Genomic DNA, 57,142 nt, shown 5'->3' on the forward strand with positions numbered 1-57,142 from the left:
TCCGTCCGCCGCGGTGCGGCACCCCTTCACGGAGGCAGCATGAACCGTTTCTCCATCCCCATCCTGCTCGTCGCCGGTCTCGCCGCGTGCGGCGGCGGCGACGACGCGCCCGCCACGGAGCAGGCCCCCGCCGGCCAGAGCACCATCGGGCCCACAGCGGACTCGGCCGTCGCGCCAGCGCCCGCGGCGCCCGCGGACAGCGCGGCCGCGCCGGCGGGCACCGGTGCCTTCCTGGATCCCAACAGCGCGAGCCGCGAGCAGCTCCTCGCCGTCCCGGGGATGGACGCCGCCCTGGCGGACGCCGTCGTCGCCGGCCGGCCGTACGCGGACATGCGCGCCGTGAACGCCGTGCTGGCTCCCAGGCTGGACGAGACCGCCCGCGACAGCGTGTACACCCGCCTGTGGAAGCCGCTGAACCTGAACACCGCCACCGCGGAAGAGATCGAGCTGATCCCCGGCATCGGGGGCCGCATGCGCCACGAGTTCGAGGAGTACCGCCCCTACCGCAACATCGAGCAGTTCCGCCGCGAGATCGGCAAGTACGTGAACGAGCAGGAAGTCGCGCGGCTGGAGCAGTACGTGACGATCGCACCGCAGTAACGGCGGTCACCACGGTAGAAAGGACGCGGGCCGCCGGCATCCACCGGCGGCCCGCGCTTCGTTCCGTCGATCACGATCAGCGCGCGAGCTCCGACGCGAGCGCGGTGCGATAGCGGTTCACCTCGCCGTCCAGCACGCGCGCCTCGTGGTCCGATCCCGCTTCCCAGCGCGCGAAGGTCGCTTCGCCCAGGCACGCGGCGGCGTAGGGCGCTCGGTACGCGGCGACCGCATTCGCCAGCGCGCGTGCATCCTCGCCTGCGGCGGAGGCGCACACGCGGACGAGTTCGGCCATGGACGCGTCCTCCATCTCGAACTCCACCGCCGCTCCCGCGAGGTCCCACGCTGCGTCGACGGGGCCGGGAAGCCGCGTCCCGGCCCCGTGGTCCATCGCATCCACCTTCACGATCCCTATTGGACCGCGAATCCACTCGTGCGCCTGCAGCCGCGCGTCGGCGATGACGGCTTCGCGCGCGGGGAGGGATTCCAGGCGGTGGACGGCGTCCCGCAATCCCGTGCATCCATCGCCCAAGGCTTCGCGGGCATTTTCCTCCAGGGCGGCCATCAGGGGGCGCGGGTCGGCGGGGGTGCCGGTGCGGAAGCGGCCGGCGCGCGCTGCGAGGTAGCGGACGGCGGCGGGCGGCAGATCGGCATCGGCTCGCCGCGCGGGAAGGCCGTCGATCCAGCGGAGGGCGACGAACCCGTCAACGGCTCCCAGCACCTCCGGGCCTGCGCCCACCTCCGCCAGGACGCGGGCGCGCTGCACGGCTTCGCTCCCCCATCGCCCCAGGCCGGCGTACCGGAGGATGCACGCGGAGCCATCTGCCGTTATCCCCCGGAACTTCAGCCGCTCGTGGTTGGGGGCCGCGGGAAGGTCCATCCCGCCGTCGAACTCGCCGCGCCAGCCGCCCAAGGAGAGGTCCTTCAACTCGCCGATCCCAAGTTGATCCGCAACGCGGCGGATGCGCGCGGGGTCCGGCTCGGGGGCGAACTTGCGCGCGGAGGCGAACCAGTCGCGGCGCTCCGCGGGCGCCAGGGGCATTCCTCCACCGCCGCTGGGCAGCAGGACGATGCGGCCGTCGTCCACCCGCATCGAGCGAAGCCACTCGCGCACGCACCAGAACGTCTCGCCCGTGCTTCCCGGCCCCTCGTCCGCCACCAGCACGTCGCCCCCATCCGCGAACCACCTCTCAAGCCGCGCGCCCAATTCGCGGTCGACCTCCACTCGCCTTCCGCCGGAGGGGCCGCGGGGCCGGAGCGTGACGGTGAGATCCGTCCCCAGCGCCGCGGCCACGACGCCCGACAGGCTCGTGCCGATGCTGCGGATGCCGAGAACGACGGCGCGCGCGGCCCGCTCCGGCCCGGCTTCCCGCGCATACCGGCGCGCGGAGTCGGCGTAGGCGGCGGGGTCCAGCGCGTAGTGGAGGTATCCTTCCGGGGCCTTGATGCGGATTCCCGCGGGCAGGAAATCACCGGGGACGGCCGCCAGCGCCGCCCGCACGCCGTCACCCCCGGTCGTGCGCAGATACACGTGCGCCGCCGCGAGGGTCGCGGACCGCAGTGCCTGCTCGACGGGGCCCCAGGCGTCGCGATCGGGATGGAGGGCATCCAGAATCCCTTGCTCCACCTCACCCGCCTGCACCAGCACCGCAGTAGCGTCCGCTGACTGAGCCAACCGATCCAGTTCACCGACTTCCCCCGCTGAATCCGACTCGCGCCACGCATCGCGAAACGAGATCAAGCGCGTCCGCTCCCGTTGTACATCATCTCCTGTCCGTGTGCCTCGTCGCGGAACCAAACCTGCGAGCATCTACTTACGGTCCAAGGCAACTCGGAGGCCAGATGCAGCCAGTCGCCGGGTCGAAAACCTCTGCGTCCTCTCTTTCCCCTCTGCGACCTCTGCGTGAAACAGGACAGCCGGTGAATGCGCGAAACCCTGGGATCCGCCTGTACATCTTCGACGCGGACGACACGCTGCGGCGCACGACGGTGCCGGGAAAGCCGTGCCCGCACCGCCCGGGCGAGTGGGAGCTGCTTCCGGGCGTGCGCGAACGGCTTTCGTCGATCGAGTGGGGAAGCGGAGGCGCATACCTGGGGATCGCGTCGAACCAGGACCAGGTGGCGTACGGCCACATGACCGCCGAAACGTGCCGCGGGATGTTCGAGGACCTGATCGAAGCCGCCACGGGAGCGCGCCGGCCAGACGCCTGCATCCGCTTCTGCCCGCACGCGCTAGAGGTGGAGTGCGAGTGCCGGAAGCCGAAGCCGGGGATGCTTCACGACATCATGCGGCACTTTGGCGTGAGCGAGGCGGATACGCTGTTCGTGGGCAACGCGCCTACGGACCAGGAGGCGGCGCGCAGGGCAGGGGCGGGGTTCGCCTGGGCGTGGGACTTCTTTGGAGCGGGCGGCGGCTAGTCGGCCGCGGGGAGGGCCAGGGTGAAGGTGGTGCCGGCGCCCAGGCCGCTCTCCACTTCCAGCCGCCCGCCGAGCAGCGTCGCCAGGTCCTTGGCCACGCTCAATCCCAGCCCCGTGCCGCCCGCCACGCGGCGGGCGGACTGCTCCACCTGCCAGAACGCGTCGAAGATGCGCGCGTGGTTCTCGGGGGCGATGCCCAGCCCCGTGTCGCGCACCCGCACCATGTGGTGCGTGTGGTCGCGCATCACCTCGACGGTGATCCGCCCCTCCTCCGTGAACTTCACCGCGTTGGACAGCAGGTTCGTCAGGATCTGCCTCACCTTGGGCGCATCCGTCTCGACCAGCGCCGGCTTTTCCGACAGGCGAACCTGGAAGTCCAGCGCCTTCCGCTTGGCGGTGGGCTCCATCCGCTCCGCCACCTGCCGGATCACCGCGCGCAGGTCCGTCCGCTCGGGGTGGGCCCTCTCGGTGCCCGACTCGATGCGCGAGAAGGTGAGGATCTCGTCCACGATGTGAAGCAGGTCGCGGGCGTTGGCCGTCACGCGCCCCAGCTGCTCGCGCTGCTCGCCGGTCATCTCGCCGTGGATCCCCGCGTCCAGCAGGTCCGAGTATCCCAGGATGGCGTTCAGCGGGGTGCGCAGCTCGTGGCTCATCACGGCCAGGAACCCGCTCTTCGCCTTGCTGGCCTGCTGCGCCTGCTCGTACAGCCGCGCGTTGCTGACTGCGAGCGCCGCGCGCGCCGCGAAGTCCTGCGCCAGGGCCACGTGCTCGGCCCCGTACTCGTCCGAGCCGCAGCCGAACGTCATCGCCCCCAGCGTTTCCCCCCGCGCCACCAGGGGCACGGCCATGGCGGCGCGCGTTCCCAGGGCGCGGATCAGCTGCCGGTGCTGGGCGTCGCGGGTGATGCGGACCAGCGTGTCGTCGTCCAGCGGCGAGTACAGCACGGGGCGGCCGGTGCGCACGGCCTCGGCGGCGGGGAATGGATCGTTCGGCGGGGCGAGTAGCGCTCGGCCAGGATGGCGGCGATGGGCTCCTTTTCGCGGTTGTGGTGCACCGCCGCCACGCGCCGCAGCCATTCGTCGCTCTCGCGCAGGTCGATGACGCACCAGTCGCCCAGCTCGGGAACGGCCAGTCGGGCCAGCCGCGCCAGCGTCGCCGAAGGCTCCAGCGAACCTGCCAGCGTGGCGCTCACCTGCGAAAGGAAGCGCGCCCGCCGGACCGCCACCTCGGCCTCGCGCCGGCGCACCGCTTCGCTCTCGGCGCGCAGCCGCTGCTCCTCGGCGTCGCGGCGGTGGGTGCGCCTGGTTCCGCGTACGCTATCGGGTGCGCACAGCGAACGCAACCAGAAACGAAGCCTCACGCGGCCCGGGCAGCCATCGGAGCTGCCCTGTGTGCCATCGTAGTTCGTCACCCCCGGCCCAGACGCGACAGCGCGCGGTCCGCCGCGGTGATGCCGCGGTACTGCGCCTCTTCGAACAGGGCCAGCCCGCTCACGTCGGAGTGCGCGTAGTAGATGGGACCCGGCGAGTCCGCGAGGGCGCGCCGGACGGGGTCCGCGAGAAAGCCGGGGACGGGGCGGGGCATGGCGTGGCCCATCCGCATGATGTCGATACGCGACACGCAGGCGCGGATGTCGGGGTGCGCGCGCTCCAGGTCCGCCAGGATCAGCTCCTTCCACTCGTGCCAGGGGCGGCGGAGCAGGAGCGCCCGCGCCTCCGCCGGGGGAAGGTGCGCCAGGGCCCAGTAGTACGTCCACACCGTCTGCGCGGGGCGGATGGCGTGTGTCTGGTGCGTGGCGATCACGTAGCCCAGTGACGGCGAGCCGTGGATCACGTTGTCCCACGCCGGCTCGAAGCCGCTCTCCGCCGGCCAGCGGTCCAGCACCAGGTTGGCCGTCAGCCAGGGCGAGTAGGTGAACCGCACCGGCGGCGCGCCTTCCACCACGTGCGGCGCCAGGAACGAGGGCGCGGCCCAGACCACCGCGTCCGCCACGTATTCCACCTCTCCCGCCAGCACCCGCACCCCCGGGCCGCGCGCCTCCACGCGGTGCACCGGCGCGCCCGTCCGCACCTGGCCGCCCACCCGTTCCAGCAGGCGCCGCGCGATCCACCCGTTCCCCTCGGGCCAGGTGAGCGTCCCCGACTCGCCATCGTCCGGGCGCGAGGCGAAGTAGTGCACCCCCGCCCACGCCGAGGTGTCTTCCACCCGCGCGCCGTAGTCGTCGCGGCAGGCGTAGTCCACGTACCAGCGGAGCGCGGCAGACCGGTAGCCGCGCCCGGCCAGCCACGCCGCCATCGGCACGCCGTCCAGCTCCGAGGGCCGCGCGCCCAGGGCGGAGGGGATCGTAAAGGCGCCGGTCGCGCGCATCTGCGCCATCTCCTCTCCGAAGCGGCGCATCTCGTCGCGGTCCGCCGCCGTCTCGGCCAGCGCGCCCTCCATCCCCTCGTGCCAGCGCCCCCAGCGGTGGATGCGCTCGCGCGGCGTGGACACCAGCATCCGCTCGTTCCACACGCCGCCGCGCAGCACGCCGAGGTCCTCGAACAATTCGCGGACGTACACGGCGTTCGCGTCCGGCACGGGAACGTAGTGCGCCGCCCAGGGATAGGCGGAGGCCTCGGACTGGCCCCAGCGCGAGTTCCCCCCAGCGTGGTCCTCCAGCTCCAGCAGCACGAAATCCGAAAAGCCGCGCTTCTTCAGCCGCCACGCCGCGGACAGCCCCGCCATCCCCCCGCCCACGATCACCAGGGGAACGCGCTCGCTGCGGCGGATGGCGGGCATGGCGGCCCGGTCGCGCAGGCGGTGGCCCCGCGCGCCGCCGTCGTCCACGAAGCCGCCGGCAACGGGGCGGTCGGTCTTGCGCGCGCAGGCCACGAAGGGCGCCGCGGCCAGCGCGGCCACGAACGCCCTTCGCGAAATTCCCCCGTGCCCCTCGCTCACGGCCCGCCGTCCACCGCGTCAGCCCGGCGCAACTCCGCCTTCCTTCTGGCGCAGCGCCTCGATGTTCTGCTGCAGCCGGGCAAGCAGCTCGTCGTACAGCGGGTCGGGGTTGTTGTCGACCAGGTCGCCCAGCGCGGCCACGGCCTGCTCGTGCGCGTTGATGGCCTTGGTGATCCCCAGCTGCTCGTTGTCCTGCGGCTTCATCGCATCGCCTTCGTCACTGTGTGATCTGCTCCCACTCGCTGCTGTAATAACGCACCAGCACCTGGTCGTCCAGCCGGTTGGCGCGCACGGGAACCCGCCGCATGTCGGTGGGAAACTGAAAGAGCCCGGCGACGGCCTCGGCCGTCAGGTAGCGCAGCCCGTCCGGCAGCCGCGCGGGCGTCCGGTACTCGCCCGTGCCGGCCAGGATGAATCCCCACTCGCCGAACGAGGGCACGTACACGTGGTAGGGCCAGGTGCGCAGCCCCGCCTCGCCCAGCGTGCGCTCGATGCTCCAGAACGCGGTGCGGGCGAAGAGTGGAGAGGTGCTCTGCACCACCATCATCCCGCCGGGGTTCAGGTGCTGGCGCAGCAGGCGGTAGAAGGTGGTGGTGTACAGCTTTCCCACGGCGTAGTTGGACGGGTCGGGAAGGTCCACCACCGCGAAGTCGAAGGTTTCGCTGCTTTCCGCCAGCCAGCGGAACGCGTCGGCGTTGATGACGCGCACCCGCGGCGAGAGCAGCGCGCCACCGTTCAGCTTCAGCATCTCTCCGTGCTTGCTGAACAGGCGCGTCATCTCGGCGTCCAGGTCCACCAGCGTCACCTCGGCGCCGGGGTAGCGCAGCACCTCGCGCACGGCCAGCCCGTCGCCCCCGCCCAGCACCAGCACGCGCTTCGGAGATGGGTGCGCGGCCAGCCCGGGGTGCACCAGCGCCTCGTGGTAGCGGTACTCGTCGCGCGAGCTGAACTGCAGGTGCCCGTTCAGGAACAGGCGCAGGTCGCCGCGCCAGGCCGTGAGCACGATGCGCTGGTAGGGCGAGTTGCGCGTGAGCACCACCGGGTCGGCGTACAGGCTGCTTTCCGCCGTCCGCGTGATGCGCTCGGCCGCCGCGAAGCCGGCGACCAGCAGCGCGAGCACGAAGACGGAGCCCACCTGCAGCCTGCGCCGGTTGGGAAGCGCGTCGCGGAACAGGTAGGTGCTCCACAGCGCCACCGCCGCGTTGATGATGCCGAACAGCAGCGCCGACCGCGCCATCCCCAGGTAGGGCACCAGCACCAGGGGAAAGAGGAGCGAGGCCCCCAGCGCGCCCAGGTAGTCGAAGGTCAGCACGTTCGCGACCACGTCCTTGAACTCCAGCCGGTCGCGCAGCAGCCGCATCAGCAGGGGAATCTCCAGCCCCACGAAGATGCCGATGAGGGAAACCAGCAGGTACAGCAGCGGGCGGAAGGCGTCGGTGTAGGCGAACGCCAGGAAGAGGAGGGTGGACGAAAACCCGCCCACCACCGCCACCATCAGCTCGATGCTCACGAAGCGCGACGCCAGCCCGCGGTGGATGAAGCGCGAGAGCCAGCTGCCCACCCCCATGGCGAACAGGTAGGTGCCGATGATGGTGGAGAACTGCAGGACGCTGTCGCCCAGCAGGTAGCTGGCGAGCGCGCCCGCCACCAGCTCGTAGATCAGCCCGCACGCCGCGATCAGCAGGACGGTGACGAACAGCGCGGCGTTCACGGGCGGCCCTGCGGTTCCCGCGGACTTCGCGTCACCAGATGGCGGCGGCGATGATGATGGATACGCCGATGGACATGGCGCCGACGATCACCGCCAGGGCCGTGTTGTGCTCCTCGATGATCTCCTTCCACAGCGTTCCCGGCGTCATCCGGTCTACCAGGAAGAACGCCAGCACGAACAGGAGGATCCCCAGCGCAGCGTAGACGGCCGCGGCCACCAGGTGGTTCAGCAGGTCATCCATGAGTCTCCGAAGGGTTCATTTTCCACCGATGTAGCGCCCGGTTCCCACGTAGTGCGCCCGGTACGCCCCGGGGTTGTCGCGCACCGAGTGCGGCACGGCCTGCCGGCGCCCGGGGCTGTTGGTGGGGCTCCAGCCGCGGTACTCGGCAAACGCCAGCCCGCCCAGCACGAGCAGGCCGTAGATCATGTATTTGGGGTGCAGGGACTTCATTCGTCGTCGTCTCCGGTTGCCGGAGGGTAGTCGCTTTCCATCCAGCGCTGGTGCTCGAAGCTGGCCGACATCAGGCTCACGTACAGCGGCGGCAGCACCAGCAGGAAGAGCGCGGCCAGGAACAGGAAGCCGCTGGGCGGATCGCGCGTCACCTTCACGTCGTAGGTGAACGCGCCCTCGCCCTGCGGCGCCACCACCAGGCGGTAGGTGCCCGCCGGCACGCCGCCCAGCCGTACGGAGCCGCTGCGCGATCCCTCGCTCCAGCTTTCGCCGTCCTCCACGCCGTGGTAGTACCCCACGTCTTCCGACAGCTCGCGGGAGGTGCCCGAGCGCTCGTCCACCAGCGCCAGGTCGAAGGCGGCCCACGTGTTGTTCACGTCCGTCCGCAGCTCCACCTTCATGGCCGCCGCCCGCCCCGACACCGTGAACGGCTCGGTGACGAAGACGTTGTTCTCCTCCACCGCCGGGTCGAACGCCTGGCTGCTGGCCAGCACGTGGTCGGAGCCGGTCGACACGCGCCAGAGGAAGACGGCGGTGAGGACGGCGAAGAGGAGGAGGAAGGTAGACCACAGCCGGCCCGCGCCGGCGTGCGGGGAGGGCTGGTTGGCGAAGGTGCCGCGCGGGAACGGGGGCCGGCCCTCGAGCTTGAAGGCTTCCCAGAGCCGCGCGCCGTACGTGTACTCGCCCAGCGACCAGCTTTCCTCGTCCTCCGTGCGCTCGCGCGACAGCAGGAGCGGAGGATCGACGTAGTCGTCCACCTGGGCCACGTCGCCCACCCGCACCTGCCAGGGAAACTCGCCCAGGACGAAGGTGGTTTCGGCGGCGGAGCGCTGGAAGTGGCGAAAAGCCCTGCCGTTCACCTTCGCCCCGGGCTTCCCTCCGACCGGTGATTCGGTGGCCGGCGTGGTGAGGACGGTGATGTCGTTCCAGTGCCCGTTGTATTCCGACAGGTAGCGGAAGCCGCGCTCGGGGTTGTGAAGCAGGTACTCGCGCCACGAGTAGCTGACCCCCTCCACCCGGATGGTGCGCTGCTGAAAGCCCAGCACGTCCCAATCCGCCCCATGCAGCCGGCCCCGCGAGCCGATGGGGATGTAGGGCTTCACCTTCACCCGCTCGGCGAAGCGCTGCAGCACCTTCAAGCCGGCCGAGGCGCCCACCGCCAGCACCGACTGGCAGTACTGGCAGACGGCGTTCACCGACTCGCCCGGGCGCTGCACGGTGACGGTGCCGCCGCAGTTGGGGCAGTTGAGGGTGCGGGTGCCCTCGGCGGTCTTTTGCCGCGGGTCGCGCAGGTTTTTGAACTCCAGCGCGCCGAAGGGCACCACCTCGCCCGCGAACAGCAGGGGCGGGGTTTCGCTGTAGTCGATGGTCGCCAGCCGCCCCGCGTCGGCGCGCAGGTCCACGAACGGCGTTTCTTCCTTGCCCCAGTATTCGAAGGGCAGTTCGCCTTCCACGCCGGCGTAGCGGGCGCGGGTGATGGTGGTCACCCGGTACGGCGGGGCCTCGTCGACCAGCGTGATCTCCTGCCCCGGCGCCAGCGTCCCCGCCTGCGGGAGGGGCGCGGCGTCCGTGACGGCGAAGGTCACCGCGTACTCGTCCTGCGCGTCCGAAAGCCAGCCGCTGCTCCCGTCGCCGAAGGCCAGGTGCCACTCGCTCCATGCGCCCCGCTCCCAGCCGTAGGCGATCCGCCCGATCACCGAAAAGGCGCGGCCCCGGTAGCGCCCCTCGGTGCCGATCTGGACGCGCGAGGTGACGGGCGGGGGCTCGGAAACCACGCCCACCTTCTCCAGGTCCACCCCGTGGCGCACCACGATGGACTTGCAGGTGCCGCAGACCGTCTGCACGGCGCCCGACCACTGGAACTGGATGGGCGAGCCGCAGCTGGGGCAGCTGGCGACGGGACCGGTCATGTGGCCGCGGCGGGAACGGCGGCGTAGGCGCGCTCGAAGCTCCTCACCACCACTTCGTCAGCGCCCAGCGCGTCGCGCAGGTTGGCGTTCCAGTCCCACTCCGGGCGGGGCCGGCAGCAGAACAGGTTCAGGCAGATGCTGCCGTGCTCGGGAAAGGTGTGGCAGGCCAGGTGGCTTTCGGCCAGCATGCACAGGCCGGTGACGCCGCCCGGGCCGGGAAACTTGTGCCACTGGGCGGGCTGCACCGGGTGCAGCGCCAGATCGGCGACGATGCGGTCGAACAGCCGGCGCAGCACGCCGGGGTCGGCGAGCGCGTCCGGGCTGCACCCGTGCGCCTCGACCAGCCATTCGCGACCGTTCATCAAGATGGAGGTTCCGGGTTCCGGTGGATTCGGCGCGCCGCACGGGCTTGTTCGGCCGCGGGTGAACCTACGGACGTTGGAGGATGGAGTTTCGGATTTCAGGGCCCGCGGAGGGGCTTGGGTGAGAATACGATTCGGATGGGCGGGGCACAAGCGATGCGCCACCTCTGCCGCGGTACTGCTGTGCCGGAGGGGAAGCCGTGGCGGGGCCTGGTGCGTGTCGATGGGGGCCGGGGGAGAGGGCACCCGCGGCCCCATCGACACGCACCACATCCTGCGAGGGATCCCAGCCTCACGCACGGCACCCACCGAAGCGAACCACACTGGCTCCCTTCCCCCACGCAGTTTGTGGGGGAAGGGCTGGGGATGGGGGGCGCCGAGGCATGCGCCGGGTCCGGCTATGACACGCGCGAAGTTCTCGCGGGCCCGAGGTGCCGCGGAGCCCAGGCCACCGGCGGAACACATCGCGGCCTGGGGTTGGGTGACCGCTGCCGCGCCCAGGCTTGTACGTGTCCGTGGTTAGATCCTTCGGCCCGCCAGGGATGTGCTTCGGGCAGATTCGGCGCGCCTGGGCCTCAGGATGACAGGGCTGTGGGCGTTGGCCGTCGATGACGGGCTGTGGGCGGTGGCCGTCGATGACAGGCTTGGGGCCGTCGACATTCACCACCCGCGTTAGACCTCGGCCTCTCAACTCTCGCTGTAGGCCCCTCGGAGCATGCCCAGGTGGTGCCGCTCGTGGCCGGCGATGATCCAGGCCAGGGCGCGGACCGTGACGTCGGCGCCGTTCGCCGTTCCCGAGCGCGCCAGGGCTTCGTCGTGCAGGTGGCGGAACAGGTGCAGCGTAGCGCGGCGGACGGCTTCGTACTCGTCCGCCAGGTCGGCCAGGGTGCGCGCGTCGAAGCGGCCCGCCTGCACGTAGGCGTTCTCCTCGAAGCCGGCCAGCGGCGTCGCGTCGCCCCGGGCGATGCGCAGCGCGCGGTAGGCGAAGATGCGCTCCACATCCACCATGTGCCCCAGAACCTCGCGGATGCTCCACTTTCCCGGGGCGTAGCGATGCCCGCCCCGCTCCTCGGAAAGCCCGCGGGCGAACGCAAGCACCTGGTTCAGCTGCGCCTGCAGGATGCTGGGCAGGTCGCCGTCGGGGACGCCGTCGACGTAGCGGGCGTAGAACGGGGCGTACTCGGACGCGGCGGGGCGGGGGATCATCCGACGCCGCCCATCACCCGGGCCATGATGGCCTTCTGCACGTGCAGGCGGTTCTCCGCCTCGTCCCACACGCGCGAACGGGGCCCTTCGATCACCCCCTCCGTCACCTCCTCGCCGCGATGCGCGGGGAGGCAGTGGAGGAAGATGGCGCGCTCGCTCCCCGTCTCCATCATCTCCTCGCTGATGCAGTAGCCCTGGAAGTCGCGGGCGCGCTTGGCCGACTCTTCTTCCTGGCCCATCGACGCCCACACGTCGGTGTTCACCACGTCGGCCCCGGCCACGGCCTCGCGAGGGTCGTGCGTGGTGATGACGTTGCCCCCCGCGCGGGCGCGCTCCAGGATCTCGGCGTTGGGCTCGTAGCCGGCGGGGTAGGCCAGGCGCAGCTCGAAGCCCAGCATGTACGCCGCGTTGATCCAGGAGTTGGCCATGTTGTTGCCGTCGCCCACCCAGGCCACCTTCACGCCTCTCAGGTCGGGGCCGAAGTTCTCGATGATGGTCTGCAGGTCGGCCATGATCTGGCAGGGATGCAGCAGGTCCGTAAGCCCGTTGATGACGGGAACGGATCCGTAGGTGGCGAGCTCCACCAGGTCCTGCTGGTCGAAGGTGCGGATCATGATGCCGTCCACGTAGCGCGACAGCACGCGAGCCGTGTCGCGGATGGGCTCGCCGCGCCCCAACTGGATGTCGCGCGACGACAGGAACAGCGCGTGCCCGCCCAGCTGCCGCGTGCCCACCTCGAACGAAACGCGGGTGCGGGTGCTGCTCTTGGTGAAGATCATCGCCAGCGTCTTCCCCGCCAGCGGCTGGTCGGTGTACTCGCCGCGCTTCATGCGGGCGGCCAGGTCCAGCGTGTCGAGCAGCTCCTGGCGGCTGAAGTCGGGGATCTGCAGGAAATGGCGAACGGTCATCGGGGTATCGGCGGAAGTTCGGTCAGGACGGTAACCTGCGGTCAGGGCGGCGACGGCGGGGGCTCGGAACAGATCCGGATCGCGGCGCGGCGGCGTATTCCCATTGCGACCGTACCGCGCCGCCGGCCGTTCCTCCCCCCGGTTGCCGCTGTTCCGCGACAACATAGCACGGGGCGCGGCGGCCCACCACGCCGGGGGAACACGGCGCGGGCCACAGAGTACAAGCGTATGCAGCGCAGAGGGTTAGGCCTGTTCCCGGCCCTCGGGCGCTTTTCTTTTCGAACGCTCGTTCGTAGATTTGGGCTCGCGCGCACGAGCGCCGGCGGGATCTCTACTCCCCCGGCCCGGCGTTCCGGCCCGTCCGCGGCGCGCGGGCATCCCACGACCTGCAACGCCCACACGCCGATGATGCGCTTTCCCTCCGCCGCCCTCGCGCTGCTGCTGGTGTCCGCGGCCGCCTGCGAAAATCCGGCTGATTCCGGACCCGACGTGGAGTTCGTGACCGTGTCGCCGTCGGCGCGCACCATCGCCGTGGGCGAGCAGACCACGCTCATCGCGTCGGCGCGCGACGACGAGGGCGGGCTGATCGAGGACGAGCAGTTCCAGTGGAGCAGCCTGGAGCCGGGCGTCGCCGCGGTCAACCTGGGAGTGGTCACCGGCGTCGCCCCCGGCACCGCGCGCATCGTCGCCACGCTGGAGGGCAAGGCCGACACCGCCCAGGTGACCGTTGTCGCCCTGGCGGGCAACTGCGCCGACGCGGGCGCCACCCCCGAGCTTGCCGTGGGCGGCTCGTACACGCGCAACGGCGCCGCGGCTTCGGTGCTGTGCCTGAGCGGCGCGGCGACGGGCGCCGAGTACACGCTGATCTCCCACTTCGGCGTCGAGAGCACCACCGCCACCATGGCGCTGCGCTTCGACCCCGTGGGCGTTTCGCCGCCCATCGGGCCGCCCAACCCCTCCATCGCGTTCTCCACCGCCGCGGCGCAGGACGCCGCCGGCGACGGCGGGTTCCACCTGCGCCTGAACGAGCGCGCGGTGCCGGCGCTGACCGAGCTTCTTCCCGCTGCCCGGCAGGCGTACGCCCGCACGCGCTCCGGGCCGCGGCTGTCCACGGCCCAGCAGTCCGCCCCCGCCGTGGGCACGCTGCTGCAGCTGAACGTGGGGCTGGAGTTCTGCACCAAGCCGGACTATCGTACGGGGCGGGTGGTGGCGGTGAGCAACCGGGCGCTGGTGGTGGCCGACACGGCCAACCCCGTCAACGGCTTTACCGAGGCCGACTACCAGCACGTGGCGGCCACGTTCGACACGCTGGTGTACCCCGTGAACGCCGCGGCCTTCGGCGCCCCGGCCGACGTGGACGCCAACGGACGCTCGCTCATCTTCTACACCCGCGCGGTGAACGAGATGACCCCGAAGAACGCCGGCTACGTGGTGGGCGGGTTCTTCTACGGCCGCGACCTGTTCCCGCAGAAGCACGACCCCAACTTCGGGGGCGCCTGCGCCGGCAGCAACCTGGCCGAGATGTTCTACATGCTGGTGCCCGACCCCACGGGCACCGTGAACGGCAACGCGCGGTCGACCAGCTACGTGCGCGGCAGCACGGTGGGGGTGCTGGCGCACGAGTTCCAGCACCTGATCAGCGCCTCTCGCCGGCTGTACCTGGTGCCCGGCATCGACGGCACCGACTGGAGCGAGGCCGCGTGGCTGAACGAGGGGCTCAGCCACATCTCGGAAGAGCTCCTGTTCTACCACCGCGCCCAGCGCCAGCCGCGCAGCAACATCGGCGGCGAAGCGCTGTCGGCCGCGCTGAGCGCCGCGTACGTGGAGTTCCAGGAGTTCAACACCGACCGCTTCGGCGAATGGCTGAAGCAGCCGGAGCAGAACTCCACGCACGACGCGGCCGGGGGAGACGACGCCGACCTGGCCACCCGCGGCGCCAGCTGGGCGTTCCTGCGCTATGCGGCCGACCGGCGAAACGGCAGCGACAACGCGCTGTGGTACTCGCTGGTCAACAACACCACGGTGGGGTTCGAGAACCTGCGCGAGCGGCTGGGCGCCGAGCCGGTGGAGTGGATGCGCGACTGGGTGGTCTCGGTGTACACCGACGACACCGGGCTGAACGTGCCCGCCATCTTCCGGCAGCCCAGCTGGAACTTCCGCTCGCTGTACACGGCCGACGTCGGCAAGTACCCCCTGTTCACCCGGCCCCTGAACAGCGGACAGGCGGTGGACGTGACGCTGGTGGGCGGCGGGGCGTCGTACCTGCGCGCCGCGGTGGCGGGCGGGCTCAAGGCCTCCGTCGCCGTGGCTTCCAGCGCGGCGCTTCCCGGCACGCTGAGCGTTACCGTCGTGCGTACGAAGTAGCTGGCGCGCGCGCCGCCCCCCGGGGCGGCGCGCCCCTGTCATGGCCGCGGCTGCCGCCGCGTTGTTCGGTGTGCGTCCCGGGTTCCGCCGGCGCACTGCCCTTTCTCCCGTTCCGAACGCGTGTTCATGAAGCGGTTCATCGTGTTCTTCCTGGCCGCGGCTGCGCTGGCCGCGTGCGACCCCCCCACCGCGGGCACCGCGGAGATCGCCTCGGTGCAGCTGTCGCCGGACGACCGCACCCTGGCGGTGAACGAGACGCTGACCCTTACGGTGGTGGTCCGCGACGCGAACGGCGACGAGCCCGACGCCGACCGCCGGGCGGAGGTGGAGTTCGCGTCCGACAACCCCGCCGTGGCCACGGTGAGCGGGGACGGCGTGGTGACGGGCAAGTCGCCGGGCACGGCCACCATCACCGCCACGCTCGAGGACCAGAGCGGCACGGTGGTGGTGAAGGTGGCGGCGGCCCCCGCGGCGTGCAGCCAGGGCGGCGCCGTCCGCTCGCTGGCCGTGGGCGAGGCGGTGGTGCTGGGCGGCGTCACGGCGTCGGTGATCTGCCTGGACGGCGGGGCGGCGGGGAAGGAATACGTGGCGGTGCCCTTTCACAGCGGCAACCCGGGCGAGTCGGCGTTCGGCGTGAACTTCGACACCGACCTCACCGTGGGCCTCAACGCGCCGCTGCTGGCGCCCTCGCCGGCGCTGGCGGGCGGGCTGAGGGAGGATGACGAATTCCACGCCCGGCTGCGCGAGCAGTCGGCCGGGGCGCTGGGCCGCTACCGCGACGCGGCGCTTTCGGTGTCGCCCCGGCGCGGCCCGCGCGGCGGGGGCACGGGGCCCAGCCTCACCCTGGGCCTTCGCTCGCCCTCGCTGGGCGACCAGGTGACGGTGAACACGTCGCTGGAGTCGTGCAAGAACCCCAAGAACGTAACGGCCCGCGTGGTGGCCATCAGCGAGCGCAGCATCGTGCTGGCCGACGTGGCCAACCCGGCCGGCGGGCTGACCGACGCCGAGTACAATGCGTTCGCCGTCGCGTTCGACACGCTGGTGTATCCGGCCGTGACCAACGCGTTCGGCACGCCCGAGGACGTTGACGAGAACGGCAAGGCCGTCATCCTGTACACCAAGGCGGTGAACCAGCTCACGACGCCCGGCACCAACTCGTACGTGGGCGGGTACTTCCACCCGCGCGACCTGTTCCCCACGCGCGACCGCGACGGGCTGGCCGCCTGCGCCACGACGAACTACGCCGAGATCTTCTACATGCTGGTGCCCGACCCCACCGGCAGCAGCGGCGGCACCGCCTTTTCGCGCGAGCTGATCCTGCAGTCGTCGCTGGGAACCATCGCGCACGAGTTCCAGCACCTGATCAACGCGTCGCGCCGGCTGTACGTCACCGAGACCACCAGCTGGAACGAGGAGACGTGGCTGAACGAGGGGCTCAGCCACATTGCCGAGGAGGTGCTGTTCTACCGCGCGTCGGGCACGACCCCGCGCAGCAACCTGACCCGCGCCCAGGTGCAGGCCACCTCGCGGGCGCAGAACGCGTACGCGGCGTACATGGACCAGAACATGCGCCGGTACCAGCGCTACCTGCAGGAGCCGAGCAACGAGTCGGCCTACGACAGCACCGAGGCAGGGGCCAACGACCTGCCCACGCGCGGCGCCTCGTGGGCGTTCCTGCGGTACGCGGCCGACCGCCGGGCGGGTGACGACGTGGCGCTCTGGCGCGACCTGGTGGACACCGACGTGATCGGCCTCGCCAACCTGCAGCAGGCGCTGGGGCGCGATCCGCGCGAGTGGATCCGCGACTGGGCGACGTCGGTGTACACCGACGACTTCGTGGCTACGGAGGCGCGGTTCCAGCAGCCCAGCTGGCGGTACCGTTCCTTCACCCCGTTCCCGCTGGTGACGCAGCCGCTGACCGACGGCTTCAGCACGCAGCTGGCGAGCGGGGGCGCGGCCTTCCTTCGCTTCACCGTTCCGCCGGCCACGGTGGGCATGGTCCGCGGCCTGAGCGGCACGAACCCGCTGCCGTCCAAGATCTTCGTCACCGTCGTGCGCACGCGCTGACGGTCAAGCGTCGCCGAGAACGAAAGCCCCGCCCGGTCAGCCGACCGCGGCGGGGCTTTTCTCATGCGGCGCAGTGGAAGTCCGGCTTAAAATCCCATTGTGCTGGATTCGTACTTGCCTCATCATGGGTGTTACGCGTGTACCCAGGAGGTCAGATGCAGATCACGCTTGACGTTCCCGAGCAGTACCTGACCGGCCGCAGCCCGCGGGAGGCGGCCCGGCGAATCCAGCTCTACGCGGCGCTGCTGATGTTCCGTTCGGGAGAACTATCCGCCGGGGCGGCGACCGAACTGGCGGGGGTCGATCGCTTCACCTTCACGGAGGAGTGCGCGCGGCTCGGCATTCCCGTCATCGACTACTCTCCGGACGAACTCCGGGGCGAGCTTGAGGCGTTTCGCGGCAGCACCAACTGATGCTGGTCGTGGCTGACACGTCGGCGCTCGTGGCGCTGGCTGCATGCAATGGCTTGGGGCTGCTGGATGCGCTCTTCGACCAGGTGCGGGTTCCACGTGCGGTGTGGGGCGAGTGCTCCGTAGAGGGAAAGCCGTTTGCGGCGCAACTCGCAGAATATCTCCGCGCGCGAGTCGTGGACGTGACTCCGGCCGAGAACCCGGTTGGTGCATCGGCCTTGGGCAGGGGCGAAATCGAAGCGATGGCGCTCTACCGATCGCTCGGTGCCGACCGCTTGCTCGTCGACGATGATCGGGCTCGTCGAGTAGCGCGGCTCAATGGCCTGAACGTCGTCGGCAGCATCGGGATTCTGCTCGGAGCAAAAGCGGAAGGGATGGTCACCAGCATCAAGCCATACCTGGAGCAGGTGCAATCCGCGGGAGTTCACCTCGGAAAAGGTTTGCTCGACGAGGCTCTCCGCCTCGCGGGGGAGGCATAGCACGTTTCGCTGCACACCGTCGGTGTTCGTGACCCTCGTTACCCGTCGGCCATTGCGTCCGCCAGAAGCTCGTACGACCTCACGCGGGCCTGCCACTCGTGCGTGACCGTGACGATCATCAGTTCGTCGGCGGCGTAGCGCGCGGCTGTGCGATGGAGTTCGTCGCGCACCTGGGCGGGGGTTCCCGCGATCATGCGGGCTCCGTCCTGGCCAAGCGGCGGCGGCCTCCAGCCCGCCCCCAGCTCCGCCATCGCCTCGTCGGGCGAGGGGATCCCGCGGTCCATCCCCCGCATGATGCGGCGGTTCCACAGCTCCAGGCTGCTCGCCAGCCGGTGGGCTTCGCCCTCCGTGTCCGCGCAGATCACGCCCAGCGCCACGCTGGCCTCCGGGGCCGCGCGCCAGGCGGAGGGGCGAAAGCGGTCCTGGTATTCGCGGACGAGCGGCGCGCCGTCCTGTCCGCTGATGAACTGCGCGAACGAGTAGCCGCAGCCGTTCTCGGCCGCGTACAGGGCGCTGCCGCCGCCGGAGCCCAGCAGCCAGAATTCCGGGGCGGTGGCGGCCCGGGGCATCGCCCGCACGCGGCGCCAGGGGTGCTGGTCGCCGAACCCGTCCGTCGCCCAGCCGATGAGGTCCTGCACCTGCCCGGGAAAGTGCTCCGCGCCCAGCCGTCCGCGGCCGTATGCGAGCGCGAGGGTGGCGCGCGCGTCGCCGCCGGGCGCGCGGCCCACGCCCAGGTCGATGCGGCCGGGGTACAGCGCCTCGAGCATGCGGAAGTTTTCCGCCACCTGCAGCGGTGAGTAGTGCGAAAGCATCACCCCGCCCGATCCCACGCGCATGGTGCTGGTTTCGGCGGCCACGCGCGCGATCAGCACCGCGGGCGACGAGCCCGCGAACGAGTTGGTGCTGTGGTGCTCGGCCAGCCAGTACCGCCCGTACCCCAGCCGCTCGGTGATCCGCGCCAGTTCCAGCGTTTCGCGCACGGCGTCCGCCGCCGTTCCGCCCGTCCGCACCGGCGACTGGTCTACCACGCCCAGCTTCAGCTTCGCCATCCGTCCCCTTTGCGCCTGGCACCATCCTTCGACCGCGAACGATACTAATCGCCCGCCGGACGCGCCGCGATGGCGGACGCCGACGTGCAGAGCCCCCGACGGAAGCTGCGCCGGGGGCTCGTGACGTTCAGGGAAGGTGCGCCGGTTCGTCGGGCGCGCTCGCCCGTGCGCGGCGGATGTTCTCGCGATAGATGGCGTCGCGCTCGGCCTCGCGGCGGCGGAACCAGCGCCACGCCCGCCAGGCGCCGTAGAGGACGATGGCGAGGGGAATCAGCAGCCCCGTCGCGGCGATGAGCCCGGCGATCAGCCCCACGAAGTTGCGCCACGCGATCCCGAACGCGTCGCGAATGGGCCGCTCGCCGCGCGGCGTTCCGATCACCGCGTTGGGCTCGTGAAGGGTAATGGTGAGCGTGCTGATGGAGGCGCGGGTGCGCAGGTAGCGGAGGCGTCCCTCGTAGCGCTCGATCTCTTCGCGGACGCGCGCCACCTCGCGCTCCAGGTTCAGGATCTCCTCCAGCCTCCCCGTGCGCCGGTCCAGCAGGTCCAGCAGCCGCGACTCCAGCCGGCGGGCGTTCGCCACGCGGGCGGTGACGTCGGCGTACTCCTCGCCCACGTCCTGCGCCGTGACGTTCACGTTCTGCACCTTGCCGATGGGCTGGAGCCCGGTGAGCGCGGCGTCGAAGTTCTGGCTGGGCACGCGCAGCTCGATGCTGGCGTGCCGCTCCTGGTCCGTTCCGCCGCTGATGCTGGTGTTGCCGATGATGCCCCCCACCCGTGCCGCCAGCGCGCGCACCTGCGCGATGCCGCGGTCCAGCGAGTCCACCTGCACGTTGGCCGTCCCCGTGCGGATGATCATGGGGTCCAGCGACACGGAACCCGGGGCCACGGGGAGGCTGGGGTCCATCCGGGCGCCGGTGGTCGTGGTGACGGCCGGATCGGCCAGCACCTGGACCTCGGCGACCTGCTCGCCGTTCCCGCGGACGCGCGCGACCGGCGGTGCTCCGCTCTCCACGCCGCGGCTGAGCGCGACGTCGGAGGACGAGGCGGCGCCTTGCGCGGGCTCCTCCTGGACATCGGCAAAGACGGTTTCGTTCGCGGTGCCAGCGGACTCGCTGTCGGCACCCCCGCACGCGGCGAGGGCCAGGAGCAGGGGCAGCACCAGGTGTTTTCGATCGATCGTCATCGGCGGGCGGGGTTGGGGTGATCGCACCGGCTTCCGAGGGAGCGTGGGGGCACGTGCCGTTCCCCGCGGCGGCGTCCGTCAGCACGTGTCGCAAGTCATCGACTGACAACGGCTTGGACGTGGGCGTCGCCGGCTGGAAGGAGCACGCGGGGCGTTCTGTCGCGTTCACTGAACGGCCCGCCGCTCTCCGCCCTCGTTCATTGAACGCGCGAGCACCGCGATCTTGAACGGACGCAGCACGGGTGTTTGACGCCGCCCATCATCCATTCAAGATTGCGGGCTCCACCCACACCCCGAACTCGCCCATGACCGTTCGCTTGCTGACCCTGGCCGCGCTGGCGGGCGCCGCCGCGTGTACGCCCGGCCCCGCCCTCGCCCCGTCCCCGGCACCGCGGATGCCGGCCGTGACTCTGCTGACCCCCGCCGCGCCGGAGGCCGCGGGGCTGGACCGCAGCCTTCCCGCCGTGCTGGACTCGCTCGCCCGCCGGGCGCTCGCGGACACCGTTGCGCCGGCCGTGGCGGTCGCGGTGGGCCGGCACGGGCGGCTGGTGCACCAGGCGGGATACGGTGCGGTAGACTGGGCGCCCGGGTCGGCGGCGGTGACGGACAGCACGCTCTTCGACCTGGCATCCATCACCAAGGTGGTGGCGAGCACGACGGCGGCGATGATCCTGGAAGAGCAGGGGCTGCTGGACCTGGACCGCACGGTGGCCAGCTACCTGCCGGAATTGTCCGACACGGCCAAGGCGGGGATCACCATCCGCCACCTGCTGACCCACCGCGGCGGGCTGGAGGCGTTCGCGCCGCTGTACCGCCAGTTCCGCGGGCGCGAGCAGTACCTGGAGCAGATCAACCTTCGCCCGCTGAGGTCCGCCCCCGGCACGCAGACCGTGTACAGCGACTGGGACCTGATCCTCCTTCAGCTGGTGATGGAGCGCATCACCGGCCAGCCGCTGGACGCCTTCGTCCGCGAGCGGGTCTTTGTGCCGCTCGGGATGCGCGAGACGGGCTTTCTGCCGCGGGTGCCGCGCGACCGCATCGCCGCCACGGAGCGCGACAGCGCGCGCGGGGGGCTGATCTGGGGCGAGGTGCACGATCCCAACGCGTGGGCCATGGGGGGCGTGGCGGGCCACGCGGGATTGTTCGGGAGCGTGCGGGACCTGGCGGTGTTCGCGCAGATGCTGCTGAACGGCGGGGAGTACGGGGGCGTGCGCCTGCTGAAGCCGCAGACGATCGCCCGGTGGACGGCCCCCCAGGGCCCCGGCGCGAGCCGCGCGATCGGGTGGGACACGCCGGCGGGACAGTCCAGCGCGGGGCGGTTCTTTTCGGCCCGCAGCTTCGGGCACACGGGGTACACGGGAACGTCGATGTGGGTGGACCCCGAGCGCGGGCTGTTCGTGATCCTGCTGACCACGCGGGTGAACCCCACGAGCCAGAACCAGAAGCAGACGCCCCTGCGCCGCGCGGTGGCGGATGCGGTGCAGTCGGCCATCACCGACGCCCCGCTGGTGGACTGGGAGGCGCGCCGGGCGACGCCTGTGCCTGCCCCGTGACGGGACGGGCGGGAGAGGCGGGGGGCACGGCTGGGGTGGGCGCGTGTCCGGCAGGTGACGTGAAAAGATAAACCTGGACAGTGGGTGCGGATTGATTTATGTCGCTTCGGAGGGGAGGGATCGATCGAGGCGGTTCGAAAGAGATCGGCGCATGCCGCGGGAGCCCCCTCCCCCCAGCCCCCGTCCCCCGCTGCGCAGGGGAGGGGGAGCCGTGTCGCTTGGTCGACGGGTATGTCGCGTTTCCTTTTCCCCCGGTGCAGAGATGCGGAGTCCGAGACGGTGGCGTGCTCCGGTGCAGGTTCAGGCTGCGGCTAGGGAGCTCCGGACCGCGTTGACCCCGGCCGAGGATCGGCTCTGGAGCGCGATCCGGAAGGACCAGCTCGCCGGACTGCGCTTCCGCCGGCAGCACCCGGTCGGGTCGTTCATCCTGGACTTCTACTGTCCACGCGCGCGGCTCTGTGTCGAACTGGATGGCGGCATCCATGATCAGCAGCGTGAGCGGGACCAGGCGCGCACCGAGGCGCTCGCGACAGTCAATGTACGCGTGATCCGCTTCCGCAACGAAGAAGTGATGACCGACCTCGCGGGAGTGCTGACGCGCATCCAGGCTGCCGCCGCCACCTAACCAGCAGTTCTCCCCCCTCCCCTGCGAAGCGGGGGACGGGGGGCCGGGGGGGAGGGGGCTCCCAAGGCGCGACCGGCACCCGGTCGAAACGCCCCGAGCTCCCATCTTGCCCAGCTTTCTCCCCCTCTCCCGCGCAGTTTGCGGGGGAGGGGGCCGGGGGGAGGGGGAACCTACGTGCCATCTTCCCCGCCGCGTGCTACTTTCCCCAACTCCAGGCCGGAGCACGCTCCAGAGCCCATCCGCGCGGGGTCGAACCCGCCCCGGGGGGCACGCTCCGTGCAGCCCCGGGCGGGCTCCGGCCATACACAGCCAACGAACCGCTGAACCACGAGGCCGCATGGCGCAGTCCCGCGAGCGCGTCCCCGTTCGCATTCTGGAACACGACCAGATCGCATCCACCCTCGCCACCCGCATCGCTCAGGTCATCCGCGCGAAGAACGCCGAAGGCAGGCCCGCCGTCCTGGGGCTGGCCACGGGCAGCACGCCCATCGGCATCTACCGCGAGCTGATCCGCATGCACCGCGACCAGGGGCTCGACTTTTCAAACGTCGTCAGCTTCAACCTCGACGAGTACTACCCGATGGAGCCGGACAGCATCCACAGCTACCACCGGTACATGTGGGAAAACCTGTTCGAGCACATCAACATCCCGCGCGAGAACGTCAACATTCCCCGCGGCTCGCTACCCCGCGAGCAGGTCGAGGAGCACTGCCGCGCGTACGAGCAGGCCATCGCCGAGCTGGGCGGCATCGACTTCCAGCTGCTGGGCATCGGCAAGACGGGGCACATCGGCTTCAACGAGCCCGGCTCCGGCGTGGAGTCGCGCACCCGGCTGATCGCGCTGGACACCGTCACCCGCCGCGACGCCGCCGCCGACTTCTTCGGCGAGGACAACGTGCCCACCGAGGCCATCACCATGGGCGTGGCCTCCATCCTCGAGGCGCGCGAGATCGCGCTGATCGCCACGGGCGAGCACAAGGCCACCATCATCCAGCGCGCGGTAGAGGGCGAGCCCGACCCCGACATTGCCGCCACGTACCTGCAGAACCACCGCAACGCCACCTTCTACCTGGACCCGGCCGCCGCGGCCGAGCTCACGCGCGTCAAGACGCCGTGGGTGGTGGGCGAGGTGCGCTGGGACCGCGAGCTGGAGATCCGCGCCGTCATCTGGCTGAGCCAGGCCACGGGAAAGAGCATCCTGAAGCTGGACAACGACGACTACCGCGAGCACCACCTGTCGTCGCTGCTGGCGCGCTACCGCACCGCCGGGCCGCTGAACGGCGAGGTGTTCAACGCGCTGATCTCCAAGGTGCGCGGCAAGAGCAAGCTGCCGCAGGGCAAGCGCATCATCGTCTTCAGCCCGCACCCCGACGACGACGTCATCTCCATGGGCGGCATCCTCAACAAGCTGCACCACAACGAGAACGAGATCGTCGTCGCCTACCAGACCTCGGGCAACATCGCCGTCTTCGACCACGAGGTGCGGCGCTACATGGACTTCCTGCGGCGCTTCGGCGGCGACTTCGCCCTGGGCGACGGCCGGATCGAGGCGCTGACGGAGCGCATCGAGAACTTCCTGGACAGCAAGCACCCCGGGCAGGTGGACATCGACGAGGTGCTCAAGATCAAGCAGCGCATCCGCGAGGCCGAGGCGGTGTCGGGGATCGAGACCTTCGGCATGCGCCGCGAGCAGGCCTGCTTCCTGAACCTGCCCTTCTACCAGACGGGCAAGGTGCGCAAGGACGCCATCGGCCCGCGCGACGTGGCGACCACGCTCAAGCTGCTGGAAGACATCCGGCCGGACCTGATCTTCGTGGCCGGCGACCTGTCGGACCCGCACGGCACCCACCGCATGTGCCTGGAGGCCGTGGAGCGCGCGCTGGAGCAGTACTCCGGCGAGGCGCCCGAGGTGTGGTACTACCGCGGCGCCTGGCAGGAGTGGCCCGTCAGCGAGGCCGACGTGCTGGTGCCGCTTTCCGAAGACGAGCTCCGCCACAAGATCCTGGCCATCTTCAAGCACCAGAGCCAGAAGGACCGCGCCCCGTTCCCCGGCCAGGACGACCGCGAGTTCTGGCAGCGCGTGGAGGAGCGCAACACCTCCACCGCGCGCATGGTCGACAGCCTGGGACTGCCCGAGTACTACGCCATGGAGGCGTACGTCATCCGCCGGAACGGAAAGCCGGTGGAGATCGAGACCATCTCCACCAGCGCGCTGGGCGCCCCGCCCTCCATGCGGCGGACGGCGGACCGGGCGCCGCGCCACGGGGTTCCGGGCACCGGCGGCCACCCGGCCCCGGCGGCGCAGCTGGACCTTGGCCAGGCCACCGGCTGACGGATGGACGAAACCTTCTTCGCCGGCGTGGACGGCGGCGGCACCCGCACCACCCTGGTCCTGGCCAGCGCCGACGGCCGCGAGCTGGCCCGCGCCGAGGGACCGGCGGGGCTGGTGGACCCCCGCCACCCCGAGCGCAGCGCCGAGGTGATCGCCGGCCTGGTGCGCGAGGCGGTCGGCGGCCTGGGCCCCGGCGGCCGCGTGCCCGCCGCCCTGTGCGCCGGGCTGGCGGGGGTGGGGAACGAGGCCGAACGGGTCGCCGTCGAGGAGGCGCTGGCCGAGCTGGGCGTCGCCGGGCGGGTGCGCGTGGCGTCCGACGGCGAGATCGCCCTGGAGGGCGCCTTCGGCGGGGGCGCGGGGATCCTGCTGATCGCGGGGACGGGCTCCGTGGCCTACGGGCGCGCCGGGGACGGGCGGATGGAGCGCTGCGGCGGGTGGGGGATGATCGTGGGCGACGAGGGGAGCGGGTACGCCCTGGGGCGCGAGGGGCTGAAGGCGGCGCTGCGGTCGGTGGATGGGCGCGAGCCGCCGACCCCGCTGCTGGACCGCTTTCTCGACACGCTGGGGCTGGAGCACGCGCGCGAGATTCCGCCCTGGGCGGGGCGCGTGGAAAAGGCCGACGTGGCGGCGCTCGCCCGCGAGGTGCTGGAAGCCGCGGCCCTGGACGATGCCGTGTCGATGCGGGTGGTGCGCGCGCAGGCGGCGGAGCTGGCCGGCCACGTGGGCGCGCTCGCCTCGCGCCTGGCGCCCTGGCCCGGCGAGGTGCCCGTCGTCTTTCACGGCGGGGTGCTGCAGAACGATCTGTTCGCCTCGCTGGTGTCGGGGCACCTGGGCGACACCGGTCACGCCTGCCGGGTGCGCCCGCCCCGGGCAGACGCGGTGCACGGCGCCCTCGCTTACGCCCGCGCCCTCGTCCACGCCTGAGGGGCGCGGGCTCGATCGAGGAAGGCCCCGCCGCGGACCCTCGCGGCGGGGCCTTTCCATCGATGCCCGCTCCGGTCTACCGGAGCAGGTGCTCGGGGCCCAGCCGCCCGCCGTCGGGCCCCGCCCGGTACGCGGGTCCGCAGCCGGCGAACCCGAGCGTCACGGTCTCTCCCTCCCGCCCGGAACCCGTGTCGGGTGCACGCTCCGCGTTGGGAAGGATGCCCATCAGCGTGGGGCCGTCCGGGCCCATGCTGCGGACGACGCAGAACCCCTTGGAACGGCGGATGAGCACGGGCGCCAGGTACATGGCGGCCAGGTTGTCGACCCCGTCGGCGACTACGTACTCCGCCCCGGCCTCACGGGCCGTGCGCAGCAGGGTGTCGGGCTCGGCGCTGAAGGGGTACGTGCGGGATGGATAGCCGGAAAGGGCCCAGAACAGCGTGGGCTTTCGCGATAGCACCACCGAACCCTTCGGCAGCGTGCCGCGGGTCTGCCCCGCCAGCTCGAAGAAGTCCTGCCACACCGGGAGCACGCAGGGGAACGGCTCGCCCCGCCGGAACTCCTTGCGGCAGTACGATCCCGCGGACACCGCCACCTTCTGCGCGGGTAGCGCCATCAGCAGCACCAGGCCAGTGGCAGCCACGCCCGCGACGCGCGCTGCTCCCACCCGGTCCGCCCCCGCCCTCACCGTCTCGGCCGCGTAGAGCAGCAGCAAGGGGAGCACGGGCAGGATGAACCGCTGGCCCGCCCACTCCGCGGGCCATACCAGAACCAGCCCCAGGTACAATGGAAGCAGGAACTCGGCGACGCCCGCGCGGGATACGCGCAGGGCCCATCCCGCCGCCGCCAGCCCGACGACCGTGACGCCCACCGCCGTCGCCAGCGCGGTGTTCCGGGCACCGATCAGCAGGACGGGAATGTGCTCGCCCACGTACTTGCCGGTGTTCCGGGCGACGCGCTCCAGCATTCCGCCGAAGGTCACCATGCCCAGCGACGGGCGATAGGGATCGACGTACCACAGGAAGCTGGTGTAGCCCGGTCCGTCCATCGTCCGCGCGCGCATCCACCACGCGACGGCGAACGGCAGCACGACGCCCGCCAGGATCGCCAGGTCGCGCCAGCGCCGCTTCCACGTGAGCCATCCACCCGCCGCCAGCACCAGGGGCAGCCCCGCGGACCGCGTGGCGTACGCGGCCAGCGTGGCGGCGGCGGCGATGGCCAGGGGCCACAGGGTGCCGCCGTCCGTCGACATGACGGGACCCGCGTCCGCCGGCCGCGCCCGCGCGAACGCCCACAGCGCGAGCATGGTGAACGCCCAGAACGGCACGTCCGAAAGCTCCGAGTGGGCCGTGGCCAACACCCCCGGCCCCACCGCCAGCAGCAGCCCCACGGCCAGCGCCACGCCGCGGGTGCTCACCCGCCGCGCCCACAGGTAGGAGAGCGTTACGGCCAGTACGGAGAAGAGCAGCACCATCACCTTCATCCCCACCCACGACGTGACGCCCACGATGCGACCCGCCGCGAGGATCAGCGGCCACCCCGGCGGGTACTGGACGTGGGGGCGCATGGCCGGGTCCCACAGCTCCTGGTAGGTGCCGCGCTCCAGCAGCGACCGCGCGAGCGCCACGTACGCCGCGTTGTCGCCGCCGGGGTTGGGCGTGGGGTCGAACGCCAGTCCCGCAAGCAGCAGGTGAAGCGCGGCCAGCGCAGCGGCGACGTGCCACGGGCGAAGCCGCTCCGTCCAGCGCGGGGCGGGCGGAGGCGTGGGGGCCTGCGCCTTCTTCTGTGCGGCGGGACGGGCTCGGGAGGGACGGCGGCTCACGCGGATCGTACGGGGCGGGGGGCGAGTGGAAACCCGGAGCAAGGTAGCCGGTTTCCCTCACCCGGACAACGCGGCGCGCTGCCGCCTTCGGTCACCCCGATCGACGGGCTGAACCCCGCCGCCCGCCGCGGCCGTAGACCCGTCGGCGCGATCTCCGTTATCTTCTGGTGGCAGACCGAACGTTCCCCTGATCTCCATCCGCACGTGAAACCTGGAACCCTGGCGGCGGCGCTGGCCCTGGTGCTCGCGGCCGTGCACCCGGCGGCGGCGCAGCTGCGCATCGACATCAACATTCCCGAGAACCGCCTGCGCGTGGTGGAGGGCGACAGCGTGCTGCGCACCTACCGCGTTTCGGTGGGGCTGCCCGGCCACGACACGCCGGATGGCGAGTTCACCATCGGGCGGGCGGAGTGGAACCCCTCGTGGCGCCCGCCGGACCGCGAGTGGGCGCGCGACGACCGGTTCACGCCGCCGGGGCCCAACAACCCCATGGGCCGCGTAAAGCTGTTCTTTGCGCCGTACTACTACATCCACGGCACTCCCGACACCGCCAACATCGGCCAGGCGGCGTCGCACGGGTGCGTGCGGATGCGCAACCGCGACGTGATCGAGCTCGCGCGCTTCCTTCACACCCGCGCGCAGCCCACGGTGGCGCCGGCGGAGATCGACGCCATCCTGCGCCGCTCCGGCACCACGCGCTGGTCCACCTTCCGCGCGCCCGTGCCGCTGACCATCCGCTACGAGCCGGTCGTGGTGCAGGGCGGGGAGCTGCGGGTGTTCCCGGACGTGTACGACCGCAGCCGCATCCACACCGAAGCCGTCATCCAGGCGCTGCTCACAGCGGGATACGACGGGGCGTCGATCGACCGGGGGCAGATCCGCGCCGTGCTGCAGCGCGCCCGCGCCGCCGAGAGCGCGTTTTCCATCCGCCTGGCCGAAGCCTTTTCCGGACTGCGCCGGCGCCAAGACGCCGCCGCGCGGGAGTAGCCGGCCGGCCCCGTTCGTCCGTTCGACCCCGATCGACCCGTCCGCCCGCGGCCCCTTTGCCGCGGGCGGACCGTGTTTTGCGCCGGAAACTTGACACCGCGTCGGCGTCGCGTAAGTTCGGCGCGGTTTGCCTGCTGAACCTCGTCCATTTCGCCGATGCCCGTACCCGCGCTGGACTCCGAGGCGCGCGAGCGCCTGCGCGCCGACCTGGAGGCGCTCGACTGCGTGCGCCGCGCCGTGGTGGACGCCGATCCGCTGCGCGTGTACGTGGTCTGCGACCGGGCCGAGTCGCCCACCGACATGCTGGTGTCGTCGGTGCTGGCCCGGTCCGGGATCAGCGCGGGCCAGGCCGAGGTGCACCTGGCCTACCTGGCGCCGCCGGAGCAGCGGCAGCGCGTGCGCTTCGTGGCGGCCCGCATGACGACGCCGCGGTCCGGCCGTGCGGCGGCGGAGGTGGAGCTGGAGTGGGGAGCCCAGTCCCATGCCGAGCGGGCGGAGGGCGAGGCCAGCCCCCCGCTGGAGCTGCGCCTGGCGGCGACGGCGACGCTCAAGGCGCTGGAGGGCATCCTTCGCGACCGCGTGCGGTTTTCGCTCCTGGGCATCAAGAGCTTCCGCGTGTTCGACACCGACGTGGTGGTGGTGCTGATGCGCACCGACCAGGGCGCGCCGCTGGTCGGCGCCTCACTGGCCAGCGGCGACCCGCACCGCGCCGCCTCGCTCGCCGTGCTGAACGCCACCAACCGCGTGCTGGGCAACTACCTGTCGAACAGCCACGGATAGGACCGGCAGGGGCCTCGGCCGCTTCCCATATAAGCGTTCAGCCCGCTGTTTCCCGGCGGAGCGCGGATCGTTACCCTGCCGTTACACCCGGGCCGTACACTCTCCGGAACAGTGATCCCTGCTTCCGATGAGGAGTGGCATCTTGCCGAGCACTTCCGCCCATCCGCATTCTTCCAGCGTGTTCACCGGCGTGATCGGCGCCGCCCGCGGCCAGCCAGCCGAGCGCGTGATGCGAATGCCCGCACACATCCTGGTGGTAGACGACGAGCCCGACATCTCGGCGCTCGTGGCCTATCACCTTGCGCGCGAGTCGTACCGCGTCCGCACGGCGGCCAGCGGCCCCGAGGCGCTTCACGCGGCCGAGGTGGAGCGGCCGGACCTGGTGGTGCTCGACCTGATGCTCCCGGGGATGTCGGGGCTCGCGGTGCTGGAGGAGCTGCGCCGCCGGCCGGAGACGCAGGACATTCCCGTGATCCTGCTGACCGCGCGCAAGGAGGAGCAGGACCGCATCGCGGGGCTGCGGCTGGGGGCCGACGACTACGTGTCGAAGCCCTTCTCGCCGCAGGAGCTGATCCTGCGCGTGGCGGCGGTGCTGCGGCGGGTGCAGCAGGCGCCCCCGGCCACGACGGGCGGCAAAGTGGTGCGCGTGGGGCCGTTCGCCATCGACGAGGGTGCGGCGCAAGCCCAGGTGGACGGCCGCGACCTGGACCTGACCCCCACGGAGTACCGCCTGCTGCTGATCCTGATGGAGCGCCGCGGGCGGGTGCAGAGCCGCCGCCAGCTGCTGGAGGCGGTGTGGGAGGTCACGGCGAACATCGCCACGCGCACGGTAGACATGCACGTGCAGCGGCTGCGCAGCAAGCTGGGCGACCAGGCCGACTGGATCGAGACGGTGCGCGGCTTCGGCTACCGCTTCCGCACCGATCCGCCGCAGTAGCGCCGGGCCGCTGACGCCGACCGAGCCGATGGATAGATTATCGCTGCGCGGGGAGATCCGGCGCAGCGATTCTGTTGGGAGTCCCAGGTAGAGCCCTGTCATCCTGAGGCCCAGGCGCACCGTACCCACCCGCAGACGGAACTACGCGGGCCGAAGGATCCAGCCGCGGACACGTACAAGTCAGGGCGCGGCAGCGGTCACTGAGCCCGAGGCCTCGGCTGCCGTGGGGCCCTCACCCGGCCGCGCTGGGGCGACTAAAGTCGCGGCAACAACGGCCCAAAGTCCGCCTTCGCGGACTGCGCGCGCAGTCGAGTGCACCAAGCTGGACGGGGCGCAATCGAATTCTCCCCCTCTCCCGCTTGCGCCCCGCTTGCGGGAGAGGGGGCCGGGGGGGAGAGGGCAGCCGGGGACTGCGCCGGAGCCATGGCATCGCATCGAGCCTCGCCACGGTGGCCAGCCCGCGCACGGTCCGCCGCCTGACGCACCGGGCTGGCTCCCTTCCCCCGCGCAGTTTGCGGGGGAAGGGTTGGGGATGGGGGGCGGCCGAGGCATGCGCCGCTGACCGGCCCCATCCGGCACGAAGTCTCCCATCCTCACACCGCCTCCGTCATGCGGCTGCGCGTAGACCAGAAGCTTTTCCTTACCTACCTCGTGGTGATCGCCATGGTGGTGGTGGCGCTCACCCTCGGGGTGGGCGCCCTGCTGCGGCGCCACCTGACGGGGCTGATGGCGACGGACGTGCAGCGCGAGCTGGCGCTGGCCACCTCGCTCTACGACATGCGCCGCGCCGCGCCCCCCGACGACGTCGCCGACTGGCTGGGCGCACTCTCCGGCCGCCGAGTGACGCTCATTGGCCCCGACGGCGGCGTGCTGGGCGACTCGGAGCTGCCCGCGGACAGCGCGCACCAGCTGGAGAACCACGCTTCCCGCCCCGAGGTGCGCACCGCGCTGGCCGGCGGGGTGGGGCGCGCCGTGCGGATGAGCACGTCGGTGCGCATCGACCACCTGTACCTGGCGCGCCGCACGCCCGATGGCCGGGTGCTGCGCCTGGCGGTGCCGCTGCACGAGGTGCGGCGCATGGTGGTGCGGGTGCAGCGCGGCATCTTCAGCGTGGGAATGCTGGCGCTGGCCCTCACCGGCGTGCTCTCGTTCGGGTTCAGCCGGGCGGTGACGCACCGGCTGCGGCGGATGGCCGGCGTCGCGCGGGCGATGGCGGGTGGCGACCTGGCGCTCCGCGCGCGCAGCGGCGAGCAGGACGAGCTGGGCGCCATGGCGGATGCGCTCGACACGCTGGCCTCCGAGCTTCAGCGCCGCCTGCGCCAGCTGGAGGGCGAGCGCGCCGAGATGCAGGTGCTGATCGACGCCATGGCCGAGGCGGTGATCGCGGTGGATGCGGAGGGACGGGTGCAGCGCGCCAACCCCGCCGCGCAGCGCATCTTCTCCCTGCCGCCGGACCCGCGGGGGCTGCTTCCCCGCGAGGTGGCGCGGCGGGAGGAGTTCGCCGACCTGGTGAGGCATGCCTTGCGCGGCCAGTCCATGCCGCCGCGGGAGCTGACGCACGACGGGCGGAACCTGCTGGCGACGGCGCAGCCGCTTCCCAGCGGCGGGTCGGTGATGGTGTTCCTGGACGTGTCCGAGCTGCGGCGGCTGGAGGACGTGCGCCGCGACTTCGTGGCCAATGCCTCGCACGAGCTCAAGACGCCGCTCACCGCCATCCGCGGCTACGCCGAAACGCTGCTGGACCCCGACCTTCCGGCGGAGCTGCGCGGCCAGTTCACGCAGACCGTCAAGGCCAACGCCGACCGCCTGCAGCGCATCGTCGAAGACCTGCTGGACCTGTCTCGCATCGAGTCCGGCGGGTGGCGGGTGGAGCCCGAGATCGTCTCCATCACCGAGCTCGCCGCCGAAGCGTGGGCGGGCGTGCAGGAGGGGGTCCGGATCAAGAGCGCCCGGTTCTCCGCCCAGGTGCCGCACGAGTGCGAGTTCGTGTGGGCGGACCCGTCCGCCCTGCGGCAGATCTTCAGCAACCTGTTCGGCAACTCGCTGCGCTACATTTCCGAGGGCGGATCGGTGGATCTGCATGCGCGCTGCGGCGCGGGGACGGCGATCGAGATTTCCGTGCGCGACGACGGCAGCGGCATTCCGTCCGCGCACCTGCCGCGCATCTTCGAGCGGTTCTACCGCGCCGACACGGCCCGCTCGCGCGCCGAGGGGGGCACGGGGCTGGGCCTGTCCATCGTCCGGCACCTGGTGGAGGCGCACGGGGGGCGCGTGGAAGCGGAGAGCGAGCTGGGCCGCGGCACCACCATCCGCTTCACCCTGCCGGCTCCGGAAGACGCGGACACGGGAGGGCACGAGATGGAGGAAGCGGACGACGACTCGTGACGAAGCCGTTGCCCGTTACGCGGACGTGACACGGCGGACGTGCATTCGTGTCGTGATCGCGGTATTCTGGCGCGTGTGTCACGCCTCCGTCACGATCCAGCGACCTCTCGCCATGCACGCACCGCGAATCCGCGTTTCCGCCCTCACTCTCGCCCTCTGCTTGGCCGCGGCGCCCGCCGCCGCCCAGGGCTTCACCCTCATGGGTCCCGACTCGTCGCGCCTGACGTTCGGCGGGCGCGTGCAGACACAGTTCACCACGACCTCCGCCGATCAGGTGCCCGGGGCCGAGGTCGCCCTGCGGCGAGTGCGGCTGGAGGCCACCGTCCAGGCGAGCCCGCTGGTCAGCGGAAGGATCAGCACCGAGTTCGCGGGCAGCCGCGTCTCCTTCCGCGATGCCTACGTACGGCTTGCGCTCGATCCCGCGTTCGTCATCCTGGCGGGGCAGGCGTACCGGCCGTTCAGCGGGATCTCCATGTACAGCAGCGCCAAGAGCCTGCCCATCGAGCGCGGCGTTCGCATCCGCGGCGTTCCCGACGCGTTCGACCACTACAACCTGCTCCTGGACCGGGGCTACGCCGATCGCGACGTGGGCATTCAGCTGCGGGGCGAGCCTGCCTGGGCGCCGTTGGGGCTGTCGTACGCCGTCGGCTGGTTCAACGGGCCCGCGCGGACCGCATTTCCGGAGCAGAGCACGGGACAGGTGGTGGCCCGCGTGGGGGTGCAGCCCGTCCGCAACGTGCGCGCGGCGGTCTCATACGCCACGCGCGACTTCGGGACCCTGGGGGACGAGCTCCTGATGGAGCGGGGCGCCGCGTGGGAGGCCGACGTGGAGATCGGCAGCGATCGCGGCGGCCCGCACCTGATCGCCGAGGTCGCGGCGGGCGACTTCGATCCGTTCCGCGACGCGCGCTTCTTCGGCGCGCAGGGCTGGGCGGGGTATCGCACCGGCCGCGTGTCGCAGGCCATCACCGGGGTGGAACCCATGCTGCGCGTCAGCTACGGCGACACGGGGCTGGAGGTTCCGGGCGAGCAGGAGGTCGAGGAGATGGGCGGGATCCTCGTGACGCCCGGCATCAACCTCTGGCTGGGCGGGCTGAACCGCGTTTCCATCAACTACGACGTCTGGACGCCCGAGCGCGGCGAGGCCCAGAAGAGCTTCAAGGTCCAGTTCCAGCTCGCCTTCTAGGGCCCACGGGTCAGTTCTCCTGGCGGTGTAACGGCCGTGTAGACCGATCGTGACGCCATCGCGACCGGTGGAAGGTTCCGCCGTGATGGTGGTCAGGCAGGTTTCGGTGTCCGCTCCAGCGGACTGATGCCAAGCTTGTCCACCAGCACCTAGGCGAGGGCTTTCCGTGAGACCATCTCACCGGTTGATCCGTCCCGACCACTCCCGCGGGAGCAGCGTGCGCGCTGCTCTCGCGCTTCTTTTCGCGGCGCTGCTCGTTTCCGCCGCTCCGCTGGCCGCGCAGGCCGGCCGCATCGCCGGGCGCGTCGTGAACGCGCAGGGCGAGGGGGTCGCCTCCGCGCAGGTGAACGTAACCGGCACGCAGGTCCGCGTGTCGACCGACGTGGAGGGCCGTTACACGCTGGCCGGCGTTCCCCAGGGAACCCACTCGGTCACCGTAACGGCCCTCAGCTACTCTCCCAAGACGGTCACGGGCGTCACCGTCGCGGAGGGCCGCACGACGGAGCTGAACGTTTCGCTGGCGTCCGCCGCGCTGATGCTCACCGGCGTCACCGTCACCGCCCAGGCGGAACGCGGAAGCACCGGCGCGCTCCTTTCGGAGCGGCGCAACTCCGCCAGCGTGGTCGACGCCATCGGCGCGGAGCAGATGTCGCAGACGCCCGACGGCGACGCCGCGGCGGTGGTGCGGCGCGTGCCCGGCGTGTCGGTGGTGGACGGCCGGTTCGTCTACGTCCGCGGGCTGGGCGAGCGCTACGGCAACACCACCCTCAACGGCGCCGCCCTCCCCTCGCCCATCCCCGACCGCAAGGCCGTTCCGCTCGACATCATCCCCACCGCGCTGCTGGAAAGCGTGATCACCGCCAAGACCTACTCGCCCGACCAGCCAGGCGACTACGCCGGCGGCCTGGTGCAGATCGAGACGAAAGCCGCGCCCACCGAGCGCGTCTTCCGCCTGTCGTCCGGCATGGGATGGACGCAGGGCGAGACGGGAACCGCCGCGCTCGGCTATCCCGCCGGCAACCTGCTGGGGTTCGGCGGGGCGATGGACCTGCCCGCCGGCCTGCCGCGCAATGCCGAGGTGAACGGCCTTCCCGCCGATGCCGCCGCGCGCGCCAGCGTGGTGCGCGGGATCGCCGGGCCGCACTGGGGGCCTGTCGGCGGCACCCTTCCCGCCAACGGCAGCCTGGGCGTGTCGTTCGGGGACGAGGTGGACCTGCTGGGCAAGCCGCTGGGGCTGATGGGCACCTTCTCGTGGGCCAGCGGCGCCTCGCAGCCGGCGGACCGCGCCGAGCGCTTCTTCGGCGTCACCGGCGGCGCGCCGGAGCGCCAGACCGACCTTTCCAGCACGGCCACGGCGCGCGAAACCACCGTCGGCGCGCTGCTCAACGGCGGCATCCGCCTCAGCGACACGGACCGGGTCACGGCGACGCTCGTCTACAACCACCTGGCCGAGGCCGAGGCGCGCTCGCTCAGCGGCTTCTACGCCAACCGCGGCCCCTTCCTGGACCAGACGCGGCTTCGCTACGTGGAGAACACGCTGGCGAACGCGCAGCTCCGCGGGCAGCACCTCCTCCCCTTGGGAGACGCCACCCTGCGCTGGCGGCTTCCCTTCTCCTTCTCGCGCCGCTACGAGCCCGGCACCCGCACCACCGTCTACGCGTCGCCCGAAGAAGGCGAGGCCCGGCTGTTCCAGGACGTGTCGGAGAGCGGGCAGATCCTTCACCAGGACCTGGAAGACCGCGGCTGGAACCCCGGGGTGGACCTGAAGCTCCCCGCCGGCTTCCTGGGGTCCGGCGCCACGCTCGCCATCGGCGGCTCGGCGGACCTGCGCGACCGCACCGTGTACGCACGGCGCATCCGCGTGCGGCCCATCGTGGCGCTGGGCAACGGCGACGCGGCGCTGGCGCCCAACGACCTGTTCGCCGCCGGCAACTTCGGCGACCACCCGGGGCAGCTGACGCTGGACGAGGCCACCTTCGCCGGCGACAACTACGACTCCGAGTTCAGCGTCTTCGCCGGCTACCTGATGGCCGACTTCCAGCTGCTCCCGCGGCTTCGCGTCGCCGGCGGGGCGCGGGTGGAGCAGGCCAGCATCGCCACGCGGGCCGTCAACCGCCTGAACCGCGTGGAGGGCGCGCTTCCCCGCGCGGAGCTGGAGAACGTCGACCTGCTTCCGGGCGTCAACCTCACCTACGAGCTCACGCCGGACATGAACCTGCGCGCCGCGGCGTCGCGCACGGTGGCCCGCCCGCAGTTCCGCGAGCTCGCGCCCTACCTGTACGTGGACTACTTCGGCGGCGCGGTGGTCGTCGGCAACCCGTACCTGCGCCGCACCTCCATCATCAACACCGACCTGCGCTGGGAGTGGTTCCTGGGCACCGGCTCGGTGCTGGCCGCCAGCGCCTTCCACAAGCGCTTCGACGATCCCATCGAGCCGCTGGCGCTGGTGCTGGGCACCAACCCGGCGCAGACCTACGCCAACGGCGACCGCGCCGAGCTGTACGGCACCGAGCTGGAGGCGCGCACCAACCTGGGCCGCGTGCTCCCCGCGCTGCAGGAGTTCTCGGTGAACGCCAACCTCACCCTGGTCCACTCGCGGACGAGCGTGGGGCAGACGGTGATCTACCGCTTCGACGACCCGCTCACCCCCGACACCGTTTCGGCCAGCAGCCGGGCGCGCCCGCTCTTCGGGCAGTCGCCGTACGTGGTGAACGCGGGATTGACGTGGGACGGGCAGCGCAGCGGCACGACGGCCACGGTGCTCTTCAACCGCTTCGGCCGGCGGCTGGACGCGTTCGGCGGGCTGGCGCTTCCCGACGTGTACGAGGAAGGGCGCACGCAGCTGGACCTCACCGTCGAGCAGCGGCTTCCGCGCGGGTTCGAGATGAAGCTCTCCGCGACCCGCCTGCTGGGGCAGGAGGTTCGCTACACACAGTCGTTCCCCAACGGTGACACGGTCACCACACGGCAGTACGACCTTGGACGTGCGATCTCGCTCTCCCTTTCGTGGGAGCCGGGACGCTGATGCGAACGAAGAACTCGACTACCCAACAGGAGACGATGCGGATGCGGATGAGCAGACTGGCGAACGTGGTGCTCGCGGCGGTGCTGGCGGGCGGCGTGGCGGCCTGCGACGGCGATCCCGCCGATGCGCCGCTGGGCGCGCCGGCCAACCTTTCGGTGGCGTACGACGGCGCCAAGGCGATGGTGACCTTCCAGCCGGCGAGCGGCGCCGAGAGCTACACCATCCAGCGGCAGAACGTCACGCGGAGCGCCAGCGTCACCTACACCGGCGTGACGGCGACCACCTACGCCGACACCGTGACGCCGGGGAACACCTACAGCTACAGCGTCGTCGCGGTGCGCGGCGGCGACGTCTCCGGCGCCAGCACGCCGTTCGTGCTGGCCATCGGCGAGAAGCGCGCGAACCTGCTGAACGTCGCGAAGGACGGCACCCGGACGCTGTCGAAGGACACGCTGTACGTCATCAGCGGGCCGGTGACGGTGGATTCGGGCGCGGTGCTCACCATCCCCGCGGGGACGAAGCTGATCGGCGACACGCTGGCCGGCGTGAGCTACCTGGTCATCCGGCGCGGCGGCCGCATCGTGGCGAACGGTACCGCCGCCGAGCCCATCGTGTTCACCAGCATGCGCGAGCCGGGCAAGCGCAAGCGCGGCGACTGGGGCGGATTGGTGATCAACGGGCGGTCCAACTGCAACTTCCCGCAGCCCTGCTCGGGCGAGGGAAGCTCGGGCACGTACGGCGGCACGGTGCAGAACGACAACAGCGGCATCCTGCGCTACGTGCGCATCGAGTACGCGGGCTACGAGGTCAGCCCCAACAACGAGCTGAACGGGCTGACGCTGAACGGCGTGGGCAGCGGCACGACCATCGAATACGTGCAGGTGCACTTTGGCCTGGACGACGGCATCGAGTGGTTCGGCGGCACGGTGAACGTCCGCTACGCGCTGGTCACCGGCCAGGACGACGACGCGTTCGACTATTCCACGGGGTGGGCGGGGAAGGGCCAGTTCTGGATCGCGCAGGCCGACACGCTGCTGGGCGACAAGGGCTTCGAGGTCGACAACAACGAGACCACCTTCGATGCGCAGCCGTGGACGGACCCGTCCATCTACAACGTCACGCTGGTGGGCCGTAACGGGCGCGGCGCGGCGGGCAAGAGCCCGGTGGGCATGCACCTGCGCCGGGGCACGCGCGGCGACGTGATGAACGCCATCATCACCGGCTACGCGTACGCCTTCGACATCGACGACGCGCTGACCGCCACCCATTGCGGCACCGGTGACCTGCGCGTGGCCAACACCCTCGCGAGCAACCTGACGGGGCTGGACGATCCCGACGCGGACGCGCACGAAGCCACCTGCCGCGCGTCGGCGGGATGGAGCGTCGCGCAGGTGGCCGACGCGCAGCTGACGAACCCGTTCAACCTGGATGCGCCCAGCTTCGTCCCCGCCGCGGGCTCCCCCGCGCTGGCGGCCGGCGCCGCGGCCACCCCGCCGAACGACGGCTTCTTCACCGCGGTGAACTACGTGGGCGCCGTCGCGGGTACCGGCACGCCGTGGTACGCCGGCTGGACGACGTACGCGCGGAACTGAAGTGCGTGAGTGCGTGAGTGCGTGAGTGCTGCTGCTGCGACTGAAGTCGCGGCAACAACGGCCCAAAGTCCGCCTTCGCGGACTGCATCCGCGGAAGGGGTGCACGAGGCCAGGCGATGTGCAGGTCAGGTCTCCCCCTCCCCTGCGAAGCGGGGGACGGGCGCCGGGGGGAGGGGGCTCCCGCAGCATGCGAGGCAGCCCGTCGAACCCCGACCGAAGTTCTCCCCTCTCCCGGCGCGGTTGGCCGGGGAGGGGCGGGGGAGGGGGCCACCCGCGGCATGCGCCGAGGCCAGTTGAACCACGATCGAATTCTCCCTTTCCCCCGCTTGCGGGGGAGAGGGCCGGGGAGAGAGGGCTGCTGCGGCATGCGCCGAGATCCATCGAAACGCCCCCGAACTCGCTTGGCCCGTCGCGCTAACAGAATGGTTTGCTCGATCCAATGAGACTCGTCCCGACGCTCCCGCTCCTCCTTGTCTGGACCCTCCTCGCCGGGTGCGGACGCAGCCGAGAGCTCCGCGGCGACGAACTCCGCGGCGGAGCGCCCTCGGTCGAAGCACTGGGCCGCGAGGTGGTCCAGGCGCTCGCGGCGGGCGACACGGGCGCCCTGGAAGCGCTCCGCACGACGGAGCACGAGCACAACACCGTGCTCTGGCCCCGCTTTCCCGCCGCGCGCGCGGCCGACCCCGCGCTCGCGTGGGACAACGTGCAGATGCGCAACGCGGGAGCTCGGGCCGAGTGGATCGGCGCCTTCCGGGATCGCCGCGTGCGGTACGACCGCGCCGAATGCACGGGGGAAGTGGAGGAGTACGGGAGCTTCCAGATCCTGCGGGGCTGCTCGGTGACCGTGACGGTCGACGGGCAGCGTTCCTGGACCCTGCGGCCCTTCGACCGCGTGGTGCGGATGGGCGCCGTCCACAAGGTGATCCGCTACGTCGAGGTGGACTGAGGGTGAAACGAGCGGAGGCGCAGAGACCCGGTCTCTGCGCCTCCGCGCGTTCTGCGATTCCGCCGGGTTACAGCGTCGGCGCGAACGTGGCCAGGATCAGGTAGCTGATCGCCGACATCAGGGCCGCCGCGGGAATCGTGAGCACCCACGCCCACACGATGCGCCCCGCGATTCCCCAGCGCACCGCCGAAAGCCGCGTCGTGGCGCCCACGCCCACGATGGACCCCGTGATGGTGTGCGTGGTGCTCACCGGAATGCCGAAGTTCGTGGCGATCAGGATGCTCATGGCCCCGCCCGTCTCGGCGCAGAACCCGCCCACCGGCTTCAGCCGGGTGATGCGCGACCCCATGGTGTGCACGATCCGCCACCCGCCGAACAGCGTGCCGATGGACAGGGCGCTGTAGGCGCACACCTCCACCCACAGCGGGATGGTGTCGGCGTTGGGCACGTACAGCAGGTGCAGGAACCCCGTTTCCTCGGCGAAGATGTGGTTCACCGACACCAGCAGCGACACGATGATGCCCATCGTCTTCTGCGCGTCGTTGGCGCCGTGCGAAAGCGAGAAGAGCGCGGAGCTCGCCAGCTGCGCACCCTTGAAGAAGCGGTCCGCGGGGCCCCGCCGCACCCGGTGGAACAGCCAGCTCACCAGCACCATCAGCCCGAAGCCCAGGAACATGCCGATCAGCGGCGAAAGCACGATGAACGCCAGCGTCTGGATCCACTTGGTGCCCCACTCGATGGCGCCCATGCCCGCCGCCGCCACGGCCGAGCCCGCGTAGCCGCCGATCAGCGCGTGCGAGGAACTGCTGGGCAGCCCGTACACCCACGTGATCAGGTTCCAGATGATGGCCCCGGACAGGCCGCCCAGGATCACCGTGGGCGTAACCACGTCCAGGTCGATCATGCCCTTGCCGATGGCCTTGGCCACGGCCGTGCCCACGGTGAACAGGGCGACGAAGTTGAAGAACGCGGCCCACAGCACCGCCGGGAACGGCTTCAGCACGCGGGTGCCCACGACGGTGGCGATGGAATTCGCCGAGTCGTGGAAGCCGTTGATGAAGTCGAAGGCGAAGGCGACCAGGACGATCAGGACGACGTAGGTGACCACGGCGGCCCTACCCGTTCTTCAGGGCGATGCTTTCCAGCACGTTCGACACGTTGTCGCACTGGTCGATCGCGTCTTCGAGCTTGTCGTACAGCTCCATCCACTTGATCACTTCCAGCGGGTCGGGGTGCCCCGAGAACAGCTCGCCCACGGCCTCGGCGTAGATGGCGTCGCCCTCCTCCTCCAGCGCCTTGAGAGCCCGGGTGTGGTCCAGCATCATCTTGGGCTTCTTCATGTTGCGCACGGCCGTCTCGATCTGGCTGGCCGCGCGCTTCAGCACGTCGGCCAGGCGCGCCGCGTGGACGGGAGCGGCCGTCAGGTGGAACATCTGCGCGCGGCGCACGGTGCCGTCGAGCAGGTCGATCACGTCGTCCAGCCGCGAGGTGAGCAGGTGGATGTCTTCGCGGTCCAGCGGCGTGATGAAGCTGCGGTCGATGCGGACGATCACGTCGTGGGTGATCTCGTCGGCCTCGTGCTCGCGCTTCTTGACCTCGGCCGCAAGCTCCGTGAGCCGCCCGGGCTCGGCGAACAGCTGCGCGACCAGGTCGGCGCACTCGCACAGAAGGCGCGCGAGGTCGTTGAACATCGGGAAGAACTTTTCGTCACGCGGAATCAGGCCCACGTCGTCCTCCAAAAACTCGAGTTTTGTAACGGCCGCCGGCGGGTTCGCCGGATGCCGCGCGTCCGCGGCTGCCCAGCGCGCCGCGCCCCGCCTCGCCAAACCGGCCCTGGGCCGGAATGGCTGCGGGATGTTACAACCGTTACGGCGCCGTTACAAGTGTCGTGATGGCATCTGTTACACTCGCGTTACGCTCGGCCGGTAGGTTCCGGCACGTCAGGTTTCTGTCCTGTCCCGAACCGGCCAGTGCACGGATGAAAAGAGTTACCGGAACCGTCGCCGCCTTCGCGGCGTTCGTCCTTTCGGCCTGCGGAGGCGGCGACGCCAGCCCCGCGGCCATGAAGCAGAAGCAGCAGTCGTCCGCCGCCGGCGGAACGGTCACCCTCACCGGTGCGGGCGCCTCGTTTCCGCGTCCCATCTACGACCGCTGGTTCGCCGACTACGCGGGCGCCAACCCCGTGCGGGTGAACTATCAGGCCATCGGCTCGGGCGGCGGCATCCGCCAGGTCACCGAGGGCACGGTCGACTTCGGCGCCTCGGACGCGCCCATGAGCCAGGAAGAGCTCGTCAAGGCCCCGGGAACTGTGCACGTGCCCACGGTGCTCGGCGCGGTGACCATCGCCTACAACCTGCCCGGGCTCGCCCAGCCGCTGCGGCTGGACGGGGCTTCGCTGGCCGGCATCTTCGGCGGCACCATCAAGAAGTGGAACGACCCCGCCATCGCCGCGCTGAACCCGGGCGTGCAGCTGCCGGCGACGGACGTGATCCCGGTGCACCGCACCGACGGCAGCGGCACCACCTTCATCTTCACCGAGTACCTGGCCGCCGTCAGCCCGCAGTGGAAGCAGGGTGTGGGCGTGGGCAAGACGGTCAACTGGCCCGCGGGGCTGGGCGGCAAGGGCAACGAGGGCGTCACCGGACAGGTGAAGCAGACGCCCGGTGCCGTCGGCTACGTGGAGCTGGCGTACGCGCGCGAGGGCAACCTGCCCACCGCCGCGGTGCGCAACGCCGCCGGCCAGTTCGTGCAGCCCTCCGTGGAGGCGACCACCGCCGCCGCCGCGAACCTGCAGCTGGGCGCCGGCGGCGACCTGCGGGCCTCGCTGGTGAACCTGCCGGGGGCGCAGACCTATCCCATCGTGGCGTGGACCTACCTGCTGGTGCCGCCCCACATGCAGGACTGCACCAAGGCACGCGCGCTCGCCGGCCTCGTCCGCTGGTCGCTTACGGAAGGCGCCGCCACCGCGCGTGAGCTCCACTACGCCCCGCTCCCCGACGCCGTGCGCGCGCCGGCCCTGGCGGCGATGGACGGCGTGACCTGCGGGCCGAACAAGGAGCGGGTGGGGCAGTAACGGGCGCCCTCGGCACACGAACAGGCGGACACGCGAGGGCGCGGCGAGAAGGCTCGCCGCACCCTCCTTCATCAGGATCAAAGGAACGGATGCAACCCGTACCTGAGCAGGCGGGCGTACTGGCGACAGGCACCCGCTCGTTCGCATCGCGGCTGCTCCCGCGATACGCGCAGGGCAACGTCGCCGACCGCAGCTACGCCCTGGCGCTGGGGGCGTTCGGCCTGGCCATCCCCGTGCTCTTCGCGTTCATCGTCGTGCGCGTGGGCGTGGCCTCGTGGCCGGCCATCCAGCGCTTCGGCCTGGGCTTCGTCGGCGGGACCACGTGGGACCCGGTGGCCGGCCAGTTCGGCGCGCTCCCCTTCATCTTCGGCACGCTGGCCTCGTCGCTCCTCGCGCTGCTGATCGCCGTCCCGCTTTCCATCGGGCTGGCGATCTTCCTCACCGAGCTGGCGCCGCGCTGGCTGGCCGCGCCCATCGCCTTCGGCACCGAGCTGCTGGCCGCCATCCCCAGCGTGGTCTACGGCCTGTGGGCCATCTTCGTCCTGGTACCCTGGCTGCGCTCCAGCATCCAGGAGCCCGTCGCCAGCGCCATCGGCGACAGGGTGGGGCTGTTCGCCGGGCCGGCGTACGGAAGCAGCATCATGGCCGGCGGCGTCATCCTGGCCATCATGATCGTCCCCTTCATCTCCGCCGTCTCGCGCGAGGTGCTGGCCGCCGTGCCTGTCGCCCAGCGCGAGGCGGCGCTGGCGCTGGGCGCAACGCGCTGGGAGATGACCTGGCAGGTGGTGCTTCCCTACGCGGTCCCGGGGATCATCGGCGCCATCATCCTGGGGCTGGGCCGCGCGCTCGGGGAGACGATGGCGATTACGATGGTCATCGGGAACCGCGCCGAGGTGGCGACGTCGCTCTTCGCGCCGGGCGCCACCATGGCCAGCGTGCTGGCGAACGAGTTCGCCGAGGCCAGCGACGACCTTCACCTGGCGGCGCTGATGTCCATCGGCCTGCTGCTGTTCGGCATCACCATCGTGGTCAACTCCGTCGCGCGCTTCCTCGTCTGGCGCGTCAGCCTGCGGGGGGGCAAGTGAGCGGGCCGGCCATCGGGCCCATGACGGCCCCGCAGCATGCGGCGCCGCTGGACGCGCTCTCCTTCCGCGACCGGCGGCGGCGCATCTCCAGCCGGGTCTGGCTGGCGCTGACCGGGGTGGCGGCGGCGCTCACCGTGCTGCCGCTGCTGCTGATCTTCTTTCACCTGCTGCGCGCGGGATTGGGCTCGCTGAACCCCGAGTTCTTCACCAGCGTCCCGGCCCCGGTGGGCCAGCCGGGCGGCGGGGTGGGGAACGGCGTGCTGGGCACCTTCCTGCTCGTGGGCCTGGCCGGCGCCATGGGGCTGCCCGTGGCCATCGGCGCGGGCGTCTACCTGGCCGAGGCCGAGGGCGGGCCGATGGCGAACGGCATCCGCTTCATTACCGACGTGATGAACGGCATTCCGTCCATCGTCATCGGCATCTTCGTCTGGGCGTGGGTGGTGGTGGCGATGGGCGGCTTCAGCGCCTTCGCGGGCGGCGTCGCCCTGGCCATCATGCTGCTGCCGATGGTGACGCGGACCACGGAGGAGATGGTTCGCCTGGTTCCCCGCGAGATGAAGGAGGGCGCCCTGGCGCTGGGCTTCACCCGCTGGCGCACCACGCTGGGCGTCGTTCTTCCCGCGGCGCGCAGCGGGATCCTCACCGGCGTGCTGATCGCCCTGGCGCGCATCGCGGGCGAAACGGCCCCGCTGCTCTTCACCGCGTTCGGCAACCCGTTCTGGTCTGCGGGGCTGGGCGAGCCCATCGCCGCGCTTCCCGTGCAGATCTTCCAGTACGCCATCAGCCCGTTCGAAGAGCAGCACAAGCAGGCGTGGGCCGCGTCGCTGCTGCTGATCGCGCTGGTGCTGGCCATGAACCTGGCCGCGCGATTCCTGATCCGCAGCCCGTACCGGAGCCGCTGACATGCAAGACACAACCGTGCAGGCGCCCGTGCAGCGGGCGCCCGCGCTTCCCCTGAACGACGCCGCGATGCCCACGGAAACGCCCACGCAGGCCCCGGCGGAGCTGGCCATCCGCGCCGACGACTTCTCGTTCTGGTACGGGGGCACCCGCGCGCTGAACGACATCACGCTGGAGATGCCGCAGAAGCAGGTGACGGCGCTGATCGGGCCGTCCGGCTGCGGCAAGAGCACGTTCCTGCGGTCCATCAACCGCATGAACGACCTGATCCCCGGCATCCGCCACGACGGCGACATCACCCTGCGCGGCGAGAGCGTGTACCGCACGGGGCTCGACGTGGTGCAGCTGCGCAAGCGGGTGGGAATGGTGTTCCAGAAGAGCAACCCGTTTCCCAAGTCCATCTACGAGAACGTGGCGTACGGCGCGCGGGTCAACGGGCTGGCCAAGGGCCGCCGCGCGCTCGACGACCTGGTGGAGCACTCGCTGAAGCAGGCCGCGCTCTGGGACGAGGTGTCGGACCGGCTGGACCGCAGCGCGCTGGGGCTTTCCGGCGGGCAGCAGCAGCGCCTGTGCATCGCCCGGGCACTGGCCGTGCAGCCCGAGGTGCTGCTGATGGACGAGCCCGCCAGCGCGCTGGATCCCATCGCCACCCAGAAGATCGAGGAGCTGATCTACGAGCTCAAGGACCAGTACACCATCGTCATCGTGACCCACAACATGCAGCAGGCGGCGCGCGTGTCGGACTACACGGCGTTCTTCTACATGGGCTCGCTGGTGGAGATGGGGCGCACCAACACGCTGTTCACCAACCCGCGCGAAGAGCGCACCGAGGCCTACATCACGGGGAGGTTCGGATGAGCCCGACGCCGGGGTTCCGCCACTTCCACGAGGAGCTGGCCAAGCTCAAGAACCAGCTGCTCGACATGTCGGGGCTGGCCGAAGACCTGGTCACCCGCTCGCTGCAGGCGCTGCGCGACCGCGACGGCGAGCTGGCGCAGGAGGTCATCCGCCGCGACAACGACCTCGACGCCATGGAGGTGGCCGTCGACGACGCCTGCATCCACCTGCTGGCGCTGCAGCAGCCGATGGCGCGCGACCTTCGCCTGATTACGATGGCGATGAAGATCAGCAACGACCTGGAGCGCGTGGGCGACCACGCGGTGAACATCGCCGAGGCCGTGCGCCACCTGGCCGAGCAGCCCATCTACCTGGAGTTCCCGGAGATCGAGGAGATGGGGCGGCTGGCGACGGAGATGCTGTCGGACGCGCTCGACACCTTCGTCCGCGCCGACGCGGCGGGCGCCCGCGAGGTGTGCCGCCGGGACGACCGCGTGGATGCGCTGCACAACTCGCTCTTCCGCATCCTGCTGACGCACATGATGGAAGACCCGCGGCGCATCGGCGCGTCGATGTCGCTCTTCCTGGTCAGCCGCAACCTGGAGCGCATCGCCGACCTCGCCACCAACATCGCCGAGGACGTGGTGTTCCTGGTGGAGGGCCGCAGCATCAAGCACGGCGCCGAACGCTCCCCCGACGAGCGCCGCTCCGGCGGGGAGCGCCGGGCGAGCTGACGCGTCGGCGCGCTCGACGCCCTCGACGCGCGGGTTGACGCACGTTGTCCGGTCTGGTATCTTTGTGGCGTGCCGAAAGCCTCGTGCTTAGGCATGCGCTCGCGCCGTAAGGTGTTCGGGCCCGGCTTGCGCCTCGTGAGCCAAGTTTACAATCACGAGGCACGCATCACCCCGCCCATCGGCTCGATGGACGGGGTGTTGTGTTTCGACCTCCTACCGCTCCCAGATTTTTCGCTGCCGCCGGGTGTACCGGCTGATGTCGCCGTGCCCGGTAACGTAGGCGGTTTTGAAGCGCCATCCACCGCTCCCTCTCGGAAGCAGCCATACCACGTAGCACTCTTCGCGCATCACGTACAGCCGCTTCTCGGGCGGTGGCTTCTTGTAGGCCCCGAAGTCCACGACTCGGTAACAACTCGTACCCGGCACATGCCCTCCGATGACCGGAACGATCCAGGATGCTCTCGCGACTCTCAGGGGATCGACGACGTCCTTCGCCCAGCCCCGACGGTGCTTGGACGCGGCGGTGAAGAAGGCGTGGTCGAAGTCGTCAGGGTAAATCCACACGGGCTCGCCATCGTGAGTGGCAACACGACCCGCACGGGCAGGGGCGACGCAATGTTCTGCGTAGAGCCGGCGCCCGAGCAATTCCAATTGTTCCTCGTTGAGCCCATCTATGGACGACAGCAGCGCATCCAGCATCGTTCCTTGATTGGTTTCGAGCGCGGGCGCTCAGGCTCGGACGTCAGGTGTGAACTGTGCGAACATATACACTCCGCGCGGACAAAGAACAGCGGCGAATTGGGGCCAGCAAGCGGACGCGGTACGTTCCCATGCGCGTTTGCCGCGGCTCACCGCGAGGGTGCTCAGTGGAGGACACGACGATGACACTGCAGAGGATACGCGTTTTCTCGACTGCGACCTGCACAAGAGTCTACAAAACGTAGACTCTTGTGCGCTCTGCCATGGCGGGTGATCGTCCGGTGCAGGACTAATCGGATGCGTTCCGTCGCTGCAAAGCCGGCAAACCGGTTTGCTTACGGACCTGCGCACCGCCATCTTGCCGGGGCCGATCTGTGGTGCGCATGACAACGACGGAGGGGACGATGGCCGAAGGACTGCTGCCGGTGGGAAGCGAGGCGCCGGTGTTCACGGCGGAAACGACGGAGGGCGGGCGCGTGGCGCTGCCGGACTTTCGCGGAAAGCAGGCGGTGCTGCTGATGTTCTATCCGCAGGACGACACGCCCGGCTGCACCCGGCAGATGTGCACCGCGCGCGACGAGGGCTCGCGGTACGCCGAGGCCGGCATCGTGCGCTTCGGGGTGAACCCTGGCAGCCTTTCCAGCCACCGCGACTTCGTCAGCAAGTACGCACTGGACTTTCCCCTGATCGTGGACCAGGACGCGGAGATCGCGTCCGCGTACGGCGTTCTCCGGGCGGGCGACGAGGTAGGGCGTGCGACGTACCTGATCGACCGCGACGGCCGCATCGCCTACGCGGCGGCCGGGGCGCACGGGGCCGACGAGGTGCTGGAGGCGCTGCGTGGGTGAGGGTCGTGGCGAGGTGGCGGTCCGCTCCTTCACGGGGGGCGGCTTCGCCCAGAATACGTACCTGGTGTACTGTGCACGGACCCGTGCCGGCATCCTGGTGGACCCGGGAGCCGCCACCGCGCAGGCGCTGGAGGCCGCGCGTGCCGCGGGGGTGACCATCGAGCAGATCGTGCTGACCCACGCCCATCTGGACCACGTAGAGGGCATCCCCGTGGCCCGGGCGGAGATCGACGCGCCCATCCTGCTGCATCCCGACGACCGGATGCTGTACGGCGCGGCCCCCACGCAGGCGCAGTGGTTCGGGATGCGGATGGACCCGCTGCCGCCCGTGGACGGAGCGCTGGCCCACGGCGGCTCGGTCACGTTCGGCGACTGCGAGCTGGCGGTGCGCCTGGCGCCGGGACACGCCCCGGGGCACGTGATCCTCGTCGGCGACGGGGTGGCCATCGTGGGCGACGTGATCTTCAACGGCTCCATCGGCCGCACGGACCTTCCGGGGGGCGATCTTGGTACGCTGATGACGTCCATCCGCGAGCAGGTGCTCACGCTGCCGGACGAGACCACGCTGCACACCGGGCACGGCCCCGACACCACCGTGGGCCACGAGCGTCGAACGAACCCGTTCGTCACCGGCGTGTACGGCGGCGGCGGGTTCGCCTGATGCGCCGATTCCCCTGATGCGACCAGACATGCGTCGACTCCTGCTTGCCGCGGCGCTCCTGCTGGCCGCCCCCCTCCAGGCCCAGGCCGTCCCGGCCGACACGGTCGCGCCCGATTCCGTCCGCGCGCAGGCGGATTCGGTGTGGGTGGTGGACGAGGAGCGCGTCGATGCATACGTGGCCGACCTGGTGAGCATCGAAGGCGTGGCGTGGATCACGGCCCTGGGGCTGTGGGACCACGTGCGCGTCGAGCCCGACGAGTGGGGCGGCGGCGCCGATGCGCTGGCCGCGCGCATCCTGTCGCGCAGCGGCGGGCACGTGGTCCGCACGTCCGTCCACCATGGGCTGGCGGCCGCGCTGGGACGTACGACCGAGTACCGCCCCTGCGGCTGCGACGGGCCGGAGCGGCGGATCGCGTACGCCATCACCGAAACCTTCACCGACTACGACGTGCAGGGCCGGCGGCGCCTCTCCACGCCCTTTCTGGCGGGCACCTACGCCGGGGCGCTCGCGCCGGTGCTCTGGCACCCGGACGCCGACGCCGCCGAAGCGCTCCAGTCCGGCACCATCTCCCTCGTCTGGGCCATCGCCAACAACATTCTCAACGAGCTCTGGGTTTCGCGCTGAGCCCGGCAGACCGCATCCGCCCAGCGCATTTCCGTCCCGCCTCGCCCGCTACTTCCGCTCGTTGACGGCCCCGGAGCCCCGGCCTACATTCGCCGCGAAAATCCCCGTTCCGGAGAGCCATTTGCCCGATCCCGCACGCCTCGCCGTACTCGCCAGCGGCGGGGGGAGCAACCTGCAGGCGCTGATCGACCGCTTTCACCGCACCCCGGGCTCGGCCCCCGCGCGGGTGGAACTGGTGGTCGGCAGCCGTGCGGGGATCGGCGCGCTGGCGCGGGCGGAGCGCGAGGGCGTGCCGCACGTGGCCCTGGACCCGCGCGAGCTCGGCGCCGGCGCATTCCGCGACCAGCTGCTGGACGCGCTGGATGAGCACCGGATCGACCTGGTGGTTCTCGCCGGCTGGCTGACGCTGCTTCCGGCGGACGTGGTGGCGCGCTACGCGGGGCGGATGATCAACGTGCATCCCGCGCTGCTGCCGGCCTTCGGGGGCCATGGGATGTACGGGATGCGCGTCCATCGCGCCGTCATCGCGGCGGGGGTGCGGGTTTCGGGCGCGACGGTGCACCTGGTGGACGAGCGCTACGACGAGGGCGCCATCCTGGCACAATGGCCCGTCCCCGTGCTCCCCGGCGACACGCCGGAAACGCTCGCCGCGCGCGTGCTGGCGGTGGAGCACCGCATCCTGCCGCTGACCGTCGCGGCGCTCACGGGGGGACGCACGGCGGCGAGTGCGACGGGTCCGCTGGCGTTCGACCTGGTGCCTTCGCTGATTCCCGTCGACGGCTCCATCGCCAGGACGATGCACCTGCCCGACGGGCACTGATCCAGATCCAGAGGACCAACGAAATGCCGCGGGCACTGCTCAGCGTATCCGACAAGACGGGCGTGGTGGACCTTGCCCGCGAGCTTCACGGGCGGGGATGGACCCTGCTCTCCACCGGCGGCACCGCCCGCGCCCTCCGCGACGCCGGTCTGCCGGTCACGGAGGTGAGCGAGATCACCGGCCATCCGGAGATGATGGACGGGCGGGTCAAGACGCTGCACCCCGCCGTGCACGCCGGTCTGCTGGGCCGCCGCGGCCACGCGGACGACGTAGCGCAGATGCAGGCGCACGGCTACGAGCCCATCGACCTCGTGGCGGTCAACCTCTACCCCTTTCGCGAGACCGTCGCCCGGCCCGACGCCACGCTCGACGAGGCGATCGAGAACATCGACATCGGCGGCCCGTCCATGCTGCGCTCCGCCGCCAAGAACCACGCCGGCGTCTGGGTGGTGATCGACCCGGCCGACTACCCCCGCGTGCTCGCCGCCATCGACGCCCGAGGCGACGGGCTGGCGCTTCGCCGCGAACTGGCGGCCAAGGTCTACGCGCACACCTCGGACTATGACCGCGCCATCACGGAGTACCTGAGCCGGACGATGGCGGGAGAGGGCGCGGGATCGGCCGATAGCTTCCCGCCCGCGGTCCAGCTGCGGCTGACGAAGGTGCAGGACCTTCGCTATGGCGAGAACCCCGACCAGCCCGCCGCGTTCTACCGCGAGGAGGGGGCGGGCGGGGGACTGGCGGAGCTGCGGCAGCTCCACGGCAAGGAGCTGTCGTTCAACAACCTGCTGGACGTGGACGGCGCGCTGCTGGCCATTTCGGCGTGGGAGGGGAGCGGGCTGGCGGCGTGCGCCATCATCAAGCACACCACGCCCTGCGGCATCGCCGTGGGTGCCGACGCGCCCGAGGCCTACCGCAAGGCGCTGATGACGGACCCCACCAGCGCGTTCGGCTCGGTGATCGCCTTCAACGTGCCCGTGACGGAAGAAGCGGCCGTGCTGCTGCGCCCCAACTTCGTCGAGGCCATCGTCGCGCCGTCCTTCGTGGAGGCGGGCCTGCGGCTGCTGACGGAAAAGAAGAACCTGCGCCTGCTGGAGATCCCGAGCCTCGCGTCCGACCCAGGCGAACTGGACTGGAAGCGCGTGCGGGGTGGATTCGTGGCCCAGACGCGGCTGGGGATGGGCTTCCCCGAGGACGGCTGGCGCGTGGTCACGCAGCGGCAGCCGTCGGCGGCCGAGATGGACGATCTGCGCTTCGCCTGGCGCGCCGTGGCGTCGGTGAAGTCCAACGCCATCCTGCTGGCGCGCGGCGGGATGGCGCTGGGGATCGGGGCGGGGCAGATGAGCCGGGTGGATTCGTCGCGCATCGCGGTGATGAAGGCGCGCGATAACGGGTTCGATTTAGCGGGTGCGGCCTTGGCGTCGGACGCGTTCTTCCCCTTCCGCGACGGCGTTGACGCGGCGGCCGAAGCGGGGGTGCGCGCGATCATCCAGCCGGGCGGCTCGGTGCGCGACGCCGAGGTGATCGCCGCCGCGGACGAGCACGGCATCGCGATGGTGTTCACCGGGCGCAGGCTGTTTCGGCACTGAGCTTCTGAGGTGCGACGGCGCGGACAGGCGGCAGAACCCGGGTCCCGCTGGGGTGACTGAAGTCGCGGCAACAACGGCCCAAAGTCCGCCTTCGCGGACTGCATGCGCAGTCGAGTGCCCGAGGCCAGCCGGAGTGCGTTCAGGTCTCCCCCTCCCCTGCGAAGCGGGGGATGGGGGCCGGGGGGAGGGGGCTCCCGCGGCACGCGAGGCAGCCCGTCGAACCCCGACCGAAGTTCTCCCCTCCCCGCTCATCAATACCTGCGGGGTGGCGCGCGTTTGACGCCGTCCGGCCCGCGCCCTAGAATGCGCGGCGTTTTTCCACCGCCGAGCCCGCGCGAAACCCGCGCGCCGCGAAGCGCCGAACGGACGGGCAACGAGTGCGCGGACTGATCTTCGACCCCTTCGCCGGGGTCAGCGGCGACATGACCGTCGCCGCGCTGCTGGACCTGGGGCTGCCGCTGGAGTGGCTCCAGCGCTTCGTCGCGGAGCTCAACCTGGGCGACGTCGGCGTGAGCGCCGAGCGCGTGGACCGCAAGGGGATCGCTGCGACCAGGCTGGTGCTGAACCTGCCACACGAGCACGCGCACCGGCACCTGCACCACGTGGTGAAGATCATCGAGGGCACCCGCGTGAGCCCCGAGGTGCGCGACCGTGCGGTGCATGCGTTCACGCTTCTTGCTGAGGCCGAAGCCGCGGTGCACGGCACCACGGTGCAGAAGGTGCACTTTCACGAGGTGGGGGCGCTGGACGCCATCATCGACGTGCTGTGCGCCGTCGCCGGGTGCCACGAGTTGGGCGCCACCGAGTTCTACACCCGTCCGGTGGCGCTGGGGCGGGGGTGGGTAGACATGGCGCACGGGAACTTTCCCGTGCCGCCGCCCGCGGTGCTCAAGCTGCTGGCGGGCATTCCCGTGCGCGACCCCGAGTTCGAGGGCGAGTGCACCACGCCCACGGGCGCCGCGCTGGTCAAGGCGCTGACGAACGGCGCGCCGCCGCCCGTGACCTTCACGCCCCTGGCGAACGGGTTCGGCGCGGGAACGCGCGACCCGCAGGACCGGCCCAACGTGCTGCGCCTGGTGCTCATCGAGCCGCAAGCCGGGGGCGAAGACGCGGTGATGGTGGTGCATTGCGACGTCGACGACTTGCCCCCCGAGTACGTGCCCACGCTGCTGCAGGCCGTGCTGGACGCGGGCGCGGCCGACTGCTCGGCGCAGCCGCTGGTGATGAAGAAGGGGCGCACGGGCGTCCGCATCGAGGCCCTCGCCGAGCCGGGCGCGCTCGACGCGGTGCAGGCCGCGCTCTTCCGGGCGGGCACCACCATCGGCCTGAGGTTCTGGCCGGCGGCGCGGCGCACCCTGCCGCGGCGGATGGAAGCGGTGACGTGGCGCGGGCAGGAGATCCGGGTGAAGCGCTCGGCGCTCCCCGGCGGCGGCGAGCGCGCCAAGCCGGAGTTCGACGACGTGGCGCGCGCCGCCGCGAACCTGGGGATCACTCCCCTGGAGGCGTACCGGGGCCTGCTGGCCGACGGCGTGGCCCGGGAACAGTGAACCGGCCGGATGCGTCCGGCCCGTATCGGCCCGCTCCCGGCGGAGCGGGCTTTTTCCACCAACGGAGGATGCTGATGAAGATCGATCGTGGCCTGGCCGTGGTGCTGGGCGGCGTGCTGGCGGCGGCGGCCTGCGCCCCCGCCGCCGGAACCGGTGGGGGCGGGGGCCCGCGCATCACGGTGCCCGTTCCGAGCGTCACCTGCGCGAGCGGACCCCTGACCAGCTTTGCGCAAGCCGACTCCGCGGCCAGCTCCATGGCCCTGGTGGGCACCATGGCCGACTCGGCACAGGGCCCGGCGTACGCCTCGGCCCTGGCGCAGGCGCGGCGCGCGGTCGCCGCGCAGCCCGAGAACGCGTACGCGCAGTACCTGGCGGGCCAGGCAGCCCTCGGAACGCGCGACTTCGCCGCCTCTGCCACCTACCTTGCCCGCGCGGAGCAGCTTTGCCCGGCGCTGGGTGAGTACGACATCGACCGGCTGCAGGCGGCCGGGGCGGGCAACGCCTTCAACGCGGCCACCGGGCTGCTGCAGGCCGGCGACACCACCACCGCCATCGCCAGCCTGGAAACGGCCATCGCGATGGACCCCAATGCCTACGCGGCCGAGTTCTACCTGGGGCTGATCAACTTCCAGCGCCAGAACACCGCCGAGGCCGTCACGCGCTGGCGCCGCGTGCTGCAGCTGCTGGAAACGATGCCCGCCGACACCTCGGCGGCCGAAAACCAGCAGCGCATGGACGTGCGCGGCAACGTGGTGAACGCGATGGTGCTGGCGGGCGTGCAGTACCTGCAGCGCGAGCAGAACGAGCCGGCGGTGCCGCTGCTGCAGGAGCTCACGCGCACGGTGCCCAACAGCGCCGACGCCTGGTACCACCTGGCGCTGGCCCAGTACAACCTGGAGCGCTGGAACGAGCTGGTGCCGGCCGGCCAGCGTGCCGTCGAGGTGGCGCCGCTCAGCTACGGCGCGTGGCTGCTGTACTACAACGCCTACGCGGGCCAGGCGCAGGCCGCGTCCGAGGCCAACCAGACGGCGCGGGCCAACGAGTTCAGCCGGCAGGCCGCCCAGGTGCGCACCCGCGCCGAGGCCCTTCCGGTTCGCGTCGAGGGGCTCTCGATCGACGTGGGCGACGAGGCCACCGCCATCACCGGCACCGCCGTCGGCACGGGGCGCACGGCCCCGGTGACGGTGGAGTTCACGCTCTACGGCGTGACGGGAACGCTGGGCACCGGCCAGGTGACCATCACCCCGCCGGCGGAGGGCCAGCGCGCCCCGTTCAACCTGACGGTTGCCAACACCCGCCCCATCACGGGCTACAGCTACCGGGTCGTGCAGTAACGAACCGGCCTCCGTACCTGCAGATCTGAACGCCGCGGCCGGCGGGGACCCGTTCCCCGCCGGCCGCGGTTCCTTCGTTCTCATCCCTCGATCCTCCCGCCCGTACGGTCCCCGCGCGTCCTGCACGCTTCTTGCGCCTTCGGCCGCCCGCGGCACCGTCGCCGCGGCCCCCACGTCCGGAGACCCGATCCTTGTCCGTCGAAAGCCCCGAAATTCCCGAGCAGGCGTTTCAGTGCGAGCGCTGCGGCGCCGAGTACGCCGGCGGCGAAGGCTGCCCCATCTGCGGCCTGCTGCGCGCCCCCGTTGCCTGCGAAGACGGCAGCCAGACCAACTTCCGCTGCGTCATCTGCGAGGCGCCCGTCTGCGGCAGCGAGCCCGAGGGCACCCGCCCCGTCACCTGCCAGCTGCACGAAGGCATCCCCGTCATGGAGGCGTGGGCCCAGGTGTACACCACCTCCGACGAGATCGAGGCCGGCCTGATCGTGCAGAACCTGCAGTCCGAGGGGGTGGACGCGCAGCTCTTCTCGCAGAAGGACGGCATCTTTCCCGTGGACCTGGGCGAGCTGGCCATCGTGCGGGTGATGGTGCCCACGTGGGAGTACGAGGGCGCCATCGAGATCATCCGCGCCCACATGGACACCAGCGGCGAGGTGAGCTTCGCCTGCCCGGCGTGCGGCGAGGCCTACGAGCCGGGCGACACGGCCTGCACCAGCTGCGGCGCGCCGCTGGGCTGAGCGGCGGTTCCGGAAGTCACGAAAGTAGCAGAGCCGGGGGAAGCGGCGGCCCGTGGAGTTCGCGGACGTTGGTCCGCGCTGTTACGTTTGTGGCTTTCGTGCCTTTCCCTACTTTCGTCCGTCAAGAGCACTCGTGAAGCTACCCGTGGTGGCCGTCGTCGGCCGGCCGAACGTCGGCAAGTCCACCTTTTTCAATCGCGTCCTCGGCGAGCGCATCGCCATCGTCGAGGACCGCCCGGGCGTGACCCGCGACCGCAACTACGCCCGCACCGAGTGGAACGCGCGCGAGTTCTACCTGGTCGACACCGGGGGGATGGTCGAAAACTCCGACGAGCCCATGGACCGCCTGATCCGCGACCAGGTGCTCACCGCCATCGCCGAGGCCGACGTGCTGGTGCTGATGGTGGACGGCCGCGCCGGGCCCCACCCGCTGGACTACGCCGTTTCCGAGCACCTGCGCCGGGCCGCCAAGCCCAACGTGCTGCTCGTCAACAAGATGGACAACCTGGGCGCCCCCACCGCCACCGGGCACCACGACTTCTGGGACCTGGGGCTGGGCGAGCCGCACCCGGTCAGCAGCCTCAGCGGCAAGGGGAGCGGCGACGTGCTGGACCTGATCGTCGAGCACCTTCCCGACATCGAGGGCGAAGAAGAAGAGGCGCTGCGGGTGGCCGTCATCGGCCGGCCGAACGTGGGCAAGTCGTCGTACGTCAACCGCCTGCTGGGCGAGGAGCGGCTGGTGGTGTCGGACGTGGCGGGAACCACGCGCGACGCCATCGACACGCCCATGCGCTACCAGGGGCAGAAGCTGGTGTTCGTCGACACGGCGGGGCTGCGGCGGCAGGCCAAGATCGACGAGGGGGTGGAGTTCTACAGCTCGCTGCGGACGGAACGCGCCATCGAGCGCGCCGACGTGTGCCTCCTGCTTCTCGACGCCACCGAGCCCATCGCCGTCCAGGACCTGAAGATCGCCGAAAAGGCGTGGGACACGGGGAAGGGGCTGATCATCATCTGCAACAAGTGGGACCTGGTAGAGAAGGAGACGATGACGGCGCCGCGGTACGAAAAGGAGATCCGCGAGCGCGCGCCGTACCTGCAGTGGGTTCCCATCCTCTTCACCAGCACCCTCACCGGCCAGCGGGTGCACCGCGCCCTGGAATTGATCGTCGAGGTGCAGGAGCAGCGGCAGCGCCGAGTCTCTACCCACGAGGTCAACGAGGTGATGCGGGCGCTGACCATGCGGACCAAGCCGCCCGCCTCGCACGGCCGCCCGGTGAAGTTCCTGTACGGCACCCAGGTGGCCGTCGCGCCGCCCACGTTCATCCTGTGGGTGAACGATCCCGAGGGCGTTCCCGAGAGCTACGAGCGCTACCTGATGAAGGGCTTCCGCGAGGCGTGGGGGTTCCAGGGCTCCCCGCTGGTCATCCGGCTGCGCCGCCGCGACGAGGAGCGGGAGTGACGCCCGCCCTGCTCGTCCTCGCCGCGTACCTGGTCGGCGCCATCCCCGCCAGCTACATCGCCGGGCGGATGGCGAAGGGCATCGACCTGCGCGAGCACGGCAGCGGCAACCTGGGCGCCACCAACGCCTTCCGCGTCCTCGGCGCAAAGGTGGCGGCTCCCGTGGTCGTCTTCGACATCCTCAAGGGCACCCTTCCCGTGGTCGCCTTCAGCCAGTGGGACGGCTCGGCGGACTGGCGGTGGGAGCTGGCCTACGGCGCGGCGGCCATCGTCGGCCACGTCTTTCCGGTGTACATGCGCTTCCGCGGCGGCAAGGGCGTGGCCACCAGCGCCGGGGTGTTCCTGGCCCTGGCGCCCGAGGCCGTGGGGCTGGGGCTGCTCACCTGGCTGATCGTTCTCAAGCTCACGCGCATGGTGTCGGCCGGGTCCATCGCCGCGGGCGTGGTCGTCGGCGTGCTGCTGGGCTTGAACGTTCCCGCCGAGCGGCTGGAGGTGCGGGTCCTGGGCGGCCTCATCGTGGCGTTCATCATCTTCGCCCACCGCGCCAACGTGGGGCGGATCATGCGGGGCGAGGAGCACCGCTTCGGGATGAAGAAGGAGCCGCGGGCCACGGTGGCCGCCGCGGCGGTGACGGCGGACGCAAAGGGGGCCGAATGACGTCGCGCGCGGCGGTGATCGGCGCGGGAAGCTGGGGCACCGCCCTCGGCAACCTGCTGGCGGGCAAGGGCATCGACACGGTCGTCTGGTCGTACGAGCCCGACGTGGCGGATTCCATCAACCGCGAGCACGTCAACCGCAAGTACCTGGACGGCATCGAGCTCGCGCCGTCGATGCACGCCACGCCCGACATGGCCGAGGCGGTGCGCGGCGCGGACCTCGTCCTTTCCGTGTCGCCCTCGCACGTGGTCCGCCAGGTGATGGCGCAGGCGGCGGAGCACATGGAGGAGGGGGCGCTGCTGGTCAGCGCGTCGAAGGGCATCGAGAACGATTCGCTGAAGACGATGGACGGCGTGCTGGCCGACGTGCTTCCCGAGCGGGCGGCGCGCGCGGCC

52 protein-coding genes (1 of these 52 cut by a window edge) are annotated in these 57,142 nt (G+C 71.1%); 34 read left to right on the forward strand and 18 right to left on the reverse strand.

What is annotated here, in order from left to right:
* Positions 1-39: 39 nt before the first annotated feature.
* The gene (locus tag VGB24_RS08645; protein WP_331072545.1) at positions 40-600 is read left to right on the forward strand and encodes a hypothetical protein; all 561 of its coding nucleotides are present in this window, start codon (positions 40-42) and stop codon (positions 598-600) included.
* Positions 601-676: 76 nt separating this feature from the next.
* On the opposite strand, the gene VGB24_RS08650 is transcribed toward VGB24_RS08645, so the two are convergent.
* Positions 677-2,272, reverse strand: a complete 1,596-nt coding sequence (locus tag VGB24_RS08650) for a hypothetical protein (RefSeq protein ID WP_331072546.1) — start codon at positions 2,270-2,272, stop codon at positions 677-679.
* 245 nt (positions 2,273-2,517) lie between these two features.
* Here VGB24_RS08650 and VGB24_RS08655 point away from each other — a divergent pair, with 245 nt between their 5' ends.
* The gene (locus VGB24_RS08655) at positions 2,518-3,015 is read left to right on the forward strand and encodes an HAD-IIIA family hydrolase (RefSeq protein ID WP_331072547.1); all 498 of its coding nucleotides are present in this window, start codon (positions 2,518-2,520) and stop codon (positions 3,013-3,015) included.
* Here VGB24_RS08655 and VGB24_RS08660 read toward each other — a convergent pair.
* The 11 genes from VGB24_RS08660 to argF all read right to left on the reverse strand — a co-directional run bounded on the left by VGB24_RS08660 (position 3,012) and on the right by argF (position 12,500).
* Complete coding sequence (locus VGB24_RS08660; RefSeq protein WP_331072548.1) at positions 3,012-3,977, reverse strand: GAF domain-containing sensor histidine kinase; 966 nt, start codon at positions 3,975-3,977, stop codon at positions 3,012-3,014. The genes VGB24_RS08655 and VGB24_RS08660 overlap by 4 nt on opposite strands.
* A complete protein-coding gene (locus VGB24_RS08665) occupies positions 3,890-4,375 on the reverse strand; it encodes a hypothetical protein (RefSeq protein WP_331072549.1) in 486 nt (161 codons plus the stop codon). Before VGB24_RS08665 ends, VGB24_RS08660 begins: the two co-directional genes overlap by 88 nt.
* 47 nt (positions 4,376-4,422) lie before the next feature.
* On the reverse strand, positions 4,423-5,952 hold the full coding sequence (locus tag VGB24_RS08670) for an FAD-dependent oxidoreductase (protein ID WP_331072550.1): 1,530 nt from the start codon (positions 5,950-5,952) through the stop codon (positions 4,423-4,425).
* 18 nt (positions 5,953-5,970) lie between these two features.
* Positions 5,971-6,156, reverse strand: a complete 186-nt coding sequence (locus VGB24_RS08675) for a hypothetical protein (protein WP_331024691.1) — start codon at positions 6,154-6,156, stop codon at positions 5,971-5,973.
* A 13-nt stretch (positions 6,157-6,169) separates the two neighbouring features.
* Positions 6,170-7,663: a polyamine aminopropyltransferase gene (locus tag VGB24_RS08680; protein ID WP_331072551.1), complete on the reverse strand. Its 1,494-nt coding sequence runs from the start codon at positions 7,661-7,663 to the stop codon at positions 6,170-6,172.
* Positions 7,664-7,694: 31 nt separating this feature from the next.
* Positions 7,695-7,904: a DUF350 domain-containing protein gene (locus VGB24_RS08685; protein WP_331072552.1), complete on the reverse strand. Its 210-nt coding sequence runs from the start codon at positions 7,902-7,904 to the stop codon at positions 7,695-7,697.
* A gap of 15 nt (positions 7,905-7,919) precedes the next feature.
* Complete coding sequence (locus VGB24_RS08690; RefSeq protein ID WP_331072553.1) at positions 7,920-8,114, reverse strand: hypothetical protein; 195 nt, start codon at positions 8,112-8,114, stop codon at positions 7,920-7,922.
* Positions 8,111-10,024, reverse strand: a complete 1,914-nt coding sequence (locus VGB24_RS08695; protein WP_331072554.1) for a DUF4178 domain-containing protein — start codon at positions 10,022-10,024, stop codon at positions 8,111-8,113. Before VGB24_RS08695 ends, VGB24_RS08690 begins: the two co-directional genes overlap by 4 nt.
* A complete protein-coding gene (speD, locus tag VGB24_RS08700) occupies positions 10,021-10,386 on the reverse strand; it encodes an S-adenosylmethionine decarboxylase (protein WP_331072555.1) in 366 nt (121 codons plus the stop codon). The genes VGB24_RS08695 and speD overlap by 4 nt, the downstream gene beginning before the upstream one ends.
* Before the next feature lie 687 nt (positions 10,387-11,073).
* On the reverse strand, positions 11,074-11,592 hold the full coding sequence (locus VGB24_RS08705; RefSeq protein WP_331072556.1) for a DinB family protein: 519 nt from the start codon (positions 11,590-11,592) through the stop codon (positions 11,074-11,076).
* Positions 11,589-12,500 carry an ornithine carbamoyltransferase gene (gene argF / locus VGB24_RS08710; protein WP_331072557.1) on the reverse strand — a complete coding sequence of 304 codons (912 nt, stop codon included), beginning with the start codon at positions 12,498-12,500 and terminating at the stop codon, positions 11,589-11,591. The genes VGB24_RS08705 and argF overlap by 4 nt, the downstream gene beginning before the upstream one ends.
* 405 nt (positions 12,501-12,905) lie before the next feature.
* Between argF and VGB24_RS08715 the strand changes: the two genes are divergently transcribed.
* The 4 genes from VGB24_RS08715 (at position 12,906) to VGB24_RS08730 (ending at position 17,820) form a co-directional block, all read left to right on the forward strand.
* The gene (locus VGB24_RS08715; protein ID WP_331072558.1) at positions 12,906-14,864 is read left to right on the forward strand and encodes an Ig-like domain-containing protein; all 1,959 of its coding nucleotides are present in this window, start codon (positions 12,906-12,908) and stop codon (positions 14,862-14,864) included.
* 126 nt (positions 14,865-14,990) lie between these two features.
* Positions 14,991-16,931: an Ig-like domain-containing protein gene (locus tag VGB24_RS08720; RefSeq protein ID WP_331072559.1), complete on the forward strand. Its 1,941-nt coding sequence runs from the start codon at positions 14,991-14,993 to the stop codon at positions 16,929-16,931.
* Positions 16,932-17,086: 155 nt separating this feature from the next.
* On the forward strand, positions 17,087-17,344 hold the full coding sequence (locus VGB24_RS08725) for a UPF0175 family protein (protein ID WP_331072560.1): 258 nt from the start codon (positions 17,087-17,089) through the stop codon (positions 17,342-17,344).
* On the forward strand, positions 17,344-17,820 hold the full coding sequence (locus VGB24_RS08730) for a DUF3368 domain-containing protein (RefSeq protein WP_331072561.1): 477 nt from the start codon (positions 17,344-17,346) through the stop codon (positions 17,818-17,820). Before VGB24_RS08725 ends, VGB24_RS08730 begins: the two co-directional genes overlap by 1 nt.
* A gap of 38 nt (positions 17,821-17,858) precedes the next feature.
* Here the strand turns inward: VGB24_RS08730 and VGB24_RS08735 are convergent, their stop codons facing one another.
* Entirely contained in the window at positions 17,859-18,869 is a 1,011-nt protein-coding gene (locus VGB24_RS08735) for an LLM class flavin-dependent oxidoreductase (RefSeq protein WP_331072562.1), read from the reverse strand.
* Positions 18,870-18,996: 127 nt separating this feature from the next.
* Positions 18,997-20,052 (reverse strand): DUF4349 domain-containing protein, encoded by a 1,056-nt coding sequence (locus VGB24_RS08740; RefSeq protein WP_331072563.1) that lies wholly within the window; start codon positions 20,050-20,052, stop codon positions 18,997-18,999.
* A 305-nt stretch (positions 20,053-20,357) separates the two neighbouring features.
* Between VGB24_RS08740 and VGB24_RS08745 the strand changes: the two genes are divergently transcribed.
* From VGB24_RS08745 to VGB24_RS08760, 4 genes are all read left to right on the forward strand, one after another.
* Positions 20,358-21,605 (forward strand): serine hydrolase domain-containing protein, encoded by a 1,248-nt coding sequence (locus VGB24_RS08745; protein ID WP_331072564.1) that lies wholly within the window; start codon positions 20,358-20,360, stop codon positions 21,603-21,605.
* A gap of 262 nt (positions 21,606-21,867) precedes the next feature.
* Entirely contained in the window at positions 21,868-22,230 is a 363-nt protein-coding gene (locus tag VGB24_RS08750; RefSeq protein WP_331072565.1) for an endonuclease domain-containing protein, read from the forward strand.
* A 193-nt stretch (positions 22,231-22,423) separates the two neighbouring features.
* The gene (nagB, locus tag VGB24_RS08755; protein WP_331072566.1) at positions 22,424-24,562 is read left to right on the forward strand and encodes a glucosamine-6-phosphate deaminase; all 2,139 of its coding nucleotides are present in this window, start codon (positions 22,424-22,426) and stop codon (positions 24,560-24,562) included.
* Between the two features lie 3 nt (positions 24,563-24,565).
* Positions 24,566-25,486: a BadF/BadG/BcrA/BcrD ATPase family protein gene (locus VGB24_RS08760; protein WP_331072567.1), complete on the forward strand. Its 921-nt coding sequence runs from the start codon at positions 24,566-24,568 to the stop codon at positions 25,484-25,486.
* 76 nt (positions 25,487-25,562) lie between these two features.
* Here VGB24_RS08760 and VGB24_RS08765 read toward each other — a convergent pair whose 3' ends face one another.
* The gene (locus tag VGB24_RS08765; RefSeq protein WP_331072568.1) at positions 25,563-27,308 is read right to left on the reverse strand and encodes a hypothetical protein; all 1,746 of its coding nucleotides are present in this window, start codon (positions 27,306-27,308) and stop codon (positions 25,563-25,565) included.
* Between the two features lie 204 nt (positions 27,309-27,512).
* On the opposite strand from VGB24_RS08765, the gene VGB24_RS08770 reads away from it, so the two are divergent.
* The 8 genes from VGB24_RS08770 to VGB24_RS08805 all read left to right on the forward strand — a co-directional run bounded on the left by VGB24_RS08770 (position 27,513) and on the right by VGB24_RS08805 (position 39,146).
* Positions 27,513-28,295, forward strand: coding sequence for a L,D-transpeptidase (locus VGB24_RS08770; RefSeq protein WP_331072569.1), 783 nt, complete (start codon positions 27,513-27,515; stop codon positions 28,293-28,295).
* A 156-nt stretch (positions 28,296-28,451) separates the two neighbouring features.
* On the forward strand, positions 28,452-29,075 hold the full coding sequence (locus VGB24_RS08775; RefSeq protein WP_331072570.1) for a hypothetical protein: 624 nt from the start codon (positions 28,452-28,454) through the stop codon (positions 29,073-29,075).
* Between the two features lie 142 nt (positions 29,076-29,217).
* Positions 29,218-30,012 carry a response regulator transcription factor gene (locus VGB24_RS08780; RefSeq protein WP_331072571.1) on the forward strand — a complete coding sequence of 265 codons (795 nt, stop codon included), beginning with the start codon at positions 29,218-29,220 and terminating at the stop codon, positions 30,010-30,012.
* 609 nt (positions 30,013-30,621) lie between these two features.
* Positions 30,622-32,397, forward strand: a complete 1,776-nt coding sequence (locus tag VGB24_RS08785; protein ID WP_331072572.1) for a sensor histidine kinase — start codon at positions 30,622-30,624, stop codon at positions 32,395-32,397.
* Positions 32,398-32,509: 112 nt separating this feature from the next.
* Positions 32,510-33,583, forward strand: a complete 1,074-nt coding sequence (locus VGB24_RS08790; RefSeq protein WP_331072573.1) for a porin — start codon at positions 32,510-32,512, stop codon at positions 33,581-33,583.
* A gap of 217 nt (positions 33,584-33,800) precedes the next feature.
* Entirely contained in the window at positions 33,801-36,608 is a 2,808-nt protein-coding gene (locus VGB24_RS08795; protein WP_331072574.1) for a TonB-dependent receptor, read from the forward strand.
* Between the two features lie 47 nt (positions 36,609-36,655).
* On the forward strand, positions 36,656-38,200 hold the full coding sequence (locus VGB24_RS08800) for a fibronectin type III domain-containing protein (protein WP_331072575.1): 1,545 nt from the start codon (positions 36,656-36,658) through the stop codon (positions 38,198-38,200).
* 439 nt (positions 38,201-38,639) lie between these two features.
* Positions 38,640-39,146 (forward strand): hypothetical protein, encoded by a 507-nt coding sequence (locus VGB24_RS08805; RefSeq protein ID WP_331072576.1) that lies wholly within the window; start codon positions 38,640-38,642, stop codon positions 39,144-39,146.
* 67 nt (positions 39,147-39,213) lie between these two features.
* Here the strand turns inward: VGB24_RS08805 and VGB24_RS08810 are convergent, their stop codons facing one another.
* Together VGB24_RS08810 and VGB24_RS08815 are read right to left on the reverse strand one after the other, a co-directional pair.
* A complete protein-coding gene (locus VGB24_RS08810) occupies positions 39,214-40,254 on the reverse strand; it encodes an inorganic phosphate transporter (protein ID WP_331072577.1) in 1,041 nt (346 codons plus the stop codon).
* Between the two features lie 7 nt (positions 40,255-40,261).
* Positions 40,262-40,837 carry a DUF47 domain-containing protein gene (locus tag VGB24_RS08815; protein WP_331072578.1) on the reverse strand — a complete coding sequence of 192 codons (576 nt, stop codon included), beginning with the start codon at positions 40,835-40,837 and terminating at the stop codon, positions 40,262-40,264.
* A gap of 287 nt (positions 40,838-41,124) precedes the next feature.
* On the opposite strand from VGB24_RS08815, the gene pstS reads away from it, so the two are divergent.
* From pstS to phoU, 5 genes are all read left to right on the forward strand, one after another.
* The gene (gene pstS, locus VGB24_RS08820) at positions 41,125-42,219 is read left to right on the forward strand and encodes a phosphate ABC transporter substrate-binding protein PstS (RefSeq protein WP_331072579.1); all 1,095 of its coding nucleotides are present in this window, start codon (positions 41,125-41,127) and stop codon (positions 42,217-42,219) included.
* A gap of 89 nt (positions 42,220-42,308) precedes the next feature.
* Positions 42,309-43,304, forward strand: coding sequence for a phosphate ABC transporter permease subunit PstC (gene pstC / locus VGB24_RS08825; RefSeq protein WP_331072580.1), 996 nt, complete (start codon positions 42,309-42,311; stop codon positions 43,302-43,304).
* Positions 43,305-43,324: 20 nt separating this feature from the next.
* Entirely contained in the window at positions 43,325-44,206 is an 882-nt protein-coding gene (pstA, locus tag VGB24_RS08830; protein ID WP_331072581.1) for a phosphate ABC transporter permease PstA, read from the forward strand.
* Positions 44,207-44,273: 67 nt separating this feature from the next.
* On the forward strand, positions 44,274-45,062 hold the full coding sequence (pstB, locus tag VGB24_RS08835; RefSeq protein WP_349263907.1) for a phosphate ABC transporter ATP-binding protein PstB: 789 nt from the start codon (positions 44,274-44,276) through the stop codon (positions 45,060-45,062).
* On the forward strand, positions 45,059-45,775 hold the full coding sequence (gene phoU, locus VGB24_RS08840) for a phosphate signaling complex protein PhoU (protein ID WP_331023641.1): 717 nt from the start codon (positions 45,059-45,061) through the stop codon (positions 45,773-45,775). Before pstB ends, phoU begins: the two co-directional genes overlap by 4 nt.
* 213 nt (positions 45,776-45,988) lie before the next feature.
* On the opposite strand, the gene VGB24_RS08845 is transcribed toward phoU, so the two are convergent.
* Positions 45,989-46,474: a hypothetical protein gene (locus tag VGB24_RS08845; RefSeq protein WP_331072583.1), complete on the reverse strand. Its 486-nt coding sequence runs from the start codon at positions 46,472-46,474 to the stop codon at positions 45,989-45,991.
* Between the two features lie 404 nt (positions 46,475-46,878).
* On the opposite strand from VGB24_RS08845, the gene VGB24_RS08850 reads away from it, so the two are divergent.
* The 11 genes from VGB24_RS08850 to VGB24_RS08900 form a co-directional block, all read left to right on the forward strand.
* Complete coding sequence (locus VGB24_RS08850) at positions 46,879-47,322, forward strand: peroxiredoxin (RefSeq protein ID WP_331072584.1); 444 nt, start codon at positions 46,879-46,881, stop codon at positions 47,320-47,322.
* Complete coding sequence (locus VGB24_RS08855; protein ID WP_331072585.1) at positions 47,315-47,983, forward strand: MBL fold metallo-hydrolase; 669 nt, start codon at positions 47,315-47,317, stop codon at positions 47,981-47,983. Before VGB24_RS08850 ends, VGB24_RS08855 begins: the two co-directional genes overlap by 8 nt.
* Before the next feature lie 28 nt (positions 47,984-48,011).
* The gene (locus tag VGB24_RS08860) at positions 48,012-48,608 is read left to right on the forward strand and encodes a hypothetical protein (protein ID WP_331072586.1); all 597 of its coding nucleotides are present in this window, start codon (positions 48,012-48,014) and stop codon (positions 48,606-48,608) included.
* Positions 48,609-48,729: 121 nt separating this feature from the next.
* Positions 48,730-49,428, forward strand: coding sequence for a phosphoribosylglycinamide formyltransferase (purN, locus tag VGB24_RS08865; protein ID WP_331072587.1), 699 nt, complete (start codon positions 48,730-48,732; stop codon positions 49,426-49,428).
* 23 nt (positions 49,429-49,451) lie between these two features.
* Complete coding sequence (gene purH / locus VGB24_RS08870; protein ID WP_331072588.1) at positions 49,452-51,017, forward strand: bifunctional phosphoribosylaminoimidazolecarboxamide formyltransferase/IMP cyclohydrolase; 1,566 nt, start codon at positions 49,452-49,454, stop codon at positions 51,015-51,017.
* A 377-nt stretch (positions 51,018-51,394) separates the two neighbouring features.
* A complete protein-coding gene (larC, locus tag VGB24_RS08875; protein ID WP_331072589.1) occupies positions 51,395-52,564 on the forward strand; it encodes a nickel pincer cofactor biosynthesis protein LarC in 1,170 nt (389 codons plus the stop codon).
* 74 nt (positions 52,565-52,638) lie between these two features.
* Complete coding sequence (locus tag VGB24_RS08880) at positions 52,639-53,898, forward strand: tetratricopeptide repeat protein (RefSeq protein ID WP_331072590.1); 1,260 nt, start codon at positions 52,639-52,641, stop codon at positions 53,896-53,898.
* A 191-nt stretch (positions 53,899-54,089) separates the two neighbouring features.
* Positions 54,090-54,632: a DUF2007 domain-containing protein gene (locus VGB24_RS08885; protein WP_331023651.1), complete on the forward strand. Its 543-nt coding sequence runs from the start codon at positions 54,090-54,092 to the stop codon at positions 54,630-54,632.
* A 133-nt stretch (positions 54,633-54,765) separates the two neighbouring features.
* On the forward strand, positions 54,766-56,091 hold the full coding sequence (der, locus tag VGB24_RS08890; RefSeq protein WP_331072591.1) for a ribosome biogenesis GTPase Der: 1,326 nt from the start codon (positions 54,766-54,768) through the stop codon (positions 56,089-56,091).
* Positions 56,088-56,747, forward strand: a complete 660-nt coding sequence (gene plsY, locus VGB24_RS08895) for a glycerol-3-phosphate 1-O-acyltransferase PlsY (protein ID WP_331072592.1) — start codon at positions 56,088-56,090, stop codon at positions 56,745-56,747. The genes der and plsY overlap by 4 nt, the downstream gene beginning before the upstream one ends.
* Positions 56,744-57,142 carry the beginning of an NAD(P)H-dependent glycerol-3-phosphate dehydrogenase gene (locus tag VGB24_RS08900; protein WP_331072593.1) on the forward strand. It continues 612 nt past the right edge of the window, so the window shows 399 of its 1,011 coding nt (coding positions 1-399); its start codon is at positions 56,744-56,746; its stop codon lies beyond the right edge, outside the window. The genes plsY and VGB24_RS08900 overlap by 4 nt, the downstream gene beginning before the upstream one ends.

The organism is Longimicrobium sp. (assembly GCF_036399935.1).
Taxonomy (GTDB): domain Bacteria; phylum Gemmatimonadota; class Gemmatimonadetes; order Longimicrobiales; family Longimicrobiaceae; genus Longimicrobium.

What these genes read in the sequence shown, in the direction of transcription:
- VGB24_RS08645 (WP_331072545.1), top strand. Translation starts at nt 40, where the DNA reads ATGAACCGTTTCTCCATCCCCATCCTGCTCGTCGCCGGTCTCGCCGCG.
- VGB24_RS08675 (WP_331024691.1), bottom strand. Translation starts at nt 6,156, where the DNA reads ATGAAGCCGCAGGACAACGAGCAGCTGGGGATCACCAAGGCCATCAAC.
- VGB24_RS08685 (WP_331072552.1), bottom strand. Translation starts at nt 7,904, where the DNA reads ATGGATGACCTGCTGAACCACCTGGTGGCCGCGGCCGTCTACGCTGCG.
- VGB24_RS08690 (WP_331072553.1), bottom strand. Translation starts at nt 8,114, where the DNA reads ATGAAGTCCCTGCACCCCAAATACATGATCTACGGCCTGCTCGTGCTG.
- VGB24_RS08695 (WP_331072554.1), bottom strand. Translation starts at nt 10,024, where the DNA reads ATGACCGGTCCCGTCGCCAGCTGCCCCAGCTGCGGCTCGCCCATCCAG.
- speD (WP_331072555.1), bottom strand. Translation starts at nt 10,386, where the DNA reads ATGAACGGTCGCGAATGGCTGGTCGAGGCGCACGGGTGCAGCCCGGAC.
- VGB24_RS08705 (WP_331072556.1), bottom strand. Translation starts at nt 11,592, where the DNA reads ATGATCCCCCGCCCCGCCGCGTCCGAGTACGCCCCGTTCTACGCCCGC.
- argF (WP_331072557.1), bottom strand. Translation starts at nt 12,500, where the DNA reads ATGACCGTTCGCCATTTCCTGCAGATCCCCGACTTCAGCCGCCAGGAG.
- VGB24_RS08715 (WP_331072558.1), top strand. Translation starts at nt 12,906, where the DNA reads ATGATGCGCTTTCCCTCCGCCGCCCTCGCGCTGCTGCTGGTGTCCGCG.
- VGB24_RS08720 (WP_331072559.1), top strand. Translation starts at nt 14,991, where the DNA reads ATGAAGCGGTTCATCGTGTTCTTCCTGGCCGCGGCTGCGCTGGCCGCG.
- VGB24_RS08725 (WP_331072560.1), top strand. Translation starts at nt 17,087, where the DNA reads ATGCAGATCACGCTTGACGTTCCCGAGCAGTACCTGACCGGCCGCAGC.
- VGB24_RS08730 (WP_331072561.1), top strand. Translation starts at nt 17,344, where the DNA reads ATGCTGGTCGTGGCTGACACGTCGGCGCTCGTGGCGCTGGCTGCATGC.
- VGB24_RS08735 (WP_331072562.1), bottom strand. Translation starts at nt 18,869, where the DNA reads ATGGCGAAGCTGAAGCTGGGCGTGGTAGACCAGTCGCCGGTGCGGACG.
- VGB24_RS08740 (WP_331072563.1), bottom strand. Translation starts at nt 20,052, where the DNA reads ATGACGATCGATCGAAAACACCTGGTGCTGCCCCTGCTCCTGGCCCTC.
- VGB24_RS08745 (WP_331072564.1), top strand. Translation starts at nt 20,358, where the DNA reads ATGACCGTTCGCTTGCTGACCCTGGCCGCGCTGGCGGGCGCCGCCGCG.
- VGB24_RS08750 (WP_331072565.1), top strand. Translation starts at nt 21,868, where the DNA reads ATGCGGAGTCCGAGACGGTGGCGTGCTCCGGTGCAGGTTCAGGCTGCG.
- VGB24_RS08760 (WP_331072567.1), top strand. Translation starts at nt 24,566, where the DNA reads ATGGACGAAACCTTCTTCGCCGGCGTGGACGGCGGCGGCACCCGCACC.
- VGB24_RS08775 (WP_331072570.1), top strand. Translation starts at nt 28,452, where the DNA reads ATGCCCGTACCCGCGCTGGACTCCGAGGCGCGCGAGCGCCTGCGCGCC.
- VGB24_RS08785 (WP_331072572.1), top strand. Translation starts at nt 30,622, where the DNA reads ATGCGGCTGCGCGTAGACCAGAAGCTTTTCCTTACCTACCTCGTGGTG.
- VGB24_RS08790 (WP_331072573.1), top strand. Translation starts at nt 32,510, where the DNA reads ATGCACGCACCGCGAATCCGCGTTTCCGCCCTCACTCTCGCCCTCTGC.
- VGB24_RS08800 (WP_331072575.1), top strand. Translation starts at nt 36,656, where the DNA reads ATGAGCAGACTGGCGAACGTGGTGCTCGCGGCGGTGCTGGCGGGCGGC.
- VGB24_RS08805 (WP_331072576.1), top strand. Translation starts at nt 38,640, where the DNA reads ATGAGACTCGTCCCGACGCTCCCGCTCCTCCTTGTCTGGACCCTCCTC.
- VGB24_RS08815 (WP_331072578.1), bottom strand. Translation starts at nt 40,837, where the DNA reads ATGTTCAACGACCTCGCGCGCCTTCTGTGCGAGTGCGCCGACCTGGTC.
- pstS (WP_331072579.1), top strand. Translation starts at nt 41,125, where the DNA reads ATGAAAAGAGTTACCGGAACCGTCGCCGCCTTCGCGGCGTTCGTCCTT.
- pstC (WP_331072580.1), top strand. Translation starts at nt 42,309, where the DNA reads ATGCAACCCGTACCTGAGCAGGCGGGCGTACTGGCGACAGGCACCCGC.
- pstA (WP_331072581.1), top strand. Translation starts at nt 43,325, where the DNA reads ATGACGGCCCCGCAGCATGCGGCGCCGCTGGACGCGCTCTCCTTCCGC.
- pstB (WP_349263907.1), top strand. Translation starts at nt 44,274, where the DNA reads ATGCCCACGGAAACGCCCACGCAGGCCCCGGCGGAGCTGGCCATCCGC.
- phoU (WP_331023641.1), top strand. Translation starts at nt 45,059, where the DNA reads ATGAGCCCGACGCCGGGGTTCCGCCACTTCCACGAGGAGCTGGCCAAG.
- VGB24_RS08845 (WP_331072583.1), bottom strand. Translation starts at nt 46,474, where the DNA reads ATGCTGGATGCGCTGCTGTCGTCCATAGATGGGCTCAACGAGGAACAA.
- VGB24_RS08850 (WP_331072584.1), top strand. Translation starts at nt 46,879, where the DNA reads ATGGCCGAAGGACTGCTGCCGGTGGGAAGCGAGGCGCCGGTGTTCACG.
- VGB24_RS08860 (WP_331072586.1), top strand. Translation starts at nt 48,012, where the DNA reads ATGCGTCGACTCCTGCTTGCCGCGGCGCTCCTGCTGGCCGCCCCCCTC.
- purH (WP_331072588.1), top strand. Translation starts at nt 49,452, where the DNA reads ATGCCGCGGGCACTGCTCAGCGTATCCGACAAGACGGGCGTGGTGGAC.
- VGB24_RS08880 (WP_331072590.1), top strand. Translation starts at nt 52,639, where the DNA reads ATGAAGATCGATCGTGGCCTGGCCGTGGTGCTGGGCGGCGTGCTGGCG.